Source organism: Roseibaca sp. Y0-43, from assembly GCF_020667835.1.
Lineage (GTDB): Bacteria > Pseudomonadota > Alphaproteobacteria > Rhodobacterales > Rhodobacteraceae > Roseinatronobacter.
In genome coordinates this window covers 337,304-392,550 of the sequence record NZ_JAFMPR010000001.1, presented here as the reverse complement: position 1 = coordinate 392,550, position 55,247 = coordinate 337,304, and the positions used below count along the sequence as shown (strand labels likewise).

The following is a 55,247-nucleotide window of genomic DNA, read 5'->3' as shown; positions in this document are numbered from 1 at the left end:
GGCCGTGAGCATGATGACATTCGGCCCCGGAGAGAACAGGCCAAGGAACATGAAGCTGTAAAGAAGTGGGTCGAAGAACACGGTTCATTCCCTGCGATTGAAAACCCCGGCGCAAGCTGCGCCGGGGGCAATGTTTAACTCGCGAAGTTTCCGGGTGCTAGCCCCCGCCAAGCATGTAACTTGGGAACCACAACACGATGGACGGGAAGGCCACACACAGCATCAGCCCGAAGATCTGCAACATCACGAAGGGAATGATCCCCTTGTAGATGTCCTGAATGCGCACTTCGGGCGGGGCCACGCCCTTCATGTAGAACAGCGCAAAGCCGAAGGGCGGTGTCAGGAAACTGGTTTGCAGGTTGACCGCCACAAGGATCAGGAACCAGATGATGATCGGCTGGCTGATGCCCTCCCAATCGCCCACATGGCCGCCGAAATCCAGCAGACCGACGATGGGGGCGAAAATCGGCAGCACGATCAGCGTGATCTCGATCCAGTCGAAGAAGAAGCCAAGGAAGAACACCATCGCCAGAAGCACGATCAGGATGGACCAGGGTCCGGCGCTGCTGCCATTGATGATGTCGATGATCAGGTGCTCGCCACCAATCGATTTGAACACGAAGGCAAAGGCCGTTGCGCCAACGAAGATGCCGAACAACATGGCCACGGTCAGCGCAGAGCGGCGGCAGACCTCCACGAAATTCTCCCAGTTCAGCTGCTTGTTGAACGCGGCCAGCAGGATGGACCCGAAGGCACCGACGCCCGCGGCCTCTGTCGGCGTGGCAAAGCCCAGGAAGATCGAGCCAAGCACACATAGGATCAGGAAGATCGGCGGGATAAAGCTACGGAAGATCATCGCCCAGAATTCGCCGCGCGTGGCCGGGCCCATATCTTCGTCCATGGGCGGGGCAAGCTGCGGCTTGAAGCGGCAGATGACCAGCAGATAGACGAAATACAGCGCGGCCAGCAGCAGCCCCGGCATAAGCGCCGCGATGAACACCGTGCCCACCGGCACCGACAACAGGTCGGACATGATGACCAGCATGATCGAGGGCGGGATCAGAATGCCCAGCGTGCCCGAGGATGCGATCGTCCCCGTGGCCAGCGGCATGGAATAGCCCGCCTTCATCATCACCGGCAGGGCCATCAGCGTAATCATCACGACCGACGCGCCGATGATGCCCGTGGTCGCGGCCATGATCGTGCCCATCAGCGTGACCGACAGCGCCAGACCACCCGGCACGCGGCGCAGCATGACTTGAAGCGCATAAAGCAGGTCACGCGCCGCGCCGGATTTCTCAAGCATGGTGCCCATGAAGGTGAACATGGGTATGGCCACAAGGACCAGACTTTCCATTGTCCCCCCGTAGATGCGCAGGGGGATCAGCGTCAGCTGTTGCAGGCGGAAGGTGCCCGCCAGATCGCCAAGCACGGCAAACAGAAGCGCGATGCCGCCAAGGATGAAGGCAACCGGGTATCCGCTGAACAAGAGGATTGCCAGCACCGCGAACATCACGAGCGGCAAGTATTCGATGAGGAATTCCATTTTCTTCGGGTCTCCGCTCAGGCGTGTTTCACGTCGGCCGAGGTATCGTCATCCTCTGCCGGGGCGGGGTTCTGGTGGCTATGCGCGTAGTAGTTGGAGCGCGCGCGCAGGCTGGGCGGGCCGAACAGGTAGACCACGCATTTCAGCGCAACCGACATACCGGCAAGCGCGATCAGCGCGAAACCGAAAGGCAGCATACCCTTTATGATGAACCGATGCGGCAGACCCGTGGTGGATGCAGAACTCTCACCAATTTCCCAAGACCGAAGCGCGTTCTCAATGCCGTATTCCATAACTACGTAGCAATATGGCACCATGAACAAGATAGATCCTGCAAGTTCGATCCAGACGCGGGTGCGCGGCTTCAACGTATCGCGCACAAGTTCGATTCTGACATGTGCATCCTGTATGTAGGCATAGCCCAATACCAAAAGAAACAGAGTCGCATGTAAATGCCACTCATACTCCTGAACGCGGGTCGAACTGAACAGCGAGTACCATTCTGTCTCTGTCCATGTCGGATCGAACCCAAGATACTGGCGCTGTGTCACGTCGTACATGATCGCAAAGATCAGGATGCTGAACAGCACGACAGCAGCAGAAATACCCACGCGGTTCAGGAAAGTCGCAAGTCCGTCGCTCGCCGCAAGCAGGTTCTGATGAAGAAGCAACCGGCCCCGCGCCATTCCAAAGATCAGGATAGCCAGAAGCAGCGCTGTCAGGCCAAGCATCAGATAGAACGCATAGGGTGAGAACGCATCGTAATAGGCCAGAAGCTCTGCGGCTTCCTCATCACCGCGATTTGCCTGTCGACGCAACCCGTTGAACTGTCTGTCGGTCAGCGAGAAAGGTTGGGCGAACATGATCCCGAACCAGCCAAGAACGCTGGCAGCAGCAAATGTGCCGGGATTGGCCTGCAACAACGCCGCGCCGACCAGAGAGGCGATCAAGACCGCGAGCGTCGGCAAAATTTCGTTGGAGCTTGCGGGTAGGACGCTTAGCCAGAATGCCGCAGCGAGTGCAACGACTGCCAGCACAGTTCCGCTCAGTTCCTTGAGGACCATCGGACGTCTCCGTGAATTCTGAAAAAAGGCCGCGCAACCCGATCAGGATGCGCGGCGCATGACTGGCCCTGTATGGGCCAGTCAGACCTTGTGTTACTTCAGGAAGCCCAGGTCGCCCCAGATTTTGTAGTTTTCACGGAACGCCGCGTAGCTTTCATACACACGGGCAAAATCTGCGTCTGCGGCCGATTCTTCCGCAACCACTTCCATCCAGGCAGCCTCGAGAGCGGTCAGCAACTCGTCAGAAAGCGTGTTCAGAGTGACACCGTTCCCCACCAACTCTTGCAGAGCACTGAACTGTAGGTATTCACCCTCTGCCAGACCGTAGGCAAGGTTCGCGTCACACACGGTTTCGATTTTGAACTGCGTGCTTTCGTCAAGGCTCTCCCACAGGTCGAGATTGATCAGCAGGTCATAGAAGGTCGACTGCTGGTGCCAGCCCGGGAAATAATACTGGCTTGCAACCTGATAGAAGCCCGAGCTGAGATCCACGGCGGGCATCGAGAACTCGGTCGCGTCGATGGTGCCCAGTTCCAGAGCCGGGAAGATGTCGCCACCGGCCAGAAGCTGCGTGGACACGCCCATCTTTTCCATGACCTTCGCGCCCAGACCGAAGAAGCGCATGGTCAGGCCTTGCAGGTCTTCTGGGGTATTGATGGGCTCACGGAACCAGCCTGCCGCTTCGGGAGCGGTCACGGCGCAGGGCAGCGATTTGATGTTGTGACGTTCATACAACTCGGTCAGGAATTCCTGACCGCCACCGAACTTCATCCATGCCAGATACTCACCAGCTTGCGGACCGAAGGGGACAGCCGCCAAGAGCTGTAGCGCAGGCACACGCCCTGCCCAGTAACCTGGGTTTGACCAACCAGCTTCCACCGCGCCGGTGCCCACTGCGTCAAATGCCTCGAATGCCGGTACGATTGCGCCGGGCTCTTGGAAGACCACCTCGATCTCGCCATCGGTGATCTGCGTGATCTGTTCGGCCACGCGCTTGCCCATGGTGCCGAGCTGAGTCAACGAACCCGGGAAGGTCGATTGCATATTCCAGGTTTCTTGTGCCTGTGCGGTCCCGGCGATCAAGCCAGCGCACAGCGCGGTCGTGGTCAAAAAGGTCTTCATGTCGGTTCTCCTCCACCGTTGATGCTTTTTTTGTATCGCTATCCAGTCCCGGACAGCGCACGAGGTCAAGCAGAGAGTCTGTTGATCGGTAATTTTCTTGCGCCAAAACGGGCAAAAAAAGAACGTGCCGTGCCTCCCTCCCTGTCTTGGTAAAATGAACTTACCAATTTAAGCAAGGAAAAAATCGCTGCGACGGCATGACGCAGCGATGTTAGCGCCGCGTCGCGTGTGTTTGAACGGATTTACACCCCGTCAGAGCGAATTGACCTTCGCCGAGGCTCGCGCCATGGTCTGCTCATGTCATTCGGTCCCATCACCCGCTGCCCCATCCCTCATGACCCCGAATCGGGCCAAGAGGTGCGCCGCGCATTCGCAGAACAACCGGCCGACCTTGCGGATTTGCTGGCTGGTGCCGCCGGGTGCAGCCCCTACCTGAAAGCCCTCATGCTGCGCGAGCGTGACTGGCTGGAAACCGCGTTTTCCGACGGGCCGGACCGGGCCTGCGACGCGGAACTGCGTGGGCTGTCCGCATGTGCCTTGCCCGATCTCGGCTCTCGGCTGCGCCGTGCCAAGCGCCGTGTTGCCCTCATGGCGGCGCTGGCCGATCTTGGTGGTGTCTGGTCGCTGGACCAGGTGACCGGCGCGCTGACCGATCTGGCTGACCGCGCAACCCATGCCGCCCTGACCGCGCTGGTGGCCGAGGAAATCCGCCGCCGCAAACTGCCCGGCAAGACCGAGGAAGACGCCGCTACAGGCGCGGGTATGGTCGTGCTGGCCATGGGCAAGATGGGCGCGCGAGAGCTGAACTACTCGTCTGACATCGACCTGATTTGCCTGTTCGACCAGGACGCTTTCGCCCCCGATGACTATCACGAGGCCCGTGCCGCCTTTATCCGGGTGGCGCGCAAGATGTGCGGCCTTCTGTCCGACATCACCGAAGAGGGCTACGTCTTTCGCACCGACCTGCGCCTGCGCCCCGACCCGTCGGTCACGCCCGTCTGCCTGTCCATGGACGCGGCGGAACGATATTACGAAAGCCTTGGGCGCACATGGGAACGCGCCGCCTATATCAAGGCGCGCCCCTGTGCCGGCGATCTAGAGGCGGGGGCGCGGTTTCTGGACGGGTTGCGCCCCTTTGTCTGGCGCAGGCATCTTGATTTCGCGGCAATCCAGGACGCCCATGACATGCGCTTGCGCATCAAGTCCCACAAGGGGCTTGGCGGCGCGCTGTCGCTGGACGGCCATAACCTGAAACTGGGCCAAGGCGGCATTCGCGAGATCGAGTTCTTCACCCAGACCCGCCAATTGATCGCGGGCGGACGCGACCCCGACCTGCGCAGCCCCCGAACGGTCGAAGGGTTGGCCGCCTTGGCCGACAAGGGCTGGATCCCGCAGGACGTGGCCGAAAAGCTGACCGCGCATTATATCGAGCACCGCGAGATCGAGCACCGCCTGCAAATGGTGCAAGACGCCCAGACGCAAATCCTGCCCACCCGGCCCGAGGAAATGGACCGCATCGCCCGCTTCTGCGGCGAGGGCGACACCGACGCCTTTCGCAAGCGCCTGATGGCCCGCCTGCAAGACGTCTCTGGCCTGACGGAAGGGTTCTTCGCCCCCGAGGCTGCGGCCTGCGCCGAGCCGGAGCTGTCAGACCACGCCCAGAACATCGTCGCGGGCTGGCCCGCCTTTCCGGCGCTGCGTTCTGACCGGGCCAAGCAGATCTTCAAGCGGATGCGGCCAAAGCTGCTGACCCAGCTTTACAAGGCCGCCGACCCGGAAGACGCCTTGGTGCAATTCGACCGGTTCCTTGCCGGGCTGCCCGCCGGTGTGCAGGTTTTTTCCCTGTTCGACGCGAACCCCCAACTCATCGACCTGATCGTCGACATCTGCACGACCGCGCCGCGGCTTGCCGCCTATCTGTCGCGCAACGCGGCGGTGTTCGATGCCGTCATCGGCGGTGATTTCTTCGCGCCGTGGCCCGGCACTGCGGCGCTGCGCGCCGATCTGGCAGCGCGGCTGGCGGAACTCGACGATTATGAGCGCCAACTCGATGCTGCGCGCATTTGGGCGCGCGAATGGCATTTTCGCATCGGCGTGCACCACCTGCGCGGGCTGATCGACCCGTTCGAGGCGGGGGCAGAATATGCCTCCTTGGCAGAGGCCGTCTTGAGCGCGCTCTGGCCCGTCGTGCAAGCGGATTTCGCGCGCAAACACGGGCAGGTTGCCGGGCGGGGCGCGGTGGTTCTGGGCATGGGCTCGCTCGGGGCGGGGCGGTTGAATGCCGTGTCCGACCTGGACCTGATCGTCATCTATGACGCGGAACCGGACGCCCAATCCGATGGCCGCCGCCCGCTGGATGCCCGCAGCTATTACGCCCGCCTGACCAAAGCCTTCCTGACGGCAATCAGCGCCCCCACTGCCGAAGGTCGCCTCTACGAAGTCGATATGCGCCTGCGGCCCTCGGGACGTCAGGGGCCGGTAGCAACCAGTCTGACCGCCTTCGAGACGTATCAGCAGACCGAAGCTTGGACATGGGAACACCTGGCCCTGACCCGCGCGCGCCATGTCGCGGGCAGCGCAGAGCTGGCCGATGCGGTCGAAACCGTCCGCCGCAAGGTGCTGGCAGACAAGGCGCAGGACGCGCGTATCCGCACCGATGTGGCCGAGATGCGCGCGCGGCTTGCGCAGGCAAAGCCCGCCCATGGCTTGTGGGATGCCAAATCCGGCCCCGGACGGCTTATGGATATCGAACTGGCAGCGGAATTCTGCGCGCTCGCGGCAGGCCACCATGCACGCCGGGTCGAGGCCCAATTCCAGGCAGGCCACCGCGCGGGGATCATCGACAAGGCCACGCAAGACGGCTTCCTGTCCGCCTATCGCCTGTGCTGGACCATGCAGGCAACCGGACGGCTTCTGGCCGACACGATCACCGATCTCGCGGAACTCGGCGAAACCGGACAGGCGCTGATCTTGCGCGCGGCTGGTGCCGAAAGCGTCGATGACCTGACCGCGACCCTGCATAGCCGTGTCCAGACCGCCGCGGCCCTGTTCGACGAGCTTCTTTCGCAACCGGATTCCACAGAATGACCGACCCCAAAGGCCTGATCCGCGAAAGCTACCGCATAGAGGGGATCACGGATGCGGAATGCCGCTCCATCCTCATTGACTGGGCACTCAGCCTGCCCGATGGGCAAGACGCGCGCGCGGCCCTCGCCGATCAATTGGCCCTCTATCAGGCACAAGCGCCCGATCACCCCATGACGGCGCTTTTGCGCGAAGGGCTGAACAGCAGGCCGACCCGCTCTGGCCGCCGCAAACGCGGCTGATTTCATCCTTGCCCAAATATCCTGGGGTGAGTGGGCCCGCAGGGCCCAGAGGGGCAAAGCCCCTGGATCACGCCCTCCAAATGAAACCCGTCACGCCTGCGCAGCCAAGGCCCGCGCCAAGTCCCCATAGCCGGTAAACCGCCGTTCATAGGCCAGCCCCAACCGCGCGGCAAAGTCGCGTGCTGTCGCATCCAAGGCCGGATCGTCGGTCTGGGCCTGGTAAATCAGCTTGGTGTAATTGCCGAACATCATCGCGATCAGTTCAGGGTGGCGGTCGAATCCCATCGGCTCCCAGACGAAGGCGTCGAATTGCCGGACCAGGAAATCCGTCAGGTAAAACGCCGTCACCTCCTCCTCGGCCTTGGCGGCAAAAGCCTCGACCCCCTCGAAGAACGCGTAGCAATGCGGCCCTGCCACCATCTCGACCCCCAATGCGTCGCAGCGCGTCCGCAGCAACCCGCCCGTGCCGCAATCGGCATAGACTACGAAGATACGCGCGTAGCGTGCGTGATGCTCACGCACGGCCCGCTCCACGGCATCGGGTATGCGATCGGGCCACAGGTGCAGCTTGGCGGGCAGGCAATGCAGGTCCATATGGTCCCAGCCATTCGCGGCCTTCAGCGCCAGTATCTCGCGCGCCAATGCCCCGCAGGCCAGCAGCAAAATGCGGCCCGTGCCCTCGGCGCGCAGACCGTCGCTGGCAAGCGTGTCGTCATCCACAGGCATGGCCCTTCTCCGCCGCCTTCGCCGCGTTCCACAATGCGTCCATCTCGGCCAGGTCACTATCCTCGGGCCGACGGTTTTCAGCCGCCAGCGCCGCCTCGATCGCGCGGAAACGGCGGGTGAACTTGGCATTGGCCGCGCGCAAGGCTTCTTCCGGGTCCACGTCCAGATGCCGCGCCAGATTGGCCATGACGAACAGCAGATCGCCCATTTCCTCGGCGATCTCGGCTTGGGTCATCGTCTCTCGGGCCTCGACCAGCTCGGCGCTTTCCTCGGCGATCTTGTCCAGTACCTGCACCGTGTCGGGCCAGTCGAACCCCACGCGCGCCGCGCGCTTTTGCAGCTTCACCGCCCGCATCAGCGCGGGCAGGCCAAGCGCCACGTCATCCAGCACCCCGCCTTGCGCACGGGCGGCGCGTTCGGCTGCCTTGACCTTTTCCCAGTCCTGCACCTGCTGCTCGGCCGATTTCTCGCGGCTCTCGTCGCCAAAGACATGGGGGTGGCGCGCGACCATCTTGTCGCTGATCGCGCGGGCCACGTCGGCAAAGCTGAAATGCCCGGCCTCTTCTGCCATTTGCGCATGATAGACGACCTGCAACAGCAGATCGCCCAATTCGCCCTGCAAGCCCGGCCAGTCCTGTTTTTCAATCGCGTCGGCGACCTCGTAGGCTTCTTCAATCGTGTAAGGCGCGATGCTGGCGAAGTCCTGCTCTATGTCCCATGGGCAGCCGCTTTCAGGGTCGCGCAGCGCGCGCATGATGGCGCGCAGGCGCGTGACAGAGCCGTCAGGCGCAAAGATCAGCGGGTCATGCGGCATGGGTGCGCCCCTTCCAAATGCTGCGCAGGGCCATGGCGACCACGGCCAGCAACCCGGCCAGGGCAAGAGCCATGACGGGCAGGTTGCTGTCGGCATTGTCGACCGCGATCCCGATCAGCGCCCAGCCGACGGCCACGCCGTATTCCGGCGCGCGCGGGCGTTGCCTTTGCACCCAAAGCGCGACCGCCAGCGCCATCAAGATGCACAGAACCGCCGCACCCGTTGCACTCAGCACGCCATAGCCGCCCAGAACCACGCCCAGCGATACATGCGCCGCCGCCGTCAGCCAGCCCGCGTAAAGCGCGACCGGGGTTTGCAACAGCCAGCGGTCGGTCGCGGGCACGCGCAACAGCGCCCAGAGCGCGCAGCCCAGCATCCAGAAGATCAACACGGTGGCCGTGATCGGCGCAAAGCCAGCGACCCAAAGCCAAGCCGCCCCCGGCCCAAGGCTGAGGGTCAAAGGCCAAGCCACGCGCGCCCATGCGTCAGAGCTGCGCCGCTTCCAGACCCCATAAGCGGCCATCACGCCCAACCAGATATAGATCACGCCCCAGATCGCGAAAGCGTAGCCCGCAGGTTGTACGGGCGGGTCCACCTGTTCCACGGGAAAGCTGCCGGGCGCATAACCCATGAACGGCTCTGTCAGCGCAGGCGACAGCAGAAAGGCAAGGGTGGCGAGGGCGAGCAACACGATCATCATGCGCCACAGATAACAGGCGGGCGGCGGATGCCAAGGCAAAACGCCGCCCCCTGGGGCGGCGCTTGCAGGATCTCAGCGATCCTCGATCTCGACATAGGACCGGCGCGGCGCGCCCATGTAGCGCTGGCGCGGGCGACCGATTTTCTGCTCTGGATCGGCGATCATCTCTTTCCACTGCGAAATCCAGCCGACGGTCCGCGACAGCGCGAAGATCGGCGTGAACATCGAGGTCGGGAAGCCCATCGCCTCGAGGATGATGCCCGAGTAGAAATCCACGTTCGGATACAGCTTCTTGTCCACGAAATACGGGTCTTCGAGCGCGATCTTTTCCAGTTCCTTCGCGACCTTCAGGGTTTCGTTATTCTCGATCCCCAACAGCCCCAGAACCTCGTCTGCGGATTGCTTCATGACCTTCGCGCGCGGGTCGAAATTCTTGTACACGCGGTGGCCAAAGCCCATCAGGCGGAAGGGATCGTCCTTGTCCTTGGCGCGGGCGATATATTCGGGAATGCGGTCAACCGTGCCGATTTCCTGCAACATCTCCAGGCAAGCCTGGTTCGCCCCGCCATGCGCCGGACCCCACAGGCAGGCGATGCCAGCGGCAATCGACGCGAACGGGTTCGCGCCCGAGGACGAGGCCAGACGCACCGTCGAGGTCGAGGCGTTCTGCTCGTGATCGGCGTGCAGCATCATGATCCGGTCCATCGCGCGGCTCAGGATCGGATCGACGACATAATCCTCGGCGGGCACAGAGAAGCACATATGCAGGAAATTGCCCGAGTAATCGAGGCTGTTCTTCGGATAGACGAAAGGCTGGCCGACCGAGTATTTATAGGCCCAAGCCGCAATCGTCGGCATTTTCGCGATCATGCGAATGGACGCCACTTCGCGCTGCCACGGGTCGTTGATGTCGGTCGAGTCGTGGTAGAAAGCCGACATCGCACCGACCACGCCGACCATGATCGCCATCGGGTGCGCATCGCGGCGGAACCCACGGAAGAAATACTGCATCTGTTCATGCAGCATGGTGTGGCGGGTGATGCGGGCCTCGAAATCCTCCAGCTCGCCGGCGCTGGGCAATTCGCCGTAAAGCAGCAGGTAGCAGCATTCCAGGAAATGCGATTTGTCGGCCAGTTCCTCGATCGGGTAGCCGCGATACAGAAGCTCGCCCTTGTCACCGTCGATATAGGTAATGGTCGAAGAACAGGACGCGGTCGAGGTGAAGCCGGGGTCATAGGTGAACACGTCACCTTGCGCATAGAGCTTGCGAATGTCGATCACGTCGGGCCCGGCCGAGGGTTTCATGATCGGCAGGTCGATCACCTTGTCGCCGAGTGTCAGCTTTGCCGTTTCAGTCTCCGCCATTTCGCTTCCTTCATGTCTGCCTGCCGGCATGCTTGCCGGGCAGATGGGCTACGATCACGGCGCGACTGCGCCGGATTATTCGGTTGCGTCCTTGATCCGCGCGAGCGATTCGTCGCGGCCAAGAACAAGCATCATGTCGAACACACTGGGGCTGGTCATCCGGCCGGCGAGTGCGGCGCGCAGAGGCTGCGCCAGCTTGCCAAGCCCAAGGCCATGCTCTTGCGCCAATGCGCTGACACTCTCCTCTAATTCCGTCCGGCTCCACGTAGCAGTTTGCAGGCGCGGCGTCAATTCTCTCAGTATACCGCGGGATACATCGTCGAGCGCCTTGGCCGCCTTCTCATCTTGTTCAACGGGCCGCGAAGCCAAAGCAAATTGTGCTTTTTCAAGAAGTTGGTCAAAGCCCTTCGCCTTGTCCTTCACCAGCGGCATGGCGTCTTGCAGCAGGGCCAATTGCGCGTCAGCGAAAGGCGCGTCACCTTTTGCGGCGCGATATGCCTGCAATTCATGCAGCAGCGCAGCATCGTCGGCGGCGCTCATGTGCAAACCCGTCAGATGGTCCAGTTTCTTGAAATCCAGACGTGCGGGCGATTTGCCGATTCCCCCAAGGTCGAACCACTCCATCGCCTGCGAATCGGTGAAGAACTCATCGTCGCCATGGCTCCAGCCCAGACGCGCAAGGTAGTTGCGCATCGCCGCCGCCGGATAGCCCATAAGCTGATATTCCTCGACCCCCAGCGCGCCGTGGCGCTTGGACAGTTTCTTGCCGTCCGGCCCGTGGATCAGCGGGATATGCGCCCAGATCGGCACGTCCCATCCCATCGCGCTATAGACCAGCATCTGACGGGCAGCATTGTTCAGATGGTCGTCGCCGCGAATGACATGGGTGATGCCCATGTCATGGTCATCGACCACTACCGCCAGCATATAGGTGGGCGTGCCGTCCGAGCGCAGCAGCACCATGTCATCAAGCTGGTCATTGCGAATGCGCACATCGCCCTGAACCTGGTCACGGATGATCGTCTCGCCCTCTAGCGGGGCGTTGATCCGCACGACATAGGGCGCATCCGGGTGGGTGGCCGGATCTGCATCGCGCCATGGCGAGCGGTAGAGGGTCGAGCGCCCCTCGGCCCGCGCCGCTTCGCGGAAGGCTTCGATTTCATCCTGCGTGGCAAAGCATTTATAGGCCGTGCCAGCAGCCAGCATCTGATGCGCCACCTCGGCATGGCGGTCGGCGCGGTCGAATTGGCTGATCGGCTCGCCATCCCAATCCAGACCAAGCCATGTCAGGCCTTTCAGAATGGCCTCTGTCGCTTCCGGGGTAGAGCGTTCGCGGTCGGTATCCTCGATCCGCAACAGGAACTTGCCGCCCCGCCCACGGGCGTAAAGCCAGTTGAACAGCGCCGTGCGTGCCCCACCGATATGCAGATACCCGGTGGGCGAGGGCGCGAAACGGGTGACGACGGGGGTATCGGACATGGGGATCTTAACCTTTTGGAAACCATGGAGGCGGCATACTTGCGCAGGTTCTAGGCAAGCGCGCGGGGTAGGGCAAGGGTGGCTGTCACCAGCATGGAGCATGTCACGCCTCGCTTCGGCGAGGGAAGCGTTGCGCAGGCCTTGGCCGCGCAGCGCGGTCGGCTGTTCCTGTTCGTGCCGGTATGCCTTGGGATCGGGATCGGTTTGTATTTCCTGCTGCCGGTCGAGCCGGGGCGCGCGGAGTGGCTGGGCCTTGGGTCGGCCTCGTTCGCTTCTGCCATGCTGGCCTATCTTTTGCCGGTCAATCTTCGCCCCTTGGCCATGGGATGCCTGCTGATCGCCGCCGGGGCCGGTTTGGCGGGTTTGCGCACCCATATGGTCGCCGCCCCCGTTCTGGATTTTCGTTTTTATGGCGCGATAGAGGGGCGGATCGTGAAGATCGACCGCGCTGCCAATGGGCATTTGCGGCTGACGCTGGACCGGCCGCGCCTTGCGGGCCTGTCGCCCGCCCGGACGCCTGCGCGCGTGCGCCTGTCGCTGCATGGCGAGCAGCGGTATTTCGACCCGCGCCCCGGCCTGCGGGTGATGACGACCGGCCACCTGTCGCCGCCGCCCAAAGCGTCGGAGCCCGGCGGCTTCGATTTCCGCCGCCATGCCTGGTTCGAGCGTTTGGGCGCGGTCGGCTATACCCGCGTGCCGGTGCTGGCGCTGCAAGACGACGGTGGTGCGCCGCTGGGGGTGTTGAGGATGCAGTTGTCACAAGCGTTGCAAGACCGGATGCCGGGCGCGGCGGGCGGCTTTGCCGCTGCCATCCTGACAGGCGATCGCTCTGGCGTGGACACGTCCCATCTGGACGACCTGCGCAATTCCAACCTTGCGCATTTGCTGGCGATCTCTGGCTTGCATATGGGGCTGCTGACGGGATTTGTCTTTGCCGCGCTCCGCCTTCTGCTGGCACTGTGGCCGCGCGTCGCGCTGCGCTTGCCCACGCGCAAGATCGCGGCGGTGGCGGCACTGGGCGCGGGCGCATTCTATCTGGCGCTGTCGGGCGCAAATATTGCCACGCAACGTGCCTTTGTGATGGTGGCGGTCATGTTTGTCGCGGTGCTGCTGGACCGCCGCGCCATTTCCTTGCGCAGCGTGGCCATTGCCGCCGTGATCGTGCTGGTTCTGCGGCCAGAGGCGCTGGTGCAGGCGGGGTTCCAGATGAGCTTTGCCGCCACGGTGGCCCTTGTCGCCATCTTCCGCGCGCTGAACGATGACGGCACATGGCGCGAGCGTGTGCCGCGCTGGGCCATGCCCGTGGCGTCTGTCATCCTGTGCTCGGTGGTCGCGGGTGTCGCCACCGCCCCGATTGCGGCGGCCAGTTTTAACCGCATGGTGGAATACGGGCTTGTGGCTAATCTGCTGTCCGTGCCGCTGATGGGGCTGGTCATCATGCCGGCCGGTGTGGTCGCGGCATTGCTTGCGCCTTTTGGCCTAGAAGGCGTGCCGCTGGCGGTCATGGGCTTGGCCATCGATTGGATCCTGCTGGTTGCGAGTTTCGTGGCAGGGCTAGAGGGCAACTTGATAGGCGTGGTGCAGCCGCCGCGCTGGGTTATCCCGGTAATGGCGCTGGGCAGCTTGTGGCTGATCCTGTGGGCCGCGCCTGCGCGCTGGCTGGGTGTGCCGGTGGTGGCGCTGGCGACACTGGGCTGGGCACTGGCCGAGCGCCCGACGCTGCTGGTGTCGGATGACGGCGCGGTGGTCGGGCTGATGGGGCCAGAGGGGCGCATCCTGAGCCGGGCACGGTCCGGGGCATTTGCCGCCGAAAGCTGGTTGCAGGCCGATGGCGATCTGGCCAGCCAAGAGGGCGCGCAACAGCGCGGCCCCCACGGGCCAAGCGATGCGGTGGTGCATCTGCGCGGTCACGGGCTGGACGTGGTGCACCTGTCTGGACAGCGCGGCTTGGCTGAGCTGCCTGCGCTTTGCCTGCCGGGCCGGTTGATCGTGACCAACACTGACCTCGATGTGCCACCCGAAGGGCCGTGCACTGTGCTCTCGCCGCGCGATCTTCGGGCCACCGGGGCGGTCGCCTTTCGCGCAAATGAAAAGGGCGTCGCGCGGTATGACCTACGCGACACCCAAGGGCTGCGTCCGTGGACGGGCGGATAGGCCCGCCCTGCGATCAGGCGTTGGCTTCGCGGATCTTGTCGGCGGCTTCCTTGTCGAAGGTCACGCCCTTGTCGGCGAACAGTTGATCCAGTTCGCCCGACAGCGTCATCTCGGTCACGATATCGCAGCCACCGACGAATTCGCCTTTCACGTAAAGCTGCGGAATGGTCGGCCAGTCCGAGTAATCCTTGATGCCTTGGCGGATGTCTTCATCGGCCAGCACGTTCACATCGGCGTATTCGACGCCCATGAAATTCAGCACACCCGCCACGCGGCTGGAGAAGCCGCATTGCGGCATGGTCTTGGTGCCTTTCATGAACAGCACCACGTCATTGTCCGTGACGGTTTTCTTGATCGTCTCTTGGGCGCTCATGGCAATCCTCTTTCGGTTCAGTCTGCGCAGGTCAGTCGGCGTTTCAGTCGGGGGCTTTGGTCGTCAGGGCCAGCGCGTGCAATTCACCATGGCTGCCGTCCATCTTGCCTTTCAGCGCGGCATAGACAGCGCGCTGCTGCTGCACGCGGTTCAGCCCGCGAAAGCTGTCGTCGATCACTTCGGCGGCGTAATGGTTCCCGTCACCGGCAAGATCCGTGATCGTCACTTTGCCGTCGGGAAAGCTCTCTTTCAGCAGCGTTTCAAGTTCTTCGGCGGAAATGGCCATGCGTGTGGTCCCTGTCTGGTCTTGAGGAATAGGTAATCCCCACGATTTGCTGAATCAAGCCGCGCCGATGGCTTTGGCGAAACTGCTGCGGTAGAGCGTGGATAGCTCTGCCATGGGCGCGCTGTCGTCGCCGAAGCTGACGGTATCGCCCCCGAAGCGGCCCACCATGGCGATGGCAACACCGGCTTGGCCCGCCGCGACCATCAGCGCCTCTGCCTGGTCGAAGCTTGCAGCCACAAGGTAGCGCGCCTGATCTTCGCCAAAGAGCTGACCAATGTCGCCGCTCTCGAGCGTGACGCCCATGCCTGCCGCTTCGGCCATCTCGAACGCGGCCAGCGCAAGTCCACCGTCCGAGAGGTCGGTTGCGGCGGTGACAAGCGCCCGGTTCGCGCGCAGGAAGTCGCCATTGCGGCGCTCGGCATCCAGATCGACATAGGGGGCATCGCCGGCCTCTATCCCGGCGGCTTCGGCCAGGAGGGCGGATTGGCCCAAATGCCCCTTGGTTTCGCCAATCACCAGCGCCAGATCACCCTCTGACGGCAGGCCCGCGATGATCTGCTCGATATCGGCAATCAGCCCGACCGCGCCAATCGTGGGCGTGGGCAGAATGGGTTTGCCGTCGGTTTCGTTATAGAGGCTCACATTGCCCGAAACGATAGGCATGTCCAAAGCCGTGCAGGCCGCGCCGATGCCTTGAATGGCGCCCACGAACTGGCCCATGATCTCTGGCTTTTCGGGGTTGCCGAAATTCAGGTTATCGGTTGTGGCCAAGGGCACGGCCCCCACGGCCGTCAGGTTGCGGTAGGCTTCGGCCACGGCTTGTTTGCCACCCTCGAACGGGTTGGCGCGCACGTAGCGCGGTGTCACGTCGCTGGTGAAGGCCAGCGCCTTGGTCGTGCCATGCACCCGCACCACGCCCGCGCCAAGGCCGGGGGTGCGGACCGTGTCGCCCATGACCTGACTGTCATACTGCTCCCACACCCAGCCCTTGTAGGCGTAGCTGGGCGCGGAAATGAGTGCGCGCAAACCATCCATGGGCGCGATCGTGGGCAGGTCCGGCAGATCACCCGCCGGGGGCGTTTCGACCCAAGGGCGGTCATATTCCGGGGCGCTGGAAGACAGTTTCGACAGCGGCAGGTCCGCCATCACGTCATTGCCGTGCAGGATCAGGAAGCGGTCTTCGGCAATCGTCTCGCCAACGATGGCGAAATCCAGATCCCATTTCTCGAAAATCGCGCGCGCCTCTGACTCCATTTCAGGTTTCAGCACCATCAACATGCGTTCCTGGGATTCGGACAGCATCATCTCGTAGGCGGTCATCGCCGTTTCGCGCTGGGGCACGTCGCTCAGTTGCAGCTTCACGCCCAAGCCGCCCTTGTCGCCCATTTCCACGGCCGAACAAGTCAGGCCCGCCGCGCCCATGTCTTGAATCGAGATGACCGCGCCAGAGGCCATCAGTTCCAGACAGGCTTCCAACAGGCGCTTTTCGGTGAACGGGTCGCCTACCTGAACGGTCGGGCGCTTTTCTTCGATCGTGTCGTCAAACTCGGCGCTGGCCATGGTCGCCCCGCCCACGCCATCGCGGCCCGTCTTGGCACCCAGATAGACCACGGGCATCCCGACCCCGCTGGCTGCCGAATAGAAAATCTTGTCGGCGTCGGCCAGCCCGGCGGCAAAGGCATTCACAAGGCAGTTGCCGTTATAGGCGGGGTGAAAGCGGACTTCGCCGCCAACGGTGGGCACGCCGAAACAATTGCCATAGCCGCCCACGCCTTCGACCACGCCGGAGACCAGATGCGGCGTCTTGGGATGCGACGGGGCGCCGAAGCTGAGCGAGTTCATCGCCGCGATGGGGCGCGCGCCCATGGTGAACACGTCGCGCAAAATGCCGCCCACGCCGGTCGCAGCGCCCTGATAGGGTTCGATATAGGACGGGTGGTTGTGGCTCTCCATCTTGAAGATCACGGCTTGCCCGTCGCCAATATCGACCACGCCCGCATTCTCGCCGGGGCCGCAAATGACCTGCGGGCCAGAGGTGGGCAGGGTGCGCAACCATTTCTTCGAGGATTTGTAGGAGCAATGCTCGTTCCACATGGCCGAGAAGATGCCCAGCTCGGTAAAGCTGGGTTCGCGCCCGATGATCTCCAGGATGCGGTCATATTCGTCCGGCGACAGGCCATGCGCCGCAATCAGGTCAGGCGTGAGGGCGGGATCGGTCATCTAGGGCATCCTCTCAGGCAAGCTTGCTGCCTTCTAGGCTATTGCGGCCCCAAGCAAAAGGGGGCGCGCGCTGCCGCGACACCGAATGCGCAGCCGGACGGCACACGCGAATCGCTGTGCGTGCAGTGCCCGGCATCGGCATAAAAAAAGGCCGAGCGCAATGCTCGGCCGAAGTCCAACAGGGAGGTTAAGACATGAATGATCTCCAATCACGTCTTACCGCCTATTAAATGACCAAACACATGGTTCGCAAGTTAATTTCCCTTGCCCCTGCAACAACTCCGACATGCGTTGCAGACATGTCTCAGGTTTAGGTTGAACATGCCTAGCCCTGCATCTGCCGTGCGCGGCGATAGGCCTGTATTTCCTGCACCACGAAATCGCGAAAGGCCGCGATGCGCCGCGAATGCCGCAGCTCTTCGGGGAAGGCCAGAAAAACCGGAATATCGCCGCTGGCGACTTCGGGCAGCACATGCACCAGTTCGGGGAAATCCTCGGCGACGTAATCGGGCAGAACGCCGATGCCAAGATGGTTCAGAACCGCCTGCAACACGCCGAAATAATTGTTCACCGTGAAGGTGGACCGCAGCGGGCGGGCGTTCAGCTCGCGTATAAGTTGTGCGCCCACGCTGACCTGCGCCGATGTCACGTTTTGCGAGATCAGCCGATAATCCGACAGGTCTTCGATCGCATGGGGCGTGCCATTCGCGCGCAGGTATTCAGAGGTCGCAAACAGCCGCATGTTCACATTCATCAGGCGCTTGCGGATCAGGTCGGCTTGGCTGGGTTCCTTCATGCGGATCGCCACATCGGCTTCGCGCATGGGCAAGTCCAGCACGCGCTCTTCCAGCATAAGGTCGATCTTCAACTCTGGATACTGGGCATAGAGCGTAGGCAGGCGCGGGGCCAGAAACAGCGTGCCAAAACCCGTGGTCGTGGTCACGCGCAACTCGCCAAACACCTCGTCCTCGCTGTCGCGAATGCGGGCGGACGCCGTTTCCAGCTCGCGTGACATGGACTTGGTGGCCTTGAACAGCAATTCGCCCTGTTCGGTCAGGATCAGCCCGCGCGCGTGACGGTGGAACAGGCTGGTATCCAAGGCCTCTTCCAGCGCGCGGATCTGGCGGCTGACGGCGGATTGCGACAATTGCAGCGCGTCGCCCGCATGGGTCAGGCTGCCCGCATCGGCAACGGCATGAAATATCCTGAGCTTGTCCCAATCCATGGAATTCTAACTTCTTTATCTGTTCGCGGCCTGTGCTATCCCTCTTAGGCCGAATCGGCTGTGCTGCAAAGCGAAGGATGCGCGCCGTAGCACAAAGGTATGATTCTTCATGCAGATGATCGTTTGCCATGCACCGCCGCCGCGCGCGCCGCTTGCAAAGAACAGGATGGATTTTCGCGCCCATGCGGCCTAATCATGCCGTTAACGCCCGGAAGCTCCGGGCAATGACGTGACGAAGGATGACAGCTATGGCAGTCGGCGTGTTCGATTCGGGCTTGGGCGGTTTGACGGTGCTGGGCGCGCTGGTCGACAAGCTGCCCGATGTGCCCTTCGTCTACTTGGGCGACAATGCCCACGCGCCCTATGGCACGCGCCCCCCGGCAGAGATTTATGACCTTACCTGCGCGGGTGTCGAACGGCTCTGGGCGGAAGGGTGCGATTTGGTCATCCTCGCCTGCAACACGGCCTCTGCTGCCGCGTTGAAGCGGATGCAGGAAACATGGGTGCCCGCCGACAAGCGCGTGTTGGGCGTGTTCGTGCCGCTGATCGAGGCACTGACCGAACGGCAATGGGGCGACAATTCGCCCCCGCGCGAAGTGGCCGTGAAGCATGTCGCTTTGTTCGCTACGCCCGCGACGGTGTCCAGCCGTGCGTTCCAGCGCGAACTGGCCTTCCGCGCCATCGGGGTCGATGTCGAAGCGCAGCCCTGCGGCGGCGTGGTCGATGCGATCGAGCAGGGCGACATGATCCTGGCCGAGGCGCTTGTCCACAGCCATGTCGAATCGCTCAAACGCAGGATGCCGCATCCCGAAGCCGCCGTGTTGGGCTGCACCCATTACCCGCTTCTGGAAGACGCGTTCCGCGCGGCCCTTGGCCCCGATGTTGCCGTCTATTCGCAACCCAATCTGGTGGCGGCCAGCCTGTCCGATTACCTTGCCCGCCGCCCCGAAATGATCGGGCCGGGGCGCGGATCGAAATTCCTGACCACGGGCGACCCCGCCAATGTCTCTCGCAAGGCGACCCAGTTCCTGAAACGTCAGATCACCTTTCAATCGGCCTGATCTTCATCTTGGCAACACGACTCACGGCTCGCGGCCTGACAGCCCGCGCATCCGACTAGGAAACCCACCATGACCAAACGCATCGCTATCCTTGGGGCTTCTGGCTACACCGGCGCGGAACTTGTGCGCCTGATCGCCACGCATCCCGACTTTCAGATCGTCGCGCTGACGGGCGAGCGCAAGGCGGGCCAGCCAATGGCGTCGGTCTTTCCGTTCCTGCGCCATCTGGACCTGCCCGATCTGTGCCGGATCGAGGATGTGGATTTCGCCGCCGTCGATCTGGCCTTTTGCGCGCTGCCCCATGCGACCAGCCAAGCAGTCATCAAGGACTTGCCGCGCGATCTGCGCATCGTGGACCTGTCCGCCGATTTCCGCCTGCGCGACCCGGCGGCCTATGAAAAATGGTATGGCCAGCCCCATGCCGCGCCAGAGTTGCAGGCAGAGGCCGTCTATGGCCTGACCGAATTCTACCGCGACGCCATCCGCAGCGCACGGCTGGTTGCTGGCACGGGCTGTAACGCGGCCACCGGCCAATACATCCTGCGCCCCCTGATCGAGGCCGGCTGCATTGATCTGGACCGGATCATTCTGGACCTGAAATGTGGTGTCTCTGGTGCCGGGCGGTCGTTGAAAGAGAACCTGCTTCACGCCGAATTGTCCGAGGGCACGCAGGCCTATGCCGTTGGCGGCACGCATCGCCATCTGGGCGAATTCGATCAGGAATTTTCTGCCATCGCCGGCCGCGACCTGCGCATTCAATTCACCCCGCATCTGCTGCCCATGAATCGCGGTATTCTGGCCAGCGCGTGGCTCGATGGAGATGCCACCCAGATTCACAGCGTGCTTCAGGCGCGTTACGCCGATGAAACCTTCGTGAAAGTGCTACCTTTTGGCACAACCCCGTCGACTCATGATGTGCGCGGGTCTAATTTCGTGCATATTGGCGTTGTGGGCGACCGTATACCGGGGCGCGCGCTGGTCGTTGGCGTGCTGGACAACCTGTGCAAAGGGTCCAGCGGGCAGGCGATTCAGAACGCGAACCTGATGTTGGGGTTGCCAGAAACGACCGGTCTGATGGGCGTGCCCGTCTTTCCATAAGCTGAGGATGACATGAAGAGCCTGAAGAAAACCCGCCGTATCCAGATCATCGCTGTGGCCGCCGTGGCGCTGACGCTGTCGACCGCGTTGATCGGTTATGCCATGCGCGACGGGATCAATTTCTTCCGCTCGCCCAGCCAGGTTGTGGCAGAGCCGCCCTCGGCAAACGAAGTGTTCCGCATTGGTGGGCTGGTCGAAGCCGGGTCCATCGTGCGCGGCCAGTCCGACACGGTGTCGTTTCGCGTGACCGATGGCCCCGCCTCGGTCGAGGTGCAGTATCGTGGTATTCTGCCAGACCTGTTCACCGAGAATGAGGGTATCGTCGGAACCGGCCGCTATGTCGATGGCGTGTTCGTCGCGCATGAAATCCTTGCCAAGCATGACGAAACCTACATGCCGCGCGAAGTGATGGAAGCCCTGAAAGAACAGGGCGAATGGCGCGGGCCGGACCCCAAGGCCGACCCCCAGACCTGATCTGGGTCAAACCTGACAAACCGTCCCTGTGCTAAGCTGCGCCCTTCCAGTGAAAGGAGCGCAGCTTATGACCATTGAGTATCGTGAGAATGACGAGACCCGCGTGGCAGAGATCATCGTGCGCGGCAAGATCACCGTGGAAGACTACATCGCGGCGGTGGAACCGATGCAGGCTTTCATCGACCGCCACGGGACGGTCAAGTTCATCGAGGTGATCGAAAGCTTCCACGGGTTCGACCCGCAGATGCTTTGGCCCGGCATAAAGTTCGACTGGAAGAATATTCCCAAGATCAGCCATGTCGCGGTCGTGTCCGATATCGGCTGGATCGGTCCCATGTCGAAAGCTGCGGGTGCGGTGATCCACTCGCAGGTTCGTTTCTTCGGGATGGAGGATCTGGACGAGGCGCGCGACTGGATCGCTGCCGCCTGATGGCTCAGCGCCCCTCGAAGGACGCGGGGCGCTTCTCCAGAAATGCCAGAACGCCTTCGCGGAAGTCGCGCGTCTTGCCCACTTCGGCCTGCAACTGCGCTTCCAGCGCCAGTTGTGCGTTCAGCGGGTTCGACAGGCTGGCCCGCAACGCGCGGCGGATATTGCGATAGGCCACTGTCGGCCCTTCGGCCAAGGCGCGCGCGCGACCCATCCAGAGGGTTTCGAACGTGTCCGCGGGCGCGCATTCCCAGATCATGCCCCAGTCGACCGCTTGCTGTGCGGTGATCTTTTCGGCGAACAGCATTGCACCCATCGCACGGGCAAAGCCGACCTGACGCGGCAAGAACCATGTGCCGCCGGCATCCGGGATCAACCCGATACGCGAAAACGCCTGAATGAACACCGCATCGTCCTGCGCGATGACCACATCGGCGGCCAAGGCAAGGTTTGCGCCTGCGCCCGCCGCCGGGCCGTTCACGGCAGAGATCACCGGCACCGGCGCGTCATAAATCGCGCGCAGCATCGGCTCGTATTCCTCGCGCAGCGTGCGCTCCAGGTCGATATTGGCGGCATTGCCGCCATCGCCCAAATCTTGGCCCGAACAGAATGCCCGCCCTTCGCCGGTCAGCACCAGCACGCGCGCGCGCTTGGCAAGGTCTTTCAGCGCATGGGTCAGCTCTGCCCGCATCTGGCGGTTCAGAGCGTTCATCATGTCGGGGCGCGCCATCGTTACAATGCCGATGCCGCCCTCTTCGCGGGTGGTGATTGTCTGGTAATCCATGATGCCCTCGCGCCTTATCTGCCGAGATAGTGGCGCAAAGCCGGGGCAGGGGAAAGCCCGGACCTTGCGTTACTCTTTCAACAGCTCATCCAGCCGCTTTTGTTCGTCTGCGCTCAGCTCGTTGGTGGGCGGCTTGGCTTTTGCCCGGCCCCGCAGGTAGATCAGCGATCCGCCAAACGCGATCAGGAACAGCGCAGGCGCGGCCAGCCAAAGGGCGATATTGCTGCCCTCGGTGGTTGGGCGCAGCAGGACATACTCGCCGAAACGGTCGACCAGAAAGGCGATTACCTCTTCATCGCTATCGCCGGCGACCAACCGCTCGCGCACGAGGATGCGCATGTCGCGGGCCAGATCGGCATTCGATTCGTCGATGGATTCGTTGCGGCACACCAAGCAGCGCAGGCCCGTGGACAGGTCACGGGCCCGCTGCTCCAGCACCGGGTCGTCCAGAATCTCGTCAGGTTGCACGGCGAATGCCGGCCCGCTCAGGGCCAGCATCAGGGCGACGGCTATCGCGTGAAACGCCCTCATTCCGCAGGCACCGCGTTCGGGCCGACCCGCTTCTTGGCACCCGCCGCCACACGGTAGCGCCGGTCACTCAGCGACAGCAGACCCCCCAGCGCCATCAGCGCGCAGCCCATCCACAGCCAGTTGGCGAAAGGCTTGATATAGGTCCGCACCGCCCAGCCGCCATTGTCCTGCGGGTCGCCCAAGGTCACATACAGATCGCGGTGGATCTTGTAGTTGATCGCGGCTTCGGTCGTGGGCATCCCGGCAATCGGGTAGAAGCGCTTTTCGGGCCGCAGGATCGACACCGGCTCGCCATCGCGCTCGGCCTCGATAATCCCCATGGTCGAGGTGTAGTTCGGCCCTTGCACACGCTCCACCCCCGTCAGGGTCAGCGTGTAGCCGCCCTTGTCGAAGCTTTCGCCAATTTGCAGCACGCGAATGTCTTCGCTCTGCCAGCCGGTCAGGGCGGCCACGGCAAAGACGGTCATGCCCAGACCGCTATGCGCAGTGGCCTTGCCCCAATCGGCACGCGGCAGGCGACCAAGGCGCGCGAAGCGATTGGCCAGATTTCCACGGCCCGTGCGCATCCACAAATCGGCCGCGGCCCCAAAGACCACCCACAGGCCCAGTGCCACGCCGACCGGCACAATGGCCGAACTGCCCGTCTGCATGGCCCAGACCAACGCGCCCATCGCAATCGAGAACACCAGAATACCCCAAAGCGGCTTCATCGTGCGGGCCAGATCGCCCCGTTTCCAAGGCAGCATGGCCCCGATCGGCAGGATCATGGCCAATGCCACGGCAAAGGGCGTGAAGGCCGCGTCAAAGAAGGGCGGGCCGACGGAAAGCACCCTGTCGAACACCATCTCTGACACCAAGGGCCACATGGTCCCGATGAACACCACGAAGGACGACACGGCCAGCAGCACGTTGTTCATCACCAACGCCGATTCGCGGCTGACGGTCGAGAACACGCCCTTCGCTTCCAGCACATTGGCGCGGAAGGCAAACAGCGTCAGCGCGCCGCCCAAGAAGGCCGCGATGATGATCAGGATGAACACACCCCGATCCGGGTCGGACGCGAAGGCATGAACCGAGGTCAGCAGGCCCGAGCGCACGATGAACGTGCCCATCAGTGAAAAGCCGAAGCCAAGAATCGCCAGCAGGATGGTCCAGCTTTTCAGCGCCTCACGCTTTTCCACAACGATGGCCGAATGCAGCAGCGCCGCCGCGAAGAGCCATGGCATCAAGCTTGCATTCTCGACCGGGTCCCAGAACCAGTATCCGCCCCAGCCCAGCTCGTAATAGGCCCACCACGACCCTAGCGCGATCCCGATGGTCAGGAACACCCACGCGGCTAGCGTCCAGGGGCGCACCCAGCGGCCCCAGGCGGCATCGACCCGCCCCTCGATCAGCGCCGCGACGGCAAAGCTGAACGCCATCGACAGGCCAACATAGCCCAGATAGAGAAATGGTGGGTGAAAGGCCAAGCCGGGGTCTTGCAACAGCGGGTTCAGGTCGGTGCCGTCAAAGGGCGGTTGCGCCAGCCGCGTGAACGGGTTCGACGTGAAAATCGTGAACGCCATGAAAGAGGCGGTCACGCCCGATTGCACGGCCAGAACGCGCGCTTGCAAGCTGCGCGGCAGGTTGCCCCCGAACCATGCGGCACTGGCCCCGAACAGGGTCAGGATCAGCACCCATAGCAGCAACGACCCCTCGTGATTGCCCCAGACGCCCGACAGCTTGTAGATCAGCGGCTTCAGCGTGTGCGAATTGTCCACCACCAGCTTGACCGAGAAATCCGACACCACGAAGGCATAGGTCAGCGCGGCATAAGCGAAGGCCGTCAGCACGAATTGCACGCTGGCCATGGGCGAAGCGACCCCCATCCAGTCGCGCCACCCTTTATGGGCGCCGACCAGCGGGATGACGGATTGTGCCAACGCCACCGCGAAGGCAAGGATCAGGGCGAAATGTCCGAGTTCTACTATCATGGGTCAGGTTCTAGCCTATGGGTCTGGTCTGGCAAAGTCTTGTTAGCATAGCGCGATGCGGTCAAGGGTCACAGGCGCGTCAACTGCCCCCTGTCCATTGGTCGCAGGCCGCGCATTGCAGTCTTGACCGAAAGGGCAGCCCGCGCCAGCGTGGGGCACTCTTTGGCGCAAGGACACGGCATGAGCAAGCTGCCAGACTCGATCGACGCAACCCAAGCCCTGTTGCAAGGCCAGTCCTACCTGGCGGACCGTGCACTGGCGACTGTGCTGTTCCTCGCCCTCAAGCTCGGGCGGCCCGTGTTCCTAGAGGGCGAGCCGGGCACCGGCAAGACCGAGATCGCCAAGGCGCTCGCCGCCGCACTCGGCCGCCGTCTGATCCGCCTGCAATGCTACGAGGGGCTCGACGCGGCCTCGGCTGTCTATGAATGGAACTTTGCCGCTCAGATGCTCGCCATCCGCAGCGCAGAGGTCACGGGCGAGACCGCCGATCTTCAATCGCGCCTCTTCGGGATGGACTACCTCATCGAGCGCCCGCTCCTCGACGCGATGCGTCCGCAACCCGGCGGGGCACCCATCCTGCTGATCGACGAAATCGACCGCACGGATGAACCGTTCGAGGCATTCCTGCTCGAAGCGCTCTCGGATTACCAGGTCACGATCCCCGAACTCGGCACGATCCGGGCGGAAACCCCGCCCATCGTCATCCTGACCTCGAACCGCACGCGCGAAGTGCATGACGCGCTCAAGCGCCGCTGCCTCTATCACTGGGTCGATTACCCCAGCTTCGAACGCGAACGCGCCATCCTTCAGGCCCGCGCGCCCGACGCCTCGGAAACCCTCTCGCAAGAGGTGGTGGCCTTCGTCCAGCGCCTGCGCACCGAAGACCTGTTCAAGAAACCCGGCGTCGCCGAAACCATCGACTGGGCGAAATGCCTGCTCGCGCTTGATGTGCTTGAACTCTCGCCAGAGGTGATTGCCGACACGCTCGGCGCGATCCTGAAATACCAGGATGACATCGCCCGCCTGCAAGGGTCCGAAGCCAAGAAAATCCTCGACGAGGCGCGCCAATCCCTGACCCCGGCATGAATTTCATCCTTGCCCAAATATCCCGGGGTGAATGGCGCGCGAAAGCGCGCCAGAGGGGCAGCGCCCCTTCCACCTGCCGGGGCGCAGCCCCGGCGCCAGTAAAGGCGTGGGGCGCAGCCCCTCCGCTGGGTTAGCCATGGCAAAATATACCGACCTTGCCCTGCCGGATGACCCGAAGCTGCGCGACAACATCACCCATTTCGCGCGGGCGCTGCGCCGTGCAGGCCTGCCCGTCGGGCCGGGGCGGGTTCAGACGGCCATTCAGGCCATCGCGGCAGCGGGCTTCGAGCATAAGGCCGATTTCTACTGGACGCTGCACACCGTTTTCGTCAACCGCCCAGAGGAACGGCAGGTGTTCGCGCAGGTCTTTCGCCTGTATTGGCGCGATCCGCGCTATCTGGAGCACATGATGTCCATGATGCTGCCCGCCGTGCGCAACGTGGCCGAAGAAAAGGCCGCCGCCTCTGCCGCCAAGCGCGCCGCAGAGGCGCTTCTGGACGGGGCCGAAGCGCCCGACCTGCCCAACAGTGGCAAGGACAGCGACGAGACAGAGATCCAGATCGACGCCTCACAAACCGCCTCCGGCGAAGAGCGCCTGCGCACGCTCGATTTCGAACAGATGTCGGTGGACGAGGCGGCGGCCGCCCGCCGGATGCTCGCGCGATTGTCCTTGCCGGTCAAACCCATCGCCACCCGTCGCCACGCGCCCGACCCGCGCGGCCGCAAGCCCGACTGGCGGCGGAGCCTACGCGCGGCGGCGCGGGCGGGGGGTGAGTTGCGCGCACTGCACCGCCAGACACCCCGCACCCGTTGGCCCGCGCTGGTAGTGCTATGCGATATATCCGGGTCCATGTCGCAATATTCGCGCATGGTTTTGCATTTCGTCCATGCCGTCGCCAACCGGCAAGGGCAAGGCTGGGCCAAGGTCCATGCCTTTACCTTTGGCACGCGTCTGACCAATGTCAGCCGTCATCTGCGCACCCGTGACGTGGATGCGGCCCTGAACGCCGCCGGGGCGCAGGCGCAGGATTGGCAGGGTGGCACCCGCATCGGCGGGTGCCTGCGCGCCTTCAATGTGGATTGGTCGCGCCGCGTGCTGGGGCAGGGGGCCGTGGTGCTCTTGATCTCGGACGGGCTCGACCGCGACGACCCCGCGCTTCTTGAGCGTGAAATGGAACGCCTGCACCTGTCGGCCCGTCGTGTCATCTGGCTGAACCCGCTTTTGCGCTGGGACAGTTTCGCGCCGCGCGCACGCGGCATTCGCGCGATGCTGCCCCATGTCGACAGCTTTCGCGCCGCGCATTCCATCGCGTCACTCGAAGCGCTGGCCGACGCCATTTCAGACCCTTCCGATCACGGCGAGAAAGCGCGCCTGATGGCGGTGCTAAGCGACGGCTAGCCGCGTAACTTGACTTCGATCAAAGACGCGCGCGATTTATATTCATAAAATCATATTATATGTTATGAAAAGGAGAGATGTCATGACACTCGACTGGAAGATTGGGGGGCTCGCGCTGGGCTTCGTGTTCTTCATCGCGATGATGCTCGTGAAGCCCATCGGCGTATCCACCCAATTCGTGATCCTTGACGGGGTTATCGCCGATGCTGTCGCTTCTGGCACCATCTATGAAGCGGCAGATGGCGCGCTGACCTCTGACAACGCCTATTTCGCGAAATACGCCAAGAGCATCGCGAACCCGATGAACTACAGCTTCATCTTCGTGCTGGCCATGGCGCTGGGCGCGTTCCTGTCGTCTTACCTGCGCAAGGGCGTGCAGGGCGCAGAGCGCAACATTCCCGCCCTGTGGCAGGCGAATTTCGGCGGCAGCGTGGCCAAGCGCTTCGCGGTGGCCTTCATCGGCGGCTTTATCGTGATTTTCGCCGCGCGCTTGGCGGGTGGCTGCACCTCGGGGCACATGATGTCGGGCATGTCGCAAACCGCGATCTCGGGCTTCCTGTTTGCCGCAGGCGCCTTTGCAACCGCCGTGCCGACGGCACTGTGGCTGTATAAGACAGAGGAGTAAGCACCATGGAAATCCTTCTTGCACTTGTCATCGGTGCCGCCTTTGGCGCGGTTCTGGACCGGATCGGGGCGACCAACCCGTCGGTCTTGGGCAACATGCTGGCGCTGCGGGCGTTGGGCCTGATGAAGACGATCCTTCTGGGCATTGGCGTGGCCGCCATCCTGATCTTCGGCGGCCAGATGCTGGGTCTGGTCGATGTGGCGCATATGTCGGTCAAGGCGGCCTATTGGGGCGTGCTTCTGGGCGGGATGATGCTGGGTTTCGGCTGGGCGCTGACCGGGTTCTGCCCCGGCACGGGCGTCTGTGCCGCCGCGTCGGGCCGTCGTGACGCGATGGTCTATATCGTCGGCGGTCTGGTTGGCGCTGCGGCCTACACGGCGGTGTATTCCGGCGTCAAGGCGACCGGCCTTCTGGACAATATCTGGGGTGGCAAGACCGTCATCGGCCAGATCCCCGGCACCGATTATCCGGCCCTGCTGCCCATCTCTGGCGATGTGGCCGGGATCGTGATGGGGCTGGTCTTCGTCGCCATCGCCTTCGTGCTGCCCGAGCGCCCGCGCGGCGGTCAGCCGGTTCCGGTCGCTGCCGAATAATAGCTGCCGGCGCAGGCGGTCCGACCGCCTGCGCCCTTTCCCTTTGCTGCCGAATGCGCCACGATCGGTGCCATGATCCGCGCATTTCTTGGCTTCGACATTCCCACACATATTGGTGCACAGCTTCTGCTGCAAAGCCGCAAGCTGCCCGTTGACCGCCCGCAACCGCCCGAGAATTACCACCTGACGCTTGTCTTTCTGGGCGATCAGCCGCGCCATGTGCTGGAAGAGCTGGACATGGCGCTGGAACGCTTTCACGCGCCCGCGCCCATGATCCGGATTGCCGGGCTTGGCCTGTTTGGCGGGGCAAAGCCCCATAACCTGCACGTAGCCGTTGCCCCCGACCCGATGTTGATGGACCTGCAAGCCCGGCTGGAACGGCTGTGCCGCAGCCATGACATAGACATCCCGCGCCGCAAGTTCACACCCCATGTCACACTGGCCTATCTGGGCCGGGCGGTGCAGGACCGTGCCGTACTGGAAACGGCGGTGGTGCGGGATATGGGCTTTGCGGCGGACCCGTTCACGCCAGAGGCAATCGCGCTCTTCCGGGGGCATCAGGGCAAGCGCGGGAACAGCTACGACGTGATCGCGCGCTATCCGCTTTCGAACATGTAGGCGTGCAGCCCCGCGCCATTGCTGCGCAGCCACGCGCGGTGGCGGGCATAATCCGGCATGATGCGCGCCACCGTGGCCCAATAGGCGCGCGAATGGTCCATGTGCACCAGATGCGCGGCTTCATGGGCAGCGACGTAATCCTGCACCTCTGGCGGGGCCATCGCGAGCCGCCAGCAATACATCAGCCGCCCTTGCGCGGTGCACGATCCCCAACGCGACCGCGTGTCGCGCAGGCTGACGGCGGCGACCTTGCGGTCCAAAAGGGTGGCATAGTGTTCGGACATGGGGACCAGCCTGTCGCGCGCGCGGGTCTTCAGAAAGGCAGCCACGCGCGCGCCTGTCTGCCCCACGCTTCCCGGCACCAGCAGGCGGTCGCCGTCCAACACCACGCTCCGGCCCGGCGCGGGCGTGATTTCGCGCAACTGGCCATCCACCGGCACCATCGCCCCCGGCGCGACACGCACCCGCTCCGGTGCGCGGGCGACGGCGGCGCGCAGCCAGTCGGCCCTGTCGTTCAGAAAGGCCAGCGCGTGGTGCCGTGCCAGTCCGCGCGGGACGTTCAATGTTATCTTGCCGTCCAGCCCCGACACGCGCAGCGACATCTGCCGCGCGCGGGCCGAGGCGCGGATTTGCACGCTCAGCGCCGGATCGCCGGGCAAAAGGATGGTTTCAGAAGGTTGCGGCATCTTGGATTGCTCGGGAAACGCACAATATTACAGGGGTAGGGGTGCCAGAGGGCTTTACAGCCGCGCATCCTTATGGCACAGCACGCCCTTGCACGAAAGACTCGCATTCAAAGAGGCTGTCACATGACCAATCCTGACTGGGGCGTGAAGCGCATCTGCCCGGAAACCGGGAACAAGTTCTACGATCTGAACAAAGATCCGATCATCAGCCCCTATACCGGCAAGGTCGTGGTGATCGAGGCGCTGGAGCGTCGCGCCGATGAGGCTAACGCTGCGCTGAAGGCCAAGGCGAAGAAAGCCGTCGCCGAGGATGACGACGAATTGCTGGTCGATGACGACGATGCGGCCGATGTCGATGACGAGCTGCTGGAAGACGATGACGACGATACCGTCGCCCTCGACGATCTGGCCGATGTCGCCGAGAATGACGACGACTGATTTCTTGAAAACGCGCGCGCCTGTCGATTTTCCGCTTGCACTGGCAATCCGGCTTTCGTAAGACGCGCGCATCAAGCCCAACGGCTTGAGTTTGGGGCCTTAGCTCAGCTGGGAGAGCGCCTGCATGGCATGCAGGAGGTCAGCGGTTCGATCCCGCTAGGCTCCACCAAACTCCCCATTGATGTGTTATTTTGAGGGTGCCGCCGGGCGCGTCGATGCGGTCAGGTTCAGCCAGTTCGCTGCGAAGATAATTGTTGCGCCCAAGAACACGAACGGGTCCAGCGCTTCGGCGTAAAGCCACATGCCCACAAGCGCGATGATCGGCAGGCGGAAGAATTCCATCGGCGCGACGACGGTTGCCGGGGCCAGCCCAAGCGCCGATGTCAGGCAATAATGCGCGCTCAGCCCCGTCAAGGCCACCAGCGCCAGCCAGCCCCAGATCGCCGGGCTCGGCCATGTGAACCCGCCCCATTGGGCCAGCGTCAAGCCGAACAGCGTTTGCAGCGCGGTCATCCAGAACAACACGCACAGCACGCTATCATCGCGCATGATTCGCTTTGTCAGGATCACGTTCATTGCAAAGCCCACTGCGCAAAGAATGCCTGCCACATGCCCGCTGCCCAAGGGCTGGGTGCCCGGTTGCGCAACGATCAAAATGCCCGCAAAGCCAAGCAGCGCGACCGCTATTCGCCTGCGGGTAAAGACCTCGCCGAGCAACAGCGGTGCAAGGATTGCAACCCAAATTGGCATTGTGAATTCCAGTGCCACAAGCTGCGAAAGCGGGATGACCGTGATCCCGTAGAACCACAGGTTTTGCCCTGCAAAATGAACGACATTGCGCGAAAGATGCAGGCTTGGGCTGGTTGGCCGGATCGCTGGCCAGGCTTTGCCCTTGTTCAGTGCCGAAAAGATCGCCACGATCAAACCGAGGCCGATGAACGAGCGCCAGAACATAAGTTCGAAGCTATCGAGCTCGATCTGAATTTCGCGCCCAGACACAGCCATAAACGTGAAAGAGCCGATCGCCCCACACATCCATAGGGCGGCTTTGAATGGCTGACTGCGGGCTGGAGAAGCTGCGCGGTAATTCATGGCAGCCACTGGGCGCGGGACTGACGGGCGTGTCAAGCAGTCTGGCGCGCCCGGGGGGCATCTTGCTGGCGTGCCGCTCAAGAAGCCACCGCACGCGATTACACAAGCTTGTGCAAAAACTATGCTACGGCTGTTCAGGGTTGTCGCTGGTGGCCAGATAAAAACCCCGACCAGCTCGGGCCGGGGTTCCATCTGGCACGCCGTGGAATGTTGCCGCGGCCTTGTGACGTGTTAGACGATGTCAATATAGTTCGACAGCTGGTTGGCGTTGGTCACACCTTCGATCACGATGATGTCTCCACCCCCAAAATCGAGCACCATGTCGCCGTTCACAACATTGCCATAAGTGTTCACCACTTGCTGTGCCGTCAGGTTGCCAGTCCATAGCGCATCATCAAGTTGCAGCCTGTCGTTCTCCGTAAAACTGAAATCGGTGATCGTTAGGCTGTCATGCCCATCATTGAACACAAAGGTATCCGCACCACTCCCACCGGCCGCGGTATCGTTGCTTTGGCCTCCGATTAGGATGTCATTGCCGTCGCCTCCAAAAAGCCTGTCATTGCCATGGCCACCAGAAAGGGTGTCCCGACCTAAATTGCCGTAAAGCACGTCATTGCCGTTATTGCCATTGAGCCTGTCATTGCCATGGCCGCCAGACAAAGTGTCCTGACCTATATTGCCGTGCAGCACATCGTTGTTGTTATTCCCGAAAAGCCTGTCATTGCCATGGCCACCGTACAGAGTGTCCTGACCTATATTGCCGTGCAGCACATCGTTGTTGTTATTCCCAAAAAGCCTGTCATTGCCATGGCCACCGTACAGAGTGTCCTGACCTATATTGCCGTTCAGCACATCGTTGTTGTTATTCCCGAAAAGCTTGTCATTGCCATGGCCACCGTACAGAGTGTCCTGACCTTCCCTGCCTTCCAGCACGTCATTGCCGTTATTGCCATTGAGCGTGTCATTGCCATTCCCGCCAAACAGGCTGTCCTGACCTGCATTGCCGTGCAGAGTGTCGTTCCCGTTGCCCCCTCTCAGGACATCGTTTCCATCACCACCGAAGACCCTGTCGGCACCATCGTTGCCGATAACACTGTCCTCACCACGACCGGTGAAAATAGTGTCATTGCGACCGCTGCCTGTTACTTGATCATCCCCATCGCCTAGGTAAACGCGTGAAAAAACGTTTGTTAGCGACGCGACCTGGGTGCCGTTAATCCTGACGGTTCCAGCCCCTAGTGTGACCTCGACATCGCCGGTAACAGTGGCCATGTTCAGCCATGATCCATTGCTTTCGGCGGTGATCGCCGCGATGGAGCCATTATAAGCATTGATGTTGAATATTTCATCAGTGATGTATTGCACATCGGTCGGGTTCGCGTTGCCGTTGATCGTGATCTCGGCATCTATGATCTCGCCCACATCGCCGGCTGCATTGTCGACCACGATCACCCGCCATGTACCTGCGCTCATGGTGCCCATTGCGCCCATGACGGTAAACTGCCATTCGAAGCCGCCATCCATCAACGTGCTACCGCCTTCGCCATCCATCAGCATGTAGCGGTTGCCGTCCGGATCCTCGAGGTAGATCGTGAGATCTGAGCTCCAGGTGTGCTGTAGCTCCAGCGTGACCTCGACGGAATCGACCATGATGTCTTGTGTCACGTTGAAACTGATCGCGGCCTCGCCGCCGCCGACATCCGGGATCGCGACCGGGCCGCCGGTGTAGCCGCGGGTTATGCTGGTCTCGTTCGCGCTGGTCTGGGCTGTGGGGAAGATCACTGACCACGATTCAGCCAAGCGCACCGCTGCGTGTGCGTTTACCATGCCGAACCCGTAGGTCAGGTTGTAGGTCATGCCGCCGCCGTTCCAGTTGTCGGCGCCGTTGAAAAACCATTCTCCCTGTTCGTATTGCGAGACACCGCCTGAGATCGGGCTTTGGCCAAGCGCCGATCCGGTGTGGCTGGCAGAAATCGCGAGAATTTGCTGCACGTCGCGCCAGCCAAGATCTTGGTTCGCCTCGAGCATGAGTGCCACAACACCCGACGTGACCGGCGTTGCCGCCGACGTGCCGCCAAAATCGCTTCGGTAGATGCCAAGATTATCTGTCGTCACCGCCGCAGCCGGAGCAGTGATCAAGATGTTCGATCCGAAATTGGTATACCATGTCGCATAACCCTGCGCATCCGTTGCCGCCACCGAAATCGTATGACGTGATACGTTCAGCCCATCGCCTTGGGCATTGCGGGTGTCATTGCCCGAAGCCTGCACGATGATCGTGCCCAAGCCATCACGCCCGGTTTCCGATATGTCTTCGTAGACGGCAGCCATCTGCGCCCGGAACGAGCTGGGATCGGCCAAGCTTTGACCCGCCTCGTAATTCGGTGTGCGCCCTCAGCTATTGCTCATGATGTCGAAATTGCCCGCAAATTCCAGCGAAGCAAGGATCGCGCCGGCACCGTCAAACTGGATGTCGGACAGGAAATTCACGCCAGTCATCGCGACACCGGGTGCCACACCGGTTCCGCCTATCCCGTTATTGGCGGTCATGCCGATCAGGCCCGCGACCGCGGTGCCGTGGTCATCGTCCAATACAAGCGGGTACGGATTGTAAGTGACGCCGTTGTAAACAAAACGATAATCGACGTAATTGCCGACCAGATCAGGGTGCGTGTAGTCGAAGCCGTCGTCAAAAACGACAACATGCACGCCTGCGCCGGAATAGTCATCCCAAATCGTTTCGATGTCCCCCATCAGGGGAAAATGCCACTGGTTTCCATAAAGCGGGTCGGTTGGGGTAGACATGGGCAGCTCCGATGTTCCTGGCGGCTTGAAATGCCATTAAACTCAGCAATAACAGGGTCGACTGGACCTTGCGGCAAGCCTAGCCCGGAAGAATGGCAAAGACCCGTATTTCGCGCCCTTGCATACATTTTGAATTCATGGATTCCGCGCCGTCAATGCGATAGGCATTACCGATCGTCATACCTTCGGTGACACCGGACAGGCTGACCTGTTCTCCGCTGTCCAAGCGAAATTGCGGACAGGTCACTCCGGCACCGATAAAGGTTCCGGACAAGATTTCTCCGCGCGGTTCAATTGGCTCTGTCATGGTCGGTGGGGTTTCCGCTGGGGCTGGGGTTACAAGGGTTTCCGGCACACAAGCGGAGGCCGCCACGACAATGCCGAAATACAAAATGGCGCGACGCATTTTTTGCCAGCAACACTTCACGCGTATGATGCTATTGAACTGCAAACACCCGGCCCATGTTGACACACCCCTGACGGTATTATTTACCAAATCGTGCGATTTCTCAAGTAGTCTGTCGGTTTAATCCTTACCGTTCGGCAACCAAGGGCACGACATATGCAACGATCAGGGCCGGGACGAGCGGTGCAAGACCTACGATCCGCAAGCTCTTATCAGGGCGCGCTGCGCAACCTGTTCGCTGTCATCGGCGTGGTCAGCATCTTCACCAACATGCTGATGCTTACGGGTCCGCTATTCATGTTGCAGGTCTATGACCGCGTCCTGTCCAGCCGGTCAGAGGCGACGCTGGTGGTGCTATTCGCCCTGGTCGCGTTCTTGTACCTGATGTATGGCTTGCTGGACCATGCCCGCGCGCGCATCGCGGCGCGGGCCGGGGCCAGATACCAGCTGGAGATGGACGCGCCGGTGTTCAAGGCGGCCCTTGCCGGGGCAGTGGCCCGCGGCGCCTCGCGCCATCTGCCCGTGCGGGCCACGCAAGATGTCAGCCTGTTGCAGCAACTCACCGCCAGCCAGGTCTTCATGGCCCTGTTCGATTTCCCATGGGTGCCGCTGTTCATCGGGGTCATCGCGCTGTTGCATCCATGGCTTGGTGCCTTTGCCGCCGGGGCGGCGGTGCTGCTGGCCGCGCTCAGCCTGCTGAACATCTCGCGCAGCCGCGCCCGGCAGGAACGGGTTTTCGCCGCCCAGCAAAAGGCCGAGGGCATGGGCCGCCAGCTGAGCGCGGAAGCCGCCCAGATGCGGTCGCTTGGAATGCAATCGGTGGCGCTGGATCAATGGTCGCGCCTGCGGGCCGATGCGCTGACACAATCCATTGCCGGGAACGATTCCAGCGGCAGCTTCGGGGCCACGGCACGGGCCATCCGCCTGTTCCTTCAATCGGCCATGCTGGCCTTGGGCGCGTGGCTAGTGCTGCGGGCAGAGCTGTCGCCAGGGGGCATGATCGCGGCGTCCATCATCCTTGGGCGGGCCTTGGCCCCGCTGGACCAGCTGATCGGCGGCTGGCCGCAGGTGCAAGCAGCGCGCGCGGCGCAGGCCCGGCTTCGGGAACTGCTGGACGGCGCTCCGCCGGAACCCGAGCGTACGCGCCTGCCTCACCCCAAGGGCCATCTTGCGGTCAAGGGGCTGGCGCTGCGCATTCCGGGGTCGGAAGGGCGCGATGGCATCTTGCTGCGCGACGTGTCCTTCGAGGTGAAACCGGGCCAGGCGCTGGGCGTGATCGGCGATTCGGGGGCCGGGAAATCCAGCCTCGCAGAGGCGCTTGTCGGAATTTGGCCCCCTTTCGCGGGCGAAATCCGGCTGGATGGCGCGTTGTTGTCCCAATACGACCCATCGCAACTGGGCCGCGCGATCGGGTATTTGCCCCAACGTGTGACGTTATTCGCGGGCCGCATTCGCGACAATATCGCCCGGCTGGACCCGGCTGCCAGTGACGAGGACATCATCAATGCCGCCAAGGCCGCCGGCGCGCATGACCTGATCCTTGCCCAGCAAAAAGGGTATGACACAATCATCGACGCCGAAGGCGGCGGTCTGTCGGGCGGGCAGGTGCAACGGATCGCTTTGGCGCGCGCGTTCTACGGCAACCCGGCGCTTCTGGTGCTGGACGAGCCGAATTCGGACCTTGACGACGAAGGCTCGCGCGCCTTGAACACGGCCATCCAGACCGCCAAGGCGCGCGGTGCCAGTGTCATCATCATGACCCATCGGCCCACCGCCATTCTGGAATGCGACCTGATCCTGCGCCTGAAAGCCGGGCAAGTCACGGCTTACGGCCCGATGGAAGAGGTGCTGCGCCGCACAACCCGCAACAGCGACGCGATCCTGCGTCAGGCGGGCGGGGCGGCCCAGCGGGCCGCGCCCAACCCGACAAGCCCCCCGCGCGCCCTGCGCTCAGACCCGGCCACCCCCGGTGCCGCGCGCCAAGCAGGCGGCTTTCCGTGGGAAGCGGCCCCGAAGGACAAGCAATGAGCGTACCTGACCCCCTTTCCCCCCGTCGGCACATGACCATCGCCGTGGCGGCGCTCGCGGTTCTGGTGCTGGGGTTCGGCGGCTGGGCTACATTCACCACCATTTCCGGCGCCATCATCGCGCTCGGCCAGCTAGAGGTCGAGCAAAACCGCCTGATCGTGCAGCACCCCGAAGGCGGTGTCGTCGAAGAGGTGTCCGTCACCGAAGGCGCTCGCGTCGATGCAGGCGATGTGATGCTGCGGCTGGACGGCACGCGGCTGCGCTCTGAGCTGACGGTGGTCGAAAGCCGCCTGTTCGAATTGCTGGCCCGCCGCGCCCGGCACGAGGCCGAGCGCGATAGCGCCGACACGCTGGTTCTGCCACCCGAACTGGCCGAAGCGCGCTTGGAACGCCCCGCGCTCGCCGCCCAGATCGACACGCAGGTCGAAGGGATCACGGCGCAAATCGCCGCGACCGACCGCCAGATCGCTCTCGTGGCCGAAGAGCGCGACACGCAAGCCGACCTTCTGGAGCGCGGGCTGGCCCAAGCCGCCCGCGTATTGGCGTTGGATCGCGAGGCCGCGCGCCTTGAAGGCTCGCGCGGTGCGCTCTTGTCCGAACGCGCCTCTGCGGCAGAGCGACAGGCCGAAATCGCGCAACAGATCCTGTCGCTGAAAGCCCAGAACCGGGAAGAGGCCCAGACCGCCTTGCGCGACATTTCGGCCAATATCCTTGAATTGGCCGAGCGTCGCCGCGCCTTGTTGGAGCAGATCGAACGGCTGGACATCCGCGCACCGGTGGGCGGTGTCGTCTATGGCTTGCAGGTCACGACCCCGCGTGCCGTTCTGCGCGCGGCGGACCCCGTGCTTTATATCGTGCCCCAAGACCGTCCGCTGGTCATTTCAGCGCGGGTGAACCCGGCAGATGTCGACCAGGTGCAGCCGGGGCAGGACGCGGTGGTCCTGTTCAGCGGCCTGAACTTGCGAGAATTGCCGCAACTTGCGGCCCGTGTCATGCAAGTCTCGCCCGATGCGTTCGTCGACCCCAATCTGGCGCAAAGCTATTACCGGGTCGAACTGGAACTGCTGGAAGACAGCCGGACACTTTTGTCGGGCCAGACCTTGCTGCCCGGTATGCCGGTCGAGGTGTTCTTGCAAACCGCGGAACGCAGCCCGCTGCGCTACCTGACCGAACCGCTGACGGCCTATTTCGGCCGGGCCTTGCGTGAAAGCTGACCCCGACTTCCCCGATGCAACAAATCGCGCATAGCCAGATGGCCCGCCACATAGTAAGGCGGGCGCGTGTTGCAACCGCTTGGAGCGCGTCACGATGACAGCTGTAATCGCGCTGGACCACGGACCGGGCGGGCAGGCCGCGCTGTTCACCCGGCCACATGCGCGGCTTGTGGCATGGAGCCGCGCAGAGGTTGCCGATGTGCTGGACCGGGCCGAGGCCGCGCGCCGTGCGGGCCATTGGGTGGCGGGCTATATCGCCTATGAGGCGGGCTATGCGTTCGAGCCGCGCCTGCACAGCATTCCGCATCACGACCCGCGCGCGCCCCTTGTTGCCTTGGGTGTCTTCGACCCGCCCGCGCCGGCGCAGCCCTTTCACGCGCAGGCCGATGCGCAGCGCGCCAGCCTGTCGCCACTCATGCCGCGTGTCAGCCGTGGCGAATATGCGGCGGCCTTCGCCCGTCTGATGGATTATATCGCGGCCGGTGATTGCTATCAGGCCAATCTGACCTTTCCTCTGGCGGCACAGCTGACTTCTGGCACCGCTATCGGCTTGTATGGGGCGTTGCGCGCGCGTCAGCAGGTGGGCTTCGGGGCGTATCTGGACCTTGGCGCGGGCCCGGTCGTGTTGTCGCGCAGCCCGGAACTGTTCTTCACCCTGCAAGACGGCGTGGTCGAAAGCCGCCCCATGAAGGGCACCGCCCCGCGCGGGGCCACGCCAGAGGCCGATGCGGCCTTGCGTGAGGCTTTGGCAGCAAGCGAAAAGGTGCAGGCCGAGAACCTGATGATCGTCGATCTGTTACGCAATGACATCGCGCGCGTGTCCGAGGTCGGCTCGGTTCAGGTGCCCGAACTATTTGCCATCGACAGTTTCGCCACTGTCCACCAGATGAGCAGCCGCATCCGCGGGCGATTGCGCGCCAAGATGGGCCTGCTCGACATCATGGCGGCACTGTTTCCTTGCGGCTCTGTCACCGGCGCGCCGAAAATCCGCGCCATGCAGATCATCGCTGAATTGGAACGCGCGCCGCGCTCGGTCTATTGCGGGGCGATCGGCTGGGCCGCGCCGGATGGCGATCAAGCGTGGTCGGTGGCCATTCGCACGCTGCGCCTGTTTGACGATGGCCATGTCGAAGCCAATGTCGGCGGCGGCATCGTGCAAGACAGCACGGAACCCGGCGAATGGGAGGAGGCGCTTTGGAAAACCCGTTTCGCGACAGATCTTGGCCGCGTGGCCTGACCCTGATCGAGACCGGCTATTGGGACGGGCGCGCGCTGCGGCACGAGGGGCTGCACCGTGCGCGCTTGCAATCCGGGGCGGCCATGTTGGGCTGGTCTGTGCCCCAGTTCGCCTTTGCCGGGCCGGATGACCCCGCGCGCTTGCGCCTGACGCTCGACGCCGAGGGTGTGATCCGGCAAGAGGCGCACCCGCTGCCGCCCGCGCTGGACGAGTGGCGCGTGGGGCTGGCCGATCAGCGGCTGTCGTCGGACGATCCGTGGCTGCGGCTGAAATCCAGCCAGCGCCATGGTTACGACGCCGCGCGCGCGGCGCTGCCCGACGGGCTGGACGAACTCATCTTGCTGAACGAGCGGGACGAGGTCTGCGACGGCACCATCACCACGGTCTTTTTCGACCGAGGTGCCGGGATGCGTACGCCACCCCTGTCATCGGGCCTGCTGCCGGGGGTGCTGCGCGCGTCGCTTGCCTGCCCGGAAGAGGTGCTTCTGGCCCCTGACTTGCCGCATGTGCGCCTGTGGCTGGGCAACGCGTTGCGGGGCTTGGCCCCCGCGCGCTTCATGCCGTGACACGGGCCAAGATGGTGCGGAACAGGGCCACACCGGGGGCGATCAGGGCGTCGGGGAAATCATAGGCCGGGTCATGCAGGGCAGGCTGGGCCTCGCCCGCGCCAAGGAAGAACAGTGCGCATTTGGCATATGCGCTGAATGCACCAAAATCCTCTGACGGCCGCATGGGGAAAGTGAAATCGCCTTCGGCCAGACCCAACGCCGCGCGCGCCGCCGTGGTGTGGGCCACTGCGTCCACATCGTTCAGCGTGGCGTTGAAATGGTCGTGCCGGGTTATGTCTATCCGCAGCCCCTCTGACTGCGCGGCAACCCAATCGCGCAACGCGCGCTCCAACGCCGTCAGCCCACTATCCGAGATCGCACGCAGGGTGACATGCGCCACCGCCTGCCCCGGCGCGATGCCGAAGGTGGCCGCGCCCATGTTCAGGTGGCAGAGTGTTGCCATCGCACCTTCCGCCCCCTTTGGAAGGGTGGCCAGATGGTCGGTCAGGCGCGCGAGGAAGGGCGCGGGCGAAAGACCTGTTTCCGGAAAGGCGGCATGGGCCTCGCGCCCCGCGATTGTGAGCCGCCAGCCCACCGATGCGCAACTGGCCGGGCCGGGCGCGACCGCGACGGACCCCAGCGCCATGCCCGGCATGTTATGCAGCGCAAAGGCGTAATCGGGCCGCAGGGGCGCAAAGGCAGGGTCCGCCAGCACGGCTCGCGCGCCTGTGCCGGTTTCTTCGGCAGGCTGGAACAGCAGCATCATCCGCCCGCATTTGGGCCGGGTGCCGGCCAGCCCCATCAGGATGGCCATATGCCCGTCATGGCCGCACAGGTGCGCCATGCCGGGGCGCTCGGACGCATGGACCACGCCAGAAGTTTCAGAAATCGGCAGCGCGTCCAGCTCTGCCCGGAACAGCACGCTCGGGCCGGGGGTGCCACTGTCATAGACGGCGGCCACGCCGTGCCCGCCAAGGCCGGTTATCAGGTCATCCGGTGCAGTTGCGCGTAGCCGGTCGGCGATCAGGCGGGCGGTGTCGGCCTCTGCCCCCGAAATCTCGGGCTGGCGGTGCAGGGCGTGGCGCAGGGCGATCAGGTCTTGGGTCATGTTCCATGCATCGGTCATCCCGCTGCGCCTGTCCAGAGGGGTCAGGTCCACGCCTCTGGCTGAACTGCGTAGCCGATATACAAAGGGTGTTTCGGGTGACCCGCTTTGCTCAGCCCCAAGTGGAACAGCGGCGTGCCGGTGGCGCGCAGCAGCGCCTCGACCTGCGCGCCGCGCCCCAGATGCGCCCCATGCGTGCCCCAGGCGCAGATCACCCGGTCGCCCCATGGCAGGCTGTCCAGAATGGCCGCGTCATTGGCTGGCCCGACCGGGTCCGGGGCGGCACGCATCACGCGCGGATCGGTCGCGCGAAAGGCGAAGATGTTGCACACCCGGAACGCGCCAAACCCCAAAGCGCGGGCGCGGCGTTCGCAGCGTTCGACCGTGGGGTCGTTCTGCACCTCTGTCGCGGTCGAGGGGTTCAGCATGATGAACAGCGCGCGGCCAAGGTCGGGCGCCCATTCGCGCGTCAGCAGGTAGCGGTATTGCTCGCAGGGCGAATAGACCGCGACCGAGGGCGCGTCGCCCTTCACATGGCTGCGGGTTATCAGGCCCGACATGTCCATCAGTCGCGGTTGAACACGCGGCTGGGGTGCAACTCGCCCGCCTTGTAGCGGCCGACGGCAATGGCTTTGCCGTCAAGGCTGGCCCAGGCTGCGGTGCCATATTCCACGCCAGCGGCCAGCACCATGCCGGGATTGCCGTTGCGCAGGCGTGCTGCGCCGTCGGGCGTTGCGGGCAGTTCGGGCAGATCGGCCAAACCGACCTCTAGCGGCAGGATGTGGCTGTCCAGCTCGGGGCTATGCGCGAGGGCGTCGATTTGCTCCAGGCTCAGGCCGTCCTCGGCATCGAACGGACCGGACCATTCGCGCCGCAGCCATGCGACATGGCCGAGGCAGCCTAAGCTTGCGCCCAGATCGCGGGCGATGGACCGCACATAGCCACCCTTGCCACAGACCATGTCCAGATCGACATGGTCCGCGTCAGGGCGCACGACGATTTCCAGCTTTTCGACCCACAAGGGGCGCGCGGCCAGATCCATCTCGTCGCCCGCGCGGGCGATGTCATAGGCGCGCTCGCCCTCGACCTTGACGGCGGAAAACTGCGGCGGAACCTGCATGATCTCGCCCCGAAAGGCGGCGAGGGCGGCGTCGATCTCGGCATCGGTAGGGCGCAGGTCAGAGGTTTCGATCACCTCGCCTTCGGCATCGTCGGTGGTAGTGGATTGACCCAAGCGCACGCGGAAACGGTAGGCTTTCAAGGCGTCGGTGATATAGGGCACGGTTTTCGTGGCCTCGCCCAAGGCGACAGCCAGAACACCTGTCGCCGCCGGGTCGAGCGTGCCCGCATGGCCCGCTTTTTGCGCCTGAAGCGCCCAGCGCACCTTGTTGACCACCGCGGTCGAGGTGACACCCGCCGGTTTGTCCACCACCAGCCAGCCCGAAATGGCGCGACCCTTGCGCTTGCGTCCCATGATGTCCTCTTGCAACACGTTCAGGGCGGTGCTGCTACTGGTTGGGCGCAGGCGCGTCAACAACCTTGCCGATGATCGGACCCAGCGGCAGCCCCCAATCCGAGCGCCCAAGTTCCGGCGCATGCAGCCGCGATACCCGCCCGTCGATATAAAGCGCCTGCGGCAGCCCCAGATGGTCGCGGAAAAAGCGGGCGAATTCCCACAGGTTCACGGCGCTGTCGGAGATGACGAAAACCGCGCGCTGCCCATCGGCGGTTACACCCACGCCGTTGCGGATCAGACGCGAGTCGGAGCTCTCGACGAAACGCGGGTGATAGTCCCCGTCGATGACTAGCATCGGCCCCGATTGCGTGGCGTAGCGGCAGGCGGGGCGCGCATTGGCGAAGGCGCGGCTTTCAATGACCGTCAAGCGGGTTTCTTCCACGCAGAACACGCCATTGGGCAGCAGGCCGAAATTGCCCGGCCCTTCCGACAGGATCAACCGGGCCTGTTCCTCGCGGTTTTCTATCAGCAGGCCCACAGGCGCGCGGTCGGCATGATACATGCCGCCATTCATGGCAAACGCCAATTGCTTGCCTTCGGGTGCCAAGGCGGCGTCCACGGCGGCGAAATTGCCATAGGTCAGCCCGTCCGGCCCGCGCAGGAACAGGCGCAGATCGTCGCCCGCCTGCACCTCGCAGGTGGTGAACCGCTGGTCAAGATAGTCGGTCCGGGTGCAGTCGGCCTGCGCGGGCAGCGCCCAGAACAGGCCCGCTGCAAGGGCTTTAGCGATCCGTGCCATCAGGCTCATCGCCGCTTGCAAGGTCGCGCTGCACGGCCTCGTCATTCAGCAGGCGGCGCGTTTCGTCCATGCGGTCGAAGGTCTCGTCCAGCTTGAAGCGCAGGTCGGGCGCGTATTTCAGGGTCATCTCGCGGCTGACAAGGTGGCGCAGTTCCGCCTTGTTGCGCCGCAGCGCCGCCAGCGCACTGTCCTGATCGCGCCCGCCCAAGGGCATGACATAGGCCGTCGCGATTTTCAGGTCGGGCGAGGCGCGCACCTCGCTGACGGTAATCGGGATGCGGTTCAGCTCGGGGTCATGGACATCGCCACGGGCCAGCACATCGGCCAGCGTACGGCGCAGCAATTCGCCCACGCGCAACTGGCGTTGCGACGGGCCGGAGGCATTGGAAAAACGACGGTTCGACATGGGTTTGGTTTAGGCCAAACCCGGCCCTCGCGCAACGAGCCTTTGCCAAGTTGGCGGCATTTGGCTATGTGGCTGACACAGTCACAAGGAAAAGGGTCAGATCATGCGCAAGATCGCGGTTTTCGGTGTGTCGGGGCGAATGGGCCAAATGCTGGTGCGCGAGATCGACGCGGCGTCCGGGGCAAGCCTGTCGGCAGCGGTCGAGCGTGCGGGGCATGACTGGATCGGCCAGGATCTGGGCCGGATGATGGGCGGGGCCGCGCGTGATCTCGTCGTGACCGACGATATTGATGCGGCGCTGGCGGCCAGCGATGTCATCATCGACTTCACCGCCCCCGCCGCGACTGTCGCGCTTGCGCGGCGTGCCGCCGACGCGGGTGTGGCGCATGTCATCGGCACAACCGGCTTTGACGATGACGACCTTGCGGCCTTGGCCGAAATCGGCACGCGCGGCCACATCGTGCGCGCGGGCAATATGAGCCTTGGGGTCAACCTGCTGGTTACGCTGGCGCGGCAAGTCGCCGCCGCGCTGGGCGAAGAGTTCGATGTCGAAATTGTCGAGGCGCATCATCGCCACAAGGTCGATGCGCCCTCTGGCACCGCCCTGATGCTGGGCGAGGCCGTGGCCCAAGGCCGGGGTGTGAACCTGTCGGACGTGGCCGACCGGGGCCGTGACGGCATTACGGGCGCGCGGCGCGAAGGGGCGATCGGCTTTCACGCCATTCGCGGCGGTGATTTCATTGGCGAGCATGACGTGATCTTTGCCGGACCGGGCGAGCGCGTGACGCTGCGCCATGTGGCCTCTGACCGCGCGCTGTTCGCGCGGGGTGCCGTGCGTGCGGCCATGTGGCTGGAGGGTCGCGCACCGGGCGAATATTCCATGCTGGACGTGCTGGGCCTGGGCAAAAGCTGACGGGGCACCGGGCAGACGGCTGGCGTTTGGGCAGCTTCTTGCCCATGCGCGCGAAAAACCTACATCTGTGCGAAACCATTTCTATCTTGCATCCGTAACCCTGACAGCCACATCGCAAGAGGTTGCCATGACACGTTTCGCAATCGCCACTGCCGCGCTTTTCGCAACAGCCATGCCCGCGCTGGCAGAGTTTCAACCCGTCCGGGACGAACGCAATTTCCGCGCCCTTGTCGAGGGTCGCGAGTTGACCCGCTTCGGCGTGCGCCTGCAAGTTCTGCCACAGGGCGAAATTCGCGGTCGCGGCTTCGGGATGCAGGTTGGCGGGCGCTGGGAATGGCGCAACGGTTATTTCTGCCGCACGCTGGAATTCGGCGAGTCGGGCGATCCGTATAATTGCCAGCTTGTGCTGCGCAACGGGTCGACCCTGCGCTTCGTGTCGGACCAGGGCCAGGGCGATTCCGCCGATCTGCGCTTGCGCAACCCTAGCTAACGGCTTGCCAGCGCGGCTTGGCGCTGGCTAACTGGCGCGGCACAGATCGGAAAGGCCCGCCATGACATCGCCGCGCAAACGCATTTGGGGCTGGTGGGCCTTTGACTGGGCGAACCAGCCCTATAACACGCTGCTACTGACCTTTATCTTCGCGCCCTATTTCGCCTCTGCCGTCGCGCCCGACCCGGTGACGGGGCAAGCGCTTTGGGGCTGGATGCTGGCGCTGTCGGGCCTGGTCATCGCGTTTTCTGCGCCGGTCATGGGCGCAATCGCTGACAGTTCGGGCAATCGCCGCGTCTGGCTGCTGGTCTGGTCGGCCTTCTATGTCGCGGGCGCGGCGGCGCTCTGGTTTGCGGTCCCCGCCGCCGATACCGGAACGATCTGGCTAATCTTGCTGGCCTTCGCGGTGGGGCTTGTCGGGCTGGAATTCGGCATCGTCTTTACCAATGCGACCTTGCCCGATCTGGGCACGCGCGACGATCTTGGCCAGATTTCTGGCACCGGTTGGGCGCTGGGCTATGTGGGCGGCTTGGTCTCGCTTGTTGTCATGCTGCTGTTTCTGGCCGAGAATGACCAAGGCGTGACCCTGATCGGCCTGCCGCCCGCTTTCGGACTGGACGCCGCCGCGCGCGAAGGCACGCGCCTTGTCGGCCCCTTCACGGCGCTGTGGTATCTGGTCTTTGTCATCCCGTTCTTCCTGTGGGTGCCCATCAAGGCCACGGCCCAGCGCACCACCGGCGCGGTGCGCCGCGCCTTGGCGGAGTTGGGACAAAGCCTGCGCGCCTTGCCCAAACGCAAAAGCCTTTTCGCCTATCTGGGAGCCTCGCTTCTGTATCGCGATGCGCTGAACGGCATTTACGCGTTCGGCGGCATCTATGCGGCGGGAGTGCTGGGCTGGTCCATTGTGCAAATCGGGGTGTTCGGCATCCTCGCCGCTGCCGTGGGCGCCGTGGCCTGCTGGCTGGCGGGCAAGCTGGATTCGCGCTTCGGCCCGAAACCCGTCATCATCGGCTGTGTGGCCCTGTTGATGGCGGTCTGCGTCATCATCGTGGGCACGGATCGCAGCATGGCGGTCTTCGTGCCGGTCGCCGACGGGTCAAGCTTGCCCGACATCACCTTCTACATCTGCGGCGCGCTGATCGGGGCAGGGGGCGGCAGCCTGCAATCGGCCTCTCGCACGATGATGGTGCGCCAAGCCGACCCCGCGCGCATGACCGAGGGCTTCGGCCTATACGCACTGTCCGGCAAGGCGCTGGCGTTCCTTGCGCCCGCGCTGGTGGCGGCGGTCACAACCCTGACCGACAGCCAGCGCATGGGCGTGACCCCGTTGATTGTGCTTTTCGTGGCGGGGCTTGTGCTGCTAACCTTCGTGGACCCAGACGGAGAGCCCGAATTCCGATGCGCCCCATCCTGATCGCCCTTGCGCTGCTTCTTGCCGCCCCCGCCCACGCACAACAGCTTGCCAACCAGTTGTTCGGGGCCCATGCCTATGGGTCGTTGCAGCCACCGGAACCCATCGGCAGCTACTCCAACGGCTGTGGCGCGGGTTTGGTGCGCCTGCCGGAAACCGGGCCGACATGGCAAGCCATGCGTTTGTCGCGCAACCGGAACTGGGGCCACCCCACGCTGATGGAATATGTGCAGGATCTCAGCCGCGAGGCAACGCGCCACGGCTGGGCGGGCTTGTATATCGGCGATATAAGCCAACCGCGCGGCGGGCCCATGACCTCTGGCCATGCCAGCCACCAGATCGGGCTGGACGTGGATATCTGGATGCTGCCGCCCAGCCGTCTGAACCTGAGCGTGGCCGAGCGCGAAAGCCTCAGCTCCATTTCCGTGCGCACAGAGGATCAGCGCCGCGTGAACGGCAACTGGACCCGGTCGCATTACAACATCATGCGCGCGGCGGCCTCTGACCCGCGCGTGGATCGCATTTTCGTCGCCGCCGCCGTGAAGCTGGAGATGTGCAAAACCGCGCGCGCCGCCGATACCGCCTGGCTTCAGAAAATCCGGCCCGCGGCGGGCCATAATTACCACTTCCATGTGCGCCTGAAATGCCCGCGCGGCGCGCGCGGCTGTGAAACCCAGACGCCCACGGTGGCGGAACTGTCCAAGGGCGGCAACGGGTGCGACGAAACACTGGAATGGTGGGTGACGGATTACCTGAACCCGCCCCCGCGCGACCCGAACGCCCCGCCGCCCGAGCGCCGCCGCCACCCGCGCGAGTATACGATGGCCGATTTGCCGCGCGCTTGTCAGGCAGTTCTGGCCGCGCAGTAACGTCAGCCACGCAAGACTATTGCCAAGCGGGGGGGCATGGGTAAGCTGATCCTGCACCGGCGTCATCAAGTCGTTACAGAAGCTTGGCACGCCGTCACTTGTCCGCCGCCACCGCGCGGCCACCAACGGGGATGCGACCATGACCGACACTCATCTGAACCGCCGCGGCTTTCTCAGCTTGGCCGGGGCCACGCTGGCACTGACCGGCGCAGGCAGCTTCACCATGCGCAGCGCGCGCGCCCAGTCGGGCTTTTCGCTGACGGTGCTGCATATCAACGACATGCACAGCCGCATCAGCGAGATCAGCAAGTATAACTCGACCTGCTCGGACGACGATTCGGCCGAAGGCAATTGTTTCGGCGGCTCTGCCCGTCTGGCGACCGCGATCCGCGACCGCCGCGCCGCGCATGAGGGCGCGGGCCGCCCGGTCCTGACGCTGGACGCGGGCGACCAAAGCCAGGGCACGCTTTACTACACCACCTATGGCGGCAAGGCCGAGGTGCAGATGATGAACGCCATCGGCTTCGACGCGATGGGCGTGGGCAACCACGAATTCAACCGCGGGCCAGAAAGCTTGGCCGAAATGATCGCGGAGGCGAATTTCCCGGTCGTGTCGGGCAATATCACCGTGGCAGACGGCAGCCCGCTGGCGGGCCGCATCCAGCCGCAGGTCGTGATCGAGAAGAACGGCGAGCGCATCGGCATTCTGGGCGTGACCACGCCCGACACCGTTATCCTGTCCTCGCCCGGCCCCGATGTCAGCTTCGCCGATGAAATCGAGTATCTGCAAGGCGCCATCGCGGCCATGCAGGCCGATGGTATCAGCAAGATCCTTCTGCTCAGCCATGTCGGCTATAACCGCGACCAGGAAATCGCCGCTGCGGTGGACGGGATTTCGGCCATCATCGGCGGGCACAGCCACACCCGCATGTCCAACACCGAAGAGGGCGCGGTCGAATATGCAACGCTCGTTGCCAGCCCCAGCGGGCGTGCCGTGCCCATCGTGCAGGCTTTTGCCTTCTCGCGCTATCTCGGCGAATTGCAGCTCGACTTCGCCGAAGATGGCGCGGTGGTCTCGGCCAGCGGCGACACGGTTCTGCTGGACGCAAGCTTCGCCCCCGCCGAGGATATCGAGGCGCTGATCGCTCCCTTGTCCGAACCCATCGAGCGGCTGGTCCGCGCGCCCGTGGCAGAGCTTGCCGCCCCCATCGACGGCGCGCGTGAAAACTGTCGCGCCCGCGAATGCGAAATGGGCAATACCGTCACCGACGCCATGCTGGCAGAGGTGGCCGATCGCGGTATCACCATCGCGCTGGCAAATGGCGGCGGTTTGCGCGCATCCATCGGCGCAGGCACGGCGACGCTCGGCGATGTGCTGACGGTTCTACCCTTCCAGAACACGCTCTACACGCTGGAACTGCCCGGCGCGGCCCTTGTCGCGGCGCTGGAACATGGCGTCGGCGACATCGAGAACGGCGCAGGGCGTTTCCCGCAGGTCGCGGGTCTGCGCTTCAAACTCGACCCATCCGTCGCCTCTGGCGCGGGCCGCGTGTCGGATGTCGAGGTCCGCAATGGCGAGGCTTGGGAACCCATCGACCCCGCCGCCATGTATGGGCTTGTGACCAACAACTTCATGGCCGGTGGCGGCGATGGCTATTCCATGCTGCGCGAACAGGGTGTGAATGGCTATGACACCGCCATCGACCTCGCAGAGGTTCTTGCGCGCTACCTGTCGGCCAACGAACCCTTCGCGCCCGAACTGGATGGCCGCATCTTGCAATAACGTAGCAGGGGGCGGCACGATCCACCGCCCCCTTCATCCTTGCAAAAATATCCTGGGGGAGTCCGGTCCCGGAACGGGGCCGGGCGGGGGCAAAGCCCCCTGAAACGGTCTCTTTAAATATCCACCGCCGTCGTCTGCACCACCCGGCGCAGCGCGAAGGAGGATTGCATTTGCGTCACGCCCGGCAAACGGCTCAGGTAGCGCCGATGAATGCGGGCGAAATCCTCGGTGTCGATGGCGATGATCTTCAGAAGGTAATCCGCGCTGCCCGCCATCAGGTGGCATTCCAGCACATCGGGCACGCGCGCCACCTCGCGCTCGAACCGGTCCAGAAGCTCGTCACTTTGGCCCGAGAGCGTGATCTCGACGAATACGGTCGTGGGCCGGCCGATGCGTTTGAGGTCCAGAAGCGCCACGTAATCCGCGATGATCCCGTCACTCTCCAGCCGCTGCACCCGCCTGTGGCAGGCCGAGGGCGACAGGTTCACCATCTCGGCCAGTTCGGCATTGGTCACGCGGCCCTGTTTTTGCAGCACCCGCAAGATCCGGCGGTCCGTGTCGTCTAGCTGCATCGCAGCGCAATCCTTTGCGGCTTGGGACGAAACTCTTCGAAGAATATTCGCAGCTTACGCATCATACCCGAATATTTGCAAACACATTTCGTGCAATCGCGATCATCCTGTCACCAGCAAACACAGGAGGATCACCCATGCGCGTCGGATGCCCAACCGAGATCAAACCACAGGAATACCGTGTCGGCCTGACGCCCGCCGCCGCGCAGGAACTGGTGCGCGCGGGCCATGAAGTGCTTGTGCAGGCGGGCGCGGGCGCGGGGGCCGGATTCACCGATGCCGATTATACCCGCGCAGGTGCCGCGATTGCCGAGAGTGCCACAGAGATATTCGCGCAATCGGACATAGTGGTGAAGGTCAAGGAACCCCAAGCCGTCGAGCGCAAGCAGTTGCGCGAAGGGCAAGTGCTGTTCACCTATCTGCACCTCGCGCCCGACCCGGCGCAGACCCGCGACCTGCTGGACAGCGGCGTGACCGCGATTGCTTATGAAACCGTGACAGACCGCAATGGTGGGCTGCCGCTTCTGGCGCCCATGTCCGAAGTGGCGGGGCGTCTGGCGCCGCAAATGGGCGCGTGGAGCTTGCAAAAGGCCAATGGCGGGCGCGGCGTGCTGATGGGCGGCGTGCCCGGCGTCGGCCCGGCCAAGGTCGTGGTTCTGGGCGGCGGTGTCGTCGGCACTCATGCGGCGCGTATCGCTGCGGGCATGGGCGCGGATGTGACGGTGCTGGACCTGTCCCTGCCGCGTCTGCGCTACCTGGACGATGTGTTCAGCCAGAGCTTCCGCACAGGCTATGCCAGCGCCGCGCGCACAGCCGAGCTGGTGGCAGAGGCGGATATGGTCATCGGCGCGGTGCTGGTGCCCGGTGCGGCGGCCCCGAAGCTGCTGACCCGCGCGCAACTGGCCGATATGAAGCCGGGGGCGGTGCTGGTGGACGTGGCCATCGACCAGGGCGGGTGCTTCGAGACCTCGCGCCCCACCACCCATGCCGACCCGATCTACGAGGTGGACGGGATAATCCATTACTGCGTGGCCAATATGCCGGGCGCGGTTGCGCGCACCTCGACACTGGCCTTGGGCAACGCGACCATGCCGTTCATGCTGGCGCTTGCCAACAAGGGCTGGCGGCAAGCCTGTGCCGATGACCCGCACCTGCTGGCCGGGCTGAACACCCATGCCGGTCGTCTGACCTATGGCGCGGTGGGCAAGGCGCTGAACCTTGATGTGACCCCGGCAGAGACCTTGCTGAAGGCCGCTTAATCCGCGGGCGCGGGGCGGTCGCCCATCGCCTCGCGCCAATGACGGCGGCAAAGGGCCACATAGGTTTCATTGCCGCCGATCTGCACCTGCGCGCCATCGCGCAAGGCGCGGCCATCTTCGCCCATGCGCACAACCATCGTGGCCTTCTTGCCGCAATGGCAGATCGTGCGCACCTCGCGCATTTCATCGGCCAAGGCCAGCAGGGTGGCGGAACCGGGGAACAGTTCGCCCCGGAAATCCACGCGCAGGCCGTAGCACATGACCGGCAGGTGCAGGTCATCGACCGCGCGCGCCAGTTGCCAGACTTGGGCGGGGCTGAGGAATTGCGCCTCGTCCACGAAAACACAGGCAACCGGGCCTTGCGCTTGGCGTGTGGTAAGCATGTCGAACAAATCGTCGTTTTCGGAAAATGTGTCTGCATCCGCCCCGATCCCGATGCGCGACGCGATCCGCCCTTGCCCCGCGCGGCCATCCAGCTTGGCGGTCAGCAGATAGGGCACCATCCCGCGCTCGCGGTAGTTATGCGCGGCTTGCAGCAGGATCGTGGATTTGCCTGCGTTCATGGTCGAATAATGGAAATAGAGCTTTGCCATGGCTTGCTTTAGCCCGTCGCGGCGGGCGGGCCAAGCCTATTGCCCCTTGCTTGCGGCAAAGGCATACCACGGCAAACATGGAGGCGACCGCATGACGACAACCATTCTTGGCATCAAGACCTGTGACACCTGCCGCAAGGCCATCAAAGCGCTGCCCGACGCCACCTTCCGCGATGTGCGCAACGACCCGCTGTCAGATGCGGAACGCGCCGAACTGATCGCGGAATTCGGGGATGCGCTGGTCAACCGCGCCTCGACCACTTGGCGCAGCCTGTCGGACGAGGAAAAAGCGCAAGACGCAGGCGCGCTTCTGGCCGCGCACCCGACGCTGATGAAGCGCCCGGTGATCCAGCATAACGGTGCGTGGTATCTGGGGTGGAAAGCCGACACCCAGAAAGCGCTGGGCGTCTAAGAAAGCAAGAGGGGCGCGGCCAGCTTACCGGCCACGCCCGCCCTGTGCGGGCCTAGAGCAATTTCAGGTCGCTCGCGGATTCGCGCCCGTCGCGGCCTGCGCGCAGCTCGTAGCCGACTTTCTGATCGTCGGCCAAGCCGGTCAGCCCCGCGCGTTCGACAGCAGAGATATGCACGAAAATATCCTTGCCGCCATCGTCGGGGGCGATGAACCCGTAACCCTTGGTCGTGTTGAACCACTTTACTGTGCCGGTTGGCATACAGCATCTCCTCGTTCAGTCTGTCCCAAGGCGGTATTGCCCTGGGGCGTTCAGCCAGGTCTTCCGTATCGGCTGTCGCAGACGCAAAGGGCCGTGGTAGAAAGTCTGTCATCCCGTCTAAAATGGTGCCACAGCCAAACGAAAACGCAAGGTTTTCGTTCAAAAACCCGTCTTTCCGGGGCTGCGCCACCGGCAAAGCGGGTTTTTGCGGCAGCGATACCCTGCGTTTAACATGTTCTGATTCTGGTGCATTTTGCATGTCTGGCGGCTTTGTCCTTGACTTTTCAGCCCATGACGCGCATCTGCCAATCAACCGCAAACGTGCCGCGTGAGCACTGACAAGGTTTGCGATGGGGGCACAATGCCCCAAACCCAGCTTCCCGACATCACGCGTGGGGGGCGGCGCCTGCGATATGGGCGCCCCCAACCGTCCCCAATGGAATGGGGCATTTTGGCCGCGCAAGCGTGCCATGAAAGGACGTATCTTGACTGATTTTTCCATGTTCGGGCTGCGCCCGCTTCTGAATACCGGGCTAGAGGCCCAGGGGCTGGACAAGCCGACCCCGATTCAGGCGCGCGCGATTCCCGTCATCATGCAGGGCCGTGACCTGCTGGGGCTGGCGCAGACCGGTACCGGCAAGACGCTGGCCTTTGGCCTGCCCATCTTGCACGAAGTGCTGGGTGCGGGTCGTCCCAACCCCAAAACCACCCAAGCGCTGATCCTTGCGCCCACGCGCGAGCTGGTGAACCAGATTGCCGAGACGCTGAACGCCTTTGCGCTGAAATCGCCCGTAAAGGTTACGCGCGTCGTGGGTGGCGCGGGAATTAACCCGCAGATCCAGAAACTGGCCAAGGGCACCGACATTCTGGTCGCTACCCCCGGCCGCCTGCTGGACCTGCTGGACCGCCGCGCGCTGACGCTGGCGGAAACCCGGATGCTGGTGCTGGACGAGGCCGACCAGATGCTGGACCTTGGCTTTATCCACGCGCTGCGCAAGATCGCGGCGCTGCTGCCGCGCGAGCGTCAGACGCTGATGTTCTCGGCCACCATGTCGAAGCAGATGAACGAGATTGCCGCCGCCTATCTGGACCGCCCCGAGCGGATAGAGGTCGCCGCTCCCGGCAAGCCCGCCGACAAGATCAACCAGTCGGTGCATTTCGTGTCACAGGGCGACAAGGCGAAACTGCTGGAGAGCTATCTGAAGCAGCACACGGACGAGCTGGCGCTGGTTTTCTCGCGCACCAAGCACGGTGCCGAAAAGCTGATGAAACTGCTGAATAGCTGGGGCCTGTCGGCCGGGTCGATCCATGGCAACAAAAGCCAAGGCCAGCGCGAGCGCACGCTGGCCGCGTTCCGCGCGGGCGAGATCAAGGTGCTGGTCGCGACCGACGTGGCCGCGCGCGGCATCGACATTCCCGATATGGGGCATGTCTATAACTACGACCTGCCGGAAGTGCCGGAAAACTACGTCCACCGCATTGGCCGCACCGCGCGGGCCGGTGCGTCGGGCCGCGCGATCGCGTTCTGCGCCCCCGCCGAGATGGAAGACCTGCGCGCCATCGAGAAGCTGATGAAGATCAGCATGAAGGTAGAAGGCGGCGTGCCGTGGTCTGCCGAACTGGCCGGGCCTGCACGGGCCGAACAGCGCAAGCGTGGCCAACCGCAGCAGCGCCGTAAGCCGCAAGGCGGTGGCGCGCGTGGTGACAAGCCGAAAGCGGCGGGTGCACCCCGTGACGGCAAGCCCAAGAGCGCGGGCGGGCAGAAACGCCGTCGCTTCGGATAATGCGAAAGGCGCGAGGGCATCCCCTCGCGCCTTTTTCAATGCGTCATGCGTAGAGCTTTGGCTCTGAGCCCGGTGCCGACGCGCGCGACAACAGGTAGAACATGTATTGCCCGACAGACCGGAAACAGACCAAGGTCATTTCCTCTGGCCCCGACACCCAGATCGCGGCGGCCACTTGGGCCGCGCGGGTGCGGCGTATGTCGCCTTCGCGCAGCGTGCCGAAATCGACCGGGCAAAGCTTGGCCAGCGCATCGCCTGCCTGTGCGCCCGTCAGGGTAAACACCGCGCGGGCGTCCGACACATTGGCGACGGTGGCGAACTGTCCCGACAGCAGGTCGCCCAGTTTCGCGGCAAGTGCGGGCGCTGCCGCATAGTCGCACAGGATCAGCAGCTCGTCATAGGACATCCACGCCACAGCCATGTCGCCCGCGCGCTCTACCCGGCGCTGGGCCGGGATCGCGCAGCCCGTGGCGGCAACCACGGCATCTGTCATCCAGCCCGCCGCCACATCGCCGCGCAGCGAAATCATGCCGCGCAAGCCCGCTTCCGCGACAGTGACAAAGCCTGCGTAAGATGCGCCGGGCAGGGCGCTGACAGCCATATCAGACATCTTGCTTTGCCCCTTCCTTGTCATAAAGCACCGGGTCCACGATCCGCGCCTTGATGCGGGCGTCATTTGGCCCGGCAAACTCCAGCACTTCGCCCATGCGGTTGGGCCCGTGGCGCACCAGCCCCATGGCAATCCCGCGCTTCAGGGTGGGAGAGTAATAGGTCGAGGTGACGCGCCCCTCGGTTTCCGCCTGCTTGTTGGCGGTCTTGCCCCCCGTCACGGCCAAAGCGCCATGCGGCAGGACAGACCCGTCCAGCGTTTCCAAACCCACCAGCTTCCAGCGGTCGGGATGGACCATTGCTTCGCGCTCCATCCCGCGCTTGCCAAGGAAATCGTCCTTCTTCTTGCTGATTGCCCAGTTCAGGTTCAGGTCTTGCGGGATGACCGTGCCATCGGTTTCATCGCCGATCATGATGAAGCCCTTCTCGGCGCGCAGGATGTGCAGCGCCTCGGTGCCATAGGGCATGACGCCCAGATCGGCCCCTTCCGCCAGCAGCCTGTCCCAGAAGGCGCGGCCTTGCGAGGCCGGCACGGCAATCTCGAAGCTCAACTCGCCCGAAAAGCTGATGCGGAACACGCGCGCGTCGAACCCGCCCAAGCGACCCTCAGACCATTCCATGAATTTCAGCGCGTCGCGGCTGACATCCATCCCGCCCAAACGCTCCAGAAGCTGGCGCGCTTTCGGGCCGACCACGGCGATTTGCGCGAATTGCTCTGTCAGGTTCACCGTGTGGACCTTCCAGTCCCACCATTCGCATTGCAGCCAGTCTTCCATCCAGCCATGCACATGATCTGCCCCGCCAGAGGTGGTGTGCACCAAGAACGCATCGTCCGACAGCCGCGCCACGACCCCGTCATCCATCAGGAAGCCGTTTTCGTTGCACATCAGCCCGTAGCGGCATTTGCCGGGTTTGAGCGTGCTCATCATGTTGGTGTAGAGCATGTCCATGAAGCGCCCCGCATCCGGCCCGCTGACAAGGATCTTGCCGAGGGTCGAGGCATC

At 63.6% G+C, this 55,247-nt stretch carries 55 protein-coding genes, 1 tRNA gene and 1 pseudogene (2 of these 57 running past the window's edge); 26 read left to right on the top strand and 31 right to left on the bottom strand.

What is annotated here, in order from left to right:
* From J1C52_RS01940 to J1C52_RS01925, 4 genes are all read right to left on the bottom strand, one after another.
* Positions 1 to 81, bottom strand: the start of a protein-coding gene (locus tag J1C52_RS01940) for a LysE family translocator (protein ID WP_227426225.1). The gene continues 513 nt to the left of window position 1, outside the view; the window shows 81 of its 594 coding nt (coding positions 1–81); its start codon is at positions 79 to 81; the stop codon falls past the left edge of the window.
* Positions 82 to 157: 76 nt separating this feature from the next.
* Positions 158 to 1,546 carry a TRAP transporter large permease gene (locus tag J1C52_RS01935; RefSeq protein WP_227426224.1) on the bottom strand — a complete coding sequence of 463 codons (1,389 nt, stop codon included), beginning with the start codon at positions 1,544 to 1,546 and terminating at the stop codon, positions 158 to 160.
* Positions 1,547 to 1,563: 17 nt separating this feature from the next.
* Entirely contained in the window at positions 1,564 to 2,610 is a 1,047-nt protein-coding gene (locus tag J1C52_RS01930) for a TRAP transporter small permease subunit (protein ID WP_227426223.1), read from the bottom strand.
* Positions 2,611 to 2,703: 93 nt separating this feature from the next.
* Complete coding sequence (locus J1C52_RS01925) at positions 2,704 to 3,732, bottom strand: TRAP transporter substrate-binding protein (protein ID WP_227426222.1); 1,029 nt, start codon at positions 3,730 to 3,732, stop codon at positions 2,704 to 2,706.
* Between the two features lie 297 nt (positions 3,733 to 4,029).
* On the opposite strand from J1C52_RS01925, the gene J1C52_RS01920 reads away from it, so the two are divergent.
* Positions 4,030 to 6,819: a glutamine-synthetase adenylyltransferase gene (locus J1C52_RS01920; RefSeq protein WP_227426221.1), complete on the top strand. Its 2,790-nt coding sequence runs from the start codon at positions 4,030 to 4,032 to the stop codon at positions 6,817 to 6,819.
* Positions 6,816 to 7,058, top strand: coding sequence for a hypothetical protein (locus J1C52_RS01915; protein ID WP_227426220.1), 243 nt, complete (start codon positions 6,816 to 6,818; stop codon positions 7,056 to 7,058). The genes J1C52_RS01920 and J1C52_RS01915 overlap by 4 nt, the downstream gene beginning before the upstream one ends.
* Positions 7,059 to 7,148: 90 nt before the next feature.
* Here the strand turns inward: J1C52_RS01915 and J1C52_RS01910 are convergent, their stop codons facing one another.
* The 5 genes from J1C52_RS01910 to gltX all read right to left on the bottom strand — a co-directional run bounded on the left by J1C52_RS01910 (position 7,149) and on the right by gltX (position 12,142).
* The gene (locus J1C52_RS01910; protein WP_227426219.1) at positions 7,149 to 7,784 is read right to left on the bottom strand and encodes a DUF1638 domain-containing protein; all 636 of its coding nucleotides are present in this window, start codon (positions 7,782 to 7,784) and stop codon (positions 7,149 to 7,151) included.
* On the bottom strand, positions 7,771 to 8,598 hold the full coding sequence (gene mazG, locus J1C52_RS01905) for a nucleoside triphosphate pyrophosphohydrolase (RefSeq protein WP_227426218.1): 828 nt from the start codon (positions 8,596 to 8,598) through the stop codon (positions 7,771 to 7,773). The genes J1C52_RS01910 and mazG overlap by 14 nt, the downstream gene beginning before the upstream one ends.
* Positions 8,588 to 9,337, bottom strand: coding sequence for a hypothetical protein (locus J1C52_RS01900; RefSeq protein ID WP_370633219.1), 750 nt, complete (start codon positions 9,335 to 9,337; stop codon positions 8,588 to 8,590). The genes mazG and J1C52_RS01900 overlap by 11 nt, the downstream gene beginning before the upstream one ends.
* A 33-nt stretch (positions 9,338 to 9,370) precedes the next feature.
* The gene (gltA, locus tag J1C52_RS01895; protein WP_227426217.1) at positions 9,371 to 10,663 is read right to left on the bottom strand and encodes a citrate synthase; all 1,293 of its coding nucleotides are present in this window, start codon (positions 10,661 to 10,663) and stop codon (positions 9,371 to 9,373) included.
* Between the two features lie 75 nt (positions 10,664 to 10,738).
* Positions 10,739 to 12,142, bottom strand: coding sequence for a glutamate--tRNA ligase (gene gltX, locus J1C52_RS01890; protein WP_227426216.1), 1,404 nt, complete (start codon positions 12,140 to 12,142; stop codon positions 10,739 to 10,741).
* A 78-nt stretch (positions 12,143 to 12,220) separates the two neighbouring features.
* On the opposite strand from gltX, the gene J1C52_RS01885 reads away from it, so the two are divergent.
* Positions 12,221 to 14,296, top strand: a complete 2,076-nt coding sequence (locus J1C52_RS01885) for a ComEC/Rec2 family competence protein (RefSeq protein ID WP_227426215.1) — start codon at positions 12,221 to 12,223, stop codon at positions 14,294 to 14,296.
* 13 nt (positions 14,297 to 14,309) lie between these two features.
* Here J1C52_RS01885 and grxD read toward each other — a convergent pair whose 3' ends face one another.
* From grxD to J1C52_RS01865, 4 genes are all read right to left on the bottom strand, one after another.
* Positions 14,310 to 14,669 (bottom strand): Grx4 family monothiol glutaredoxin, encoded by a 360-nt coding sequence (gene grxD / locus J1C52_RS01880; protein ID WP_227426214.1) that lies wholly within the window; start codon positions 14,667 to 14,669, stop codon positions 14,310 to 14,312.
* A gap of 43 nt (positions 14,670 to 14,712) precedes the next feature.
* The gene (locus tag J1C52_RS01875; protein WP_227426213.1) at positions 14,713 to 14,955 is read right to left on the bottom strand and encodes a BolA/IbaG family iron-sulfur metabolism protein; all 243 of its coding nucleotides are present in this window, start codon (positions 14,953 to 14,955) and stop codon (positions 14,713 to 14,715) included.
* A gap of 54 nt (positions 14,956 to 15,009) precedes the next feature.
* Positions 15,010 to 17,175, bottom strand: a complete 2,166-nt coding sequence (gene purL, locus J1C52_RS01870; RefSeq protein ID WP_227426212.1) for a phosphoribosylformylglycinamidine synthase subunit PurL — start codon at positions 17,173 to 17,175, stop codon at positions 15,010 to 15,012.
* Positions 17,176 to 17,500: 325 nt separating this feature from the next.
* The gene (locus J1C52_RS01865; RefSeq protein ID WP_227426211.1) at positions 17,501 to 18,400 is read right to left on the bottom strand and encodes a LysR family transcriptional regulator; all 900 of its coding nucleotides are present in this window, start codon (positions 18,398 to 18,400) and stop codon (positions 17,501 to 17,503) included.
* A 248-nt stretch (positions 18,401 to 18,648) separates the two neighbouring features.
* On the opposite strand from J1C52_RS01865, the gene J1C52_RS01860 reads away from it, so the two are divergent.
* The 4 genes from J1C52_RS01860 (at position 18,649) to J1C52_RS01845 (ending at position 21,463) form a co-directional block, all read left to right on the top strand.
* On the top strand, positions 18,649 to 19,461 hold the full coding sequence (locus J1C52_RS01860; protein WP_227426210.1) for a glutamate racemase: 813 nt from the start codon (positions 18,649 to 18,651) through the stop codon (positions 19,459 to 19,461).
* A gap of 69 nt (positions 19,462 to 19,530) precedes the next feature.
* Positions 19,531 to 20,559: an N-acetyl-gamma-glutamyl-phosphate reductase gene (argC, locus tag J1C52_RS01855; protein WP_227426209.1), complete on the top strand. Its 1,029-nt coding sequence runs from the start codon at positions 19,531 to 19,533 to the stop codon at positions 20,557 to 20,559.
* 12 nt (positions 20,560 to 20,571) lie between these two features.
* A complete protein-coding gene (gene ccmE, locus J1C52_RS01850; protein ID WP_227426208.1) occupies positions 20,572 to 21,033 on the top strand; it encodes a cytochrome c maturation protein CcmE in 462 nt (153 codons plus the stop codon).
* 67 nt (positions 21,034 to 21,100) lie between these two features.
* Positions 21,101 to 21,463, top strand: coding sequence for an STAS/SEC14 domain-containing protein (locus J1C52_RS01845; RefSeq protein WP_227426207.1), 363 nt, complete (start codon positions 21,101 to 21,103; stop codon positions 21,461 to 21,463).
* A 4-nt stretch (positions 21,464 to 21,467) separates the two neighbouring features.
* Here the strand turns inward: J1C52_RS01845 and J1C52_RS01840 are convergent, their stop codons facing one another.
* From J1C52_RS01840 to J1C52_RS01830, 3 genes are all read right to left on the bottom strand, one after another.
* A complete protein-coding gene (locus tag J1C52_RS01840; protein WP_227426206.1) occupies positions 21,468 to 22,244 on the bottom strand; it encodes an enoyl-CoA hydratase-related protein in 777 nt (258 codons plus the stop codon).
* A gap of 69 nt (positions 22,245 to 22,313) precedes the next feature.
* Positions 22,314 to 22,775 (bottom strand): cytochrome c-type biogenesis protein, encoded by a 462-nt coding sequence (locus tag J1C52_RS01835; RefSeq protein WP_227426205.1) that lies wholly within the window; start codon positions 22,773 to 22,775, stop codon positions 22,314 to 22,316.
* On the bottom strand, positions 22,772 to 24,748 hold the full coding sequence (locus J1C52_RS01830; RefSeq protein ID WP_227426204.1) for a heme lyase CcmF/NrfE family subunit: 1,977 nt from the start codon (positions 24,746 to 24,748) through the stop codon (positions 22,772 to 22,774). Before J1C52_RS01830 ends, J1C52_RS01835 begins: the two co-directional genes overlap by 4 nt.
* Before the next feature lie 180 nt (positions 24,749 to 24,928).
* On the opposite strand from J1C52_RS01830, the gene J1C52_RS01825 reads away from it, so the two are divergent.
* From J1C52_RS01825 to thpR, 5 genes are all read left to right on the top strand, one after another.
* Positions 24,929 to 25,834, top strand: a complete 906-nt coding sequence (locus J1C52_RS01825; RefSeq protein ID WP_227426203.1) for an AAA family ATPase — start codon at positions 24,929 to 24,931, stop codon at positions 25,832 to 25,834.
* Between the two features lie 136 nt (positions 25,835 to 25,970).
* Positions 25,971 to 27,233, top strand: a complete 1,263-nt coding sequence (locus J1C52_RS01820) for a vWA domain-containing protein (protein ID WP_227426202.1) — start codon at positions 25,971 to 25,973, stop codon at positions 27,231 to 27,233.
* 82 nt (positions 27,234 to 27,315) lie between these two features.
* Complete coding sequence (locus tag J1C52_RS01815) at positions 27,316 to 27,858, top strand: YeeE/YedE thiosulfate transporter family protein (protein WP_227426201.1); 543 nt, start codon at positions 27,316 to 27,318, stop codon at positions 27,856 to 27,858.
* A gap of 5 nt (positions 27,859 to 27,863) precedes the next feature.
* Positions 27,864 to 28,451, top strand: coding sequence for a DUF6691 family protein (locus tag J1C52_RS01810; protein WP_227426200.1), 588 nt, complete (start codon positions 27,864 to 27,866; stop codon positions 28,449 to 28,451).
* 72 nt (positions 28,452 to 28,523) lie between these two features.
* Positions 28,524 to 29,069 carry an RNA 2',3'-cyclic phosphodiesterase gene (gene thpR / locus J1C52_RS01805; RefSeq protein WP_227426199.1) on the top strand — a complete coding sequence of 182 codons (546 nt, stop codon included), beginning with the start codon at positions 28,524 to 28,526 and terminating at the stop codon, positions 29,067 to 29,069.
* Here thpR and J1C52_RS01800 read toward each other — a convergent pair.
* Positions 29,048 to 29,755 carry a M48 family metallopeptidase gene (locus J1C52_RS01800; protein ID WP_227426198.1) on the bottom strand — a complete coding sequence of 236 codons (708 nt, stop codon included), beginning with the start codon at positions 29,753 to 29,755 and terminating at the stop codon, positions 29,048 to 29,050. The genes thpR and J1C52_RS01800 overlap by 22 nt on opposite strands.
* A 123-nt stretch (positions 29,756 to 29,878) precedes the next feature.
* Between J1C52_RS01800 and J1C52_RS01795 the strand changes: the two genes are divergently transcribed.
* Complete coding sequence (locus tag J1C52_RS01795) at positions 29,879 to 30,193, top strand: TIGR02300 family protein (protein ID WP_227426197.1); 315 nt, start codon at positions 29,879 to 29,881, stop codon at positions 30,191 to 30,193.
* A 93-nt stretch (positions 30,194 to 30,286) separates the two neighbouring features.
* A tRNA-Ala gene (locus tag J1C52_RS01790) sits at positions 30,287 to 30,362 on the top strand.
* Positions 30,363 to 30,379: 17 nt separating this feature from the next.
* On the opposite strand, the gene J1C52_RS01785 is transcribed toward J1C52_RS01790, so the two are convergent.
* The 4 genes and pseudogenes from J1C52_RS01785 to J1C52_RS01770 form a co-directional block, all read right to left on the bottom strand.
* Positions 30,380 to 31,477 carry a DMT family transporter gene (locus J1C52_RS01785; protein ID WP_370633218.1) on the bottom strand — a complete coding sequence of 366 codons (1,098 nt, stop codon included), beginning with the start codon at positions 31,475 to 31,477 and terminating at the stop codon, positions 30,380 to 30,382.
* 39 nt (positions 31,478 to 31,516) lie between these two features.
* A complete protein-coding gene (locus J1C52_RS01780) occupies positions 31,517 to 32,557 on the bottom strand; it encodes a calcium-binding protein (RefSeq protein ID WP_227426297.1) in 1,041 nt (346 codons plus the stop codon).
* Between the two features lie 144 nt (positions 32,558 to 32,701).
* Positions 32,702 to 34,039: pseudogene (locus J1C52_RS01775) on the bottom strand (S8 family serine peptidase); the annotation flags it as partial.
* 130 nt (positions 34,040 to 34,169) lie between these two features.
* Positions 34,170 to 34,541, bottom strand: coding sequence for a hypothetical protein (locus tag J1C52_RS01770; RefSeq protein ID WP_227426196.1), 372 nt, complete (start codon positions 34,539 to 34,541; stop codon positions 34,170 to 34,172).
* Between the two features lie 111 nt (positions 34,542 to 34,652).
* On the opposite strand from J1C52_RS01770, the gene J1C52_RS01765 reads away from it, so the two are divergent.
* The 4 genes from J1C52_RS01765 (at position 34,653) to J1C52_RS01750 (ending at position 39,541) form a co-directional block, all read left to right on the top strand.
* Positions 34,653 to 36,524, top strand: coding sequence for a type I secretion system permease/ATPase (locus J1C52_RS01765; RefSeq protein ID WP_227426195.1), 1,872 nt, complete (start codon positions 34,653 to 34,655; stop codon positions 36,522 to 36,524).
* On the top strand, positions 36,521 to 37,738 hold the full coding sequence (locus J1C52_RS01760) for an HlyD family efflux transporter periplasmic adaptor subunit (RefSeq protein ID WP_227426194.1): 1,218 nt from the start codon (positions 36,521 to 36,523) through the stop codon (positions 37,736 to 37,738). Before J1C52_RS01765 ends, J1C52_RS01760 begins: the two co-directional genes overlap by 4 nt.
* A gap of 94 nt (positions 37,739 to 37,832) precedes the next feature.
* Entirely contained in the window at positions 37,833 to 38,975 is a 1,143-nt protein-coding gene (locus J1C52_RS01755; RefSeq protein WP_227426193.1) for an aminodeoxychorismate synthase component I, read from the top strand.
* Positions 38,933 to 39,541, top strand: coding sequence for an aminotransferase class IV (locus J1C52_RS01750; protein ID WP_370633220.1), 609 nt, complete (start codon positions 38,933 to 38,935; stop codon positions 39,539 to 39,541). The genes J1C52_RS01755 and J1C52_RS01750 overlap by 43 nt, the downstream gene beginning before the upstream one ends.
* On the opposite strand, the gene J1C52_RS01745 is transcribed toward J1C52_RS01750, so the two are convergent.
* Genes J1C52_RS01745 through rbfA form a run of 5 tightly spaced genes read right to left on the bottom strand, consistent with a single transcriptional unit; the run spans position 39,531 to position 43,289 of the window.
* The gene (locus J1C52_RS01745) at positions 39,531 to 40,649 is read right to left on the bottom strand and encodes an amidohydrolase (protein WP_227426191.1); all 1,119 of its coding nucleotides are present in this window, start codon (positions 40,647 to 40,649) and stop codon (positions 39,531 to 39,533) included. The two genes, J1C52_RS01750 and J1C52_RS01745, sit on opposite strands and share 11 nt — an antisense overlap.
* Before the next feature lie 23 nt (positions 40,650 to 40,672).
* Positions 40,673 to 41,179 carry a DUF1643 domain-containing protein gene (locus J1C52_RS01740; protein ID WP_227426296.1) on the bottom strand — a complete coding sequence of 169 codons (507 nt, stop codon included), beginning with the start codon at positions 41,177 to 41,179 and terminating at the stop codon, positions 40,673 to 40,675.
* A gap of 14 nt (positions 41,180 to 41,193) precedes the next feature.
* A complete protein-coding gene (gene truB / locus J1C52_RS01735) occupies positions 41,194 to 42,102 on the bottom strand; it encodes a tRNA pseudouridine(55) synthase TruB (protein WP_227426190.1) in 909 nt (302 codons plus the stop codon).
* A gap of 34 nt (positions 42,103 to 42,136) precedes the next feature.
* On the bottom strand, positions 42,137 to 42,883 hold the full coding sequence (locus tag J1C52_RS01730; RefSeq protein ID WP_227426189.1) for a phosphodiester glycosidase family protein: 747 nt from the start codon (positions 42,881 to 42,883) through the stop codon (positions 42,137 to 42,139).
* Positions 42,867 to 43,289, bottom strand: coding sequence for a 30S ribosome-binding factor RbfA (gene rbfA / locus J1C52_RS01725; RefSeq protein ID WP_227426188.1), 423 nt, complete (start codon positions 43,287 to 43,289; stop codon positions 42,867 to 42,869). Before rbfA ends, J1C52_RS01730 begins: the two co-directional genes overlap by 17 nt.
* A 103-nt stretch (positions 43,290 to 43,392) precedes the next feature.
* On the opposite strand from rbfA, the gene dapB reads away from it, so the two are divergent.
* The 5 genes from dapB to J1C52_RS01700 all read left to right on the top strand — a co-directional run bounded on the left by dapB (position 43,393) and on the right by J1C52_RS01700 (position 48,755).
* Entirely contained in the window at positions 43,393 to 44,202 is an 810-nt protein-coding gene (dapB, locus tag J1C52_RS01720) for a 4-hydroxy-tetrahydrodipicolinate reductase (protein WP_227426187.1), read from the top strand.
* Between the two features lie 127 nt (positions 44,203 to 44,329).
* Positions 44,330 to 44,692: a dihydrodipicolinate reductase gene (locus tag J1C52_RS01715; RefSeq protein WP_227426186.1), complete on the top strand. Its 363-nt coding sequence runs from the start codon at positions 44,330 to 44,332 to the stop codon at positions 44,690 to 44,692.
* Between the two features lie 61 nt (positions 44,693 to 44,753).
* Entirely contained in the window at positions 44,754 to 46,106 is a 1,353-nt protein-coding gene (locus J1C52_RS01710) for an MFS transporter (protein WP_227426185.1), read from the top strand.
* Complete coding sequence (gene mepA / locus J1C52_RS01705; protein ID WP_227426184.1) at positions 46,091 to 46,972, top strand: penicillin-insensitive murein endopeptidase; 882 nt, start codon at positions 46,091 to 46,093, stop codon at positions 46,970 to 46,972. The genes J1C52_RS01710 and mepA overlap by 16 nt, the downstream gene beginning before the upstream one ends.
* A gap of 139 nt (positions 46,973 to 47,111) precedes the next feature.
* On the top strand, positions 47,112 to 48,755 hold the full coding sequence (locus J1C52_RS01700) for a bifunctional metallophosphatase/5'-nucleotidase (RefSeq protein WP_227426183.1): 1,644 nt from the start codon (positions 47,112 to 47,114) through the stop codon (positions 48,753 to 48,755).
* A 113-nt stretch (positions 48,756 to 48,868) separates the two neighbouring features.
* Here J1C52_RS01700 and J1C52_RS01695 read toward each other — a convergent pair whose 3' ends face one another.
* Positions 48,869 to 49,327 (bottom strand): Lrp/AsnC family transcriptional regulator, encoded by a 459-nt coding sequence (locus J1C52_RS01695; protein WP_227426182.1) that lies wholly within the window; start codon positions 49,325 to 49,327, stop codon positions 48,869 to 48,871.
* Between the two features lie 137 nt (positions 49,328 to 49,464).
* Between J1C52_RS01695 and ald the strand changes: the two genes are divergently transcribed.
* A complete protein-coding gene (gene ald / locus J1C52_RS01690) occupies positions 49,465 to 50,586 on the top strand; it encodes an alanine dehydrogenase (protein WP_227426181.1) in 1,122 nt (373 codons plus the stop codon).
* On the opposite strand, the gene J1C52_RS01685 is transcribed toward ald, so the two are convergent.
* Entirely contained in the window at positions 50,583 to 51,179 is a 597-nt protein-coding gene (locus J1C52_RS01685; RefSeq protein ID WP_227426180.1) for a thymidine kinase, read from the bottom strand. The two genes, ald and J1C52_RS01685, sit on opposite strands and share 4 nt — an antisense overlap.
* Before the next feature lie 91 nt (positions 51,180 to 51,270).
* Between J1C52_RS01685 and J1C52_RS01680 the strand changes: the two genes are divergently transcribed.
* The gene (locus tag J1C52_RS01680) at positions 51,271 to 51,591 is read left to right on the top strand and encodes an arsenate reductase family protein (RefSeq protein ID WP_227426179.1); all 321 of its coding nucleotides are present in this window, start codon (positions 51,271 to 51,273) and stop codon (positions 51,589 to 51,591) included.
* A 52-nt stretch (positions 51,592 to 51,643) separates the two neighbouring features.
* On the opposite strand, the gene J1C52_RS01675 is transcribed toward J1C52_RS01680, so the two are convergent.
* Positions 51,644 to 51,850: a cold-shock protein gene (locus tag J1C52_RS01675; protein WP_227426178.1), complete on the bottom strand. Its 207-nt coding sequence runs from the start codon at positions 51,848 to 51,850 to the stop codon at positions 51,644 to 51,646.
* A gap of 485 nt (positions 51,851 to 52,335) precedes the next feature.
* On the opposite strand from J1C52_RS01675, the gene J1C52_RS01670 reads away from it, so the two are divergent.
* Positions 52,336 to 53,634 (top strand): DEAD/DEAH box helicase, encoded by a 1,299-nt coding sequence (locus tag J1C52_RS01670; protein ID WP_370633217.1) that lies wholly within the window; start codon positions 52,336 to 52,338, stop codon positions 53,632 to 53,634.
* Between the two features lie 43 nt (positions 53,635 to 53,677).
* On the opposite strand, the gene J1C52_RS01665 is transcribed toward J1C52_RS01670, so the two are convergent.
* Both J1C52_RS01665 and J1C52_RS01660 read right to left on the bottom strand, forming a co-directional pair.
* Positions 53,678 to 54,244: a sarcosine oxidase subunit gamma gene (locus tag J1C52_RS01665; protein WP_227426177.1), complete on the bottom strand. Its 567-nt coding sequence runs from the start codon at positions 54,242 to 54,244 to the stop codon at positions 53,678 to 53,680.
* Positions 54,237 to 55,247 carry the 3' end of a sarcosine oxidase subunit alpha family protein gene (locus J1C52_RS01660; RefSeq protein ID WP_227426176.1) on the bottom strand. It continues 2,004 nt past the right edge of the window, so only the last 1,011 of its 3,015 coding nucleotides appear in the window; the start codon falls outside the window, past its right edge; its stop codon occupies positions 54,237 to 54,239. The genes J1C52_RS01665 and J1C52_RS01660 overlap by 8 nt, the downstream gene beginning before the upstream one ends.

What these genes read in the sequence shown, in the direction of transcription:
- J1C52_RS01910 (WP_227426219.1), bottom strand. Translation starts at nt 7,784, where the DNA reads ATGCCTGTGGATGACGACACGCTTGCCAGCGACGGTCTGCGCGCCGAG.
- J1C52_RS01835 (WP_227426205.1), bottom strand. Translation starts at nt 22,775, where the DNA reads ATGAGGGCGTTTCACGCGATAGCCGTCGCCCTGATGCTGGCCCTGAGC.
- J1C52_RS01820 (WP_227426202.1), top strand. Translation starts at nt 25,971, where the DNA reads ATGGCAAAATATACCGACCTTGCCCTGCCGGATGACCCGAAGCTGCGC.
- J1C52_RS01845 (WP_227426207.1), top strand. Translation starts at nt 21,101, where the DNA reads ATGACCATTGAGTATCGTGAGAATGACGAGACCCGCGTGGCAGAGATC.
- J1C52_RS01930 (WP_227426223.1), bottom strand. Translation starts at nt 2,610, where the DNA reads ATGGTCCTCAAGGAACTGAGCGGAACTGTGCTGGCAGTCGTTGCACTC.
- J1C52_RS01785 (WP_370633218.1), bottom strand. Translation starts at nt 31,477, where the DNA reads ATGGAACCCCGGCCCGAGCTGGTCGGGGTTTTTATCTGGCCACCAGCG.
- rbfA (WP_227426188.1), bottom strand. Translation starts at nt 43,289, where the DNA reads ATGTCGAACCGTCGTTTTTCCAATGCCTCCGGCCCGTCGCAACGCCAG.
- J1C52_RS01715 (WP_227426186.1), top strand. Translation starts at nt 44,330, where the DNA reads ATGACACGTTTCGCAATCGCCACTGCCGCGCTTTTCGCAACAGCCATG.
- J1C52_RS01665 (WP_227426177.1), bottom strand. Translation starts at nt 54,244, where the DNA reads ATGTCTGATATGGCTGTCAGCGCCCTGCCCGGCGCATCTTACGCAGGC.
- grxD (WP_227426214.1), bottom strand. Translation starts at nt 14,669, where the DNA reads ATGAGCGCCCAAGAGACGATCAAGAAAACCGTCACGGACAATGACGTG.
- J1C52_RS01765 (WP_227426195.1), top strand. Translation starts at nt 34,653, where the DNA reads ATGCAACGATCAGGGCCGGGACGAGCGGTGCAAGACCTACGATCCGCA.
- J1C52_RS01695 (WP_227426182.1), bottom strand. Translation starts at nt 49,327, where the DNA reads ATGCAGCTAGACGACACGGACCGCCGGATCTTGCGGGTGCTGCAAAAA.
- J1C52_RS01700 (WP_227426183.1), top strand. Translation starts at nt 47,112, where the DNA reads ATGACCGACACTCATCTGAACCGCCGCGGCTTTCTCAGCTTGGCCGGG.
- J1C52_RS01865 (WP_227426211.1), bottom strand. Translation starts at nt 18,400, where the DNA reads ATGGATTGGGACAAGCTCAGGATATTTCATGCCGTTGCCGATGCGGGC.
- J1C52_RS01875 (WP_227426213.1), bottom strand. Translation starts at nt 14,955, where the DNA reads ATGGCCATTTCCGCCGAAGAACTTGAAACGCTGCTGAAAGAGAGCTTT.
- J1C52_RS01800 (WP_227426198.1), bottom strand. Translation starts at nt 29,755, where the DNA reads ATGCCGCAACCTTCTGAAACCATCCTTTTGCCCGGCGATCCGGCGCTG.
- J1C52_RS01780 (WP_227426297.1), bottom strand. Translation starts at nt 32,557, where the DNA reads ATGGCCACTGTTACCGGCGATGTCGAGGTCACACTAGGGGCTGGAACC.
- argC (WP_227426209.1), top strand. Translation starts at nt 19,531, where the DNA reads ATGACCAAACGCATCGCTATCCTTGGGGCTTCTGGCTACACCGGCGCG.
- J1C52_RS01920 (WP_227426221.1), top strand. Translation starts at nt 4,030, where the DNA reads ATGTCATTCGGTCCCATCACCCGCTGCCCCATCCCTCATGACCCCGAA.
- J1C52_RS01810 (WP_227426200.1), top strand. Translation starts at nt 27,864, where the DNA reads ATGGAAATCCTTCTTGCACTTGTCATCGGTGCCGCCTTTGGCGCGGTT.
- J1C52_RS01825 (WP_227426203.1), top strand. Translation starts at nt 24,929, where the DNA reads ATGAGCAAGCTGCCAGACTCGATCGACGCAACCCAAGCCCTGTTGCAA.
- J1C52_RS01925 (WP_227426222.1), bottom strand. Translation starts at nt 3,732, where the DNA reads ATGAAGACCTTTTTGACCACGACCGCGCTGTGCGCTGGCTTGATCGCC.
- J1C52_RS01680 (WP_227426179.1), top strand. Translation starts at nt 51,271, where the DNA reads ATGACGACAACCATTCTTGGCATCAAGACCTGTGACACCTGCCGCAAG.
- dapB (WP_227426187.1), top strand. Translation starts at nt 43,393, where the DNA reads ATGCGCAAGATCGCGGTTTTCGGTGTGTCGGGGCGAATGGGCCAAATG.
- J1C52_RS01815 (WP_227426201.1), top strand. Translation starts at nt 27,316, where the DNA reads ATGACACTCGACTGGAAGATTGGGGGGCTCGCGCTGGGCTTCGTGTTC.
- ald (WP_227426181.1), top strand. Translation starts at nt 49,465, where the DNA reads ATGCGCGTCGGATGCCCAACCGAGATCAAACCACAGGAATACCGTGTC.
- J1C52_RS01840 (WP_227426206.1), bottom strand. Translation starts at nt 22,244, where the DNA reads ATGGATTACCAGACAATCACCACCCGCGAAGAGGGCGGCATCGGCATT.
- truB (WP_227426190.1), bottom strand. Translation starts at nt 42,102, where the DNA reads ATGGGACGCAAGCGCAAGGGTCGCGCCATTTCGGGCTGGCTGGTGGTG.
- J1C52_RS01710 (WP_227426185.1), top strand. Translation starts at nt 44,754, where the DNA reads ATGACATCGCCGCGCAAACGCATTTGGGGCTGGTGGGCCTTTGACTGG.
- gltA (WP_227426217.1), bottom strand. Translation starts at nt 10,663, where the DNA reads ATGGCGGAGACTGAAACGGCAAAGCTGACACTCGGCGACAAGGTGATC.
- J1C52_RS01685 (WP_227426180.1), bottom strand. Translation starts at nt 51,179, where the DNA reads ATGGCAAAGCTCTATTTCCATTATTCGACCATGAACGCAGGCAAATCC.
- J1C52_RS01935 (WP_227426224.1), bottom strand. Translation starts at nt 1,546, where the DNA reads ATGGAATTCCTCATCGAATACTTGCCGCTCGTGATGTTCGCGGTGCTG.
- J1C52_RS01755 (WP_227426193.1), top strand. Translation starts at nt 37,833, where the DNA reads ATGACAGCTGTAATCGCGCTGGACCACGGACCGGGCGGGCAGGCCGCG.
- J1C52_RS01730 (WP_227426189.1), bottom strand. Translation starts at nt 42,883, where the DNA reads ATGGCACGGATCGCTAAAGCCCTTGCAGCGGGCCTGTTCTGGGCGCTG.
- ccmE (WP_227426208.1), top strand. Translation starts at nt 20,572, where the DNA reads ATGAAGAGCCTGAAGAAAACCCGCCGTATCCAGATCATCGCTGTGGCC.
- J1C52_RS01795 (WP_227426197.1), top strand. Translation starts at nt 29,879, where the DNA reads ATGACCAATCCTGACTGGGGCGTGAAGCGCATCTGCCCGGAAACCGGG.
- J1C52_RS01675 (WP_227426178.1), bottom strand. Translation starts at nt 51,850, where the DNA reads ATGCCAACCGGCACAGTAAAGTGGTTCAACACGACCAAGGGTTACGGG.
- J1C52_RS01760 (WP_227426194.1), top strand. Translation starts at nt 36,521, where the DNA reads ATGAGCGTACCTGACCCCCTTTCCCCCCGTCGGCACATGACCATCGCC.
- mepA (WP_227426184.1), top strand. Translation starts at nt 46,091, where the DNA reads ATGCGCCCCATCCTGATCGCCCTTGCGCTGCTTCTTGCCGCCCCCGCC.
- thpR (WP_227426199.1), top strand. Translation starts at nt 28,524, where the DNA reads ATGATCCGCGCATTTCTTGGCTTCGACATTCCCACACATATTGGTGCA.
- J1C52_RS01915 (WP_227426220.1), top strand. Translation starts at nt 6,816, where the DNA reads ATGACCGACCCCAAAGGCCTGATCCGCGAAAGCTACCGCATAGAGGGG.
- purL (WP_227426212.1), bottom strand. Translation starts at nt 17,175, where the DNA reads ATGACCGATCCCGCCCTCACGCCTGACCTGATTGCGGCGCATGGCCTG.
- gltX (WP_227426216.1), bottom strand. Translation starts at nt 12,142, where the DNA reads ATGTCCGATACCCCCGTCGTCACCCGTTTCGCGCCCTCGCCCACCGGG.
- J1C52_RS01745 (WP_227426191.1), bottom strand. Translation starts at nt 40,649, where the DNA reads ATGACCGATGCATGGAACATGACCCAAGACCTGATCGCCCTGCGCCAC.
- mazG (WP_227426218.1), bottom strand. Translation starts at nt 8,598, where the DNA reads ATGCCGCATGACCCGCTGATCTTTGCGCCTGACGGCTCTGTCACGCGC.
- J1C52_RS01830 (WP_227426204.1), bottom strand. Translation starts at nt 24,748, where the DNA reads ATGATAGTAGAACTCGGACATTTCGCCCTGATCCTTGCCTTCGCGGTG.
- J1C52_RS01860 (WP_227426210.1), top strand. Translation starts at nt 18,649, where the DNA reads ATGGCAGTCGGCGTGTTCGATTCGGGCTTGGGCGGTTTGACGGTGCTG.